The sequence below is a fragment of the Collinsella sp. TM09-10AT genome (assembly GCF_003436275.1).
GTDB lineage: Bacteria > Actinomycetota > Coriobacteriia > Coriobacteriales > Coriobacteriaceae > Collinsella.
On record NZ_QSOP01000017.1, the window covers coordinates 1 to 49,253 of the forward strand.

44 protein-coding genes are annotated in these 49,253 nt (G+C 61.0%); 37 read left to right on the forward strand and 7 right to left on the reverse strand.

Going from position 1 to position 49,253, the window contains the following annotated elements:
* Nucleotides 1-176 precede the first annotated feature (176 nt).
* A complete protein-coding gene (locus tag DXD77_RS07565) occupies nucleotides 177-2,120 on the forward strand; it encodes a DUF2207 domain-containing protein (protein WP_158549113.1) in 1,944 nt (647 codons plus the stop codon).
* Between the two features lie 452 nt (nucleotides 2,121-2,572).
* Here DXD77_RS07565 and DXD77_RS07570 read toward each other — a convergent pair whose 3' ends face one another.
* Complete coding sequence (locus DXD77_RS07570) at nucleotides 2,573-3,214, reverse strand: GNAT family N-acetyltransferase (RefSeq protein WP_117635615.1); 642 nt, start codon at nucleotides 3,212-3,214, stop codon at nucleotides 2,573-2,575.
* A gap of 276 nt (nucleotides 3,215-3,490) precedes the next feature.
* Between DXD77_RS07570 and purH the strand changes: the two genes are divergently transcribed.
* The 4 genes from purH to DXD77_RS07590 all read left to right on the forward strand — a co-directional run bounded on the left by purH (nucleotide 3,491) and on the right by DXD77_RS07590 (nucleotide 7,953).
* Nucleotides 3,491-5,098, forward strand: a complete 1,608-nt coding sequence (gene purH / locus DXD77_RS07575) for a bifunctional phosphoribosylaminoimidazolecarboxamide formyltransferase/IMP cyclohydrolase (RefSeq protein ID WP_117648340.1) — start codon at nucleotides 3,491-3,493, stop codon at nucleotides 5,096-5,098.
* A 222-nt stretch (nucleotides 5,099-5,320) separates the two neighbouring features.
* On the forward strand, nucleotides 5,321-6,052 hold the full coding sequence (locus tag DXD77_RS07580) for a hypothetical protein (protein WP_199409020.1): 732 nt from the start codon (nucleotides 5,321-5,323) through the stop codon (nucleotides 6,050-6,052).
* 176 nt (nucleotides 6,053-6,228) lie between these two features.
* Nucleotides 6,229-6,900 (forward strand): response regulator transcription factor, encoded by a 672-nt coding sequence (locus tag DXD77_RS07585; RefSeq protein WP_117648341.1) that lies wholly within the window; start codon nucleotides 6,229-6,231, stop codon nucleotides 6,898-6,900.
* 9 nt (nucleotides 6,901-6,909) lie between these two features.
* A complete protein-coding gene (locus DXD77_RS07590) occupies nucleotides 6,910-7,953 on the forward strand; it encodes a sensor histidine kinase (RefSeq protein ID WP_117648342.1) in 1,044 nt (347 codons plus the stop codon).
* A gap of 222 nt (nucleotides 7,954-8,175) precedes the next feature.
* On the opposite strand, the gene DXD77_RS07595 is transcribed toward DXD77_RS07590, so the two are convergent.
* Nucleotides 8,176-8,613, reverse strand: coding sequence for a universal stress protein (locus DXD77_RS07595; RefSeq protein WP_006235921.1), 438 nt, complete (start codon nucleotides 8,611-8,613; stop codon nucleotides 8,176-8,178).
* A gap of 248 nt (nucleotides 8,614-8,861) precedes the next feature.
* Between DXD77_RS07595 and DXD77_RS07600 the strand changes: the two genes are divergently transcribed.
* Nucleotides 8,862-9,839 (forward strand): undecaprenyl-diphosphate phosphatase, encoded by a 978-nt coding sequence (locus DXD77_RS07600; RefSeq protein ID WP_117648343.1) that lies wholly within the window; start codon nucleotides 8,862-8,864, stop codon nucleotides 9,837-9,839.
* A gap of 482 nt (nucleotides 9,840-10,321) precedes the next feature.
* On the opposite strand, the gene DXD77_RS07605 is transcribed toward DXD77_RS07600, so the two are convergent.
* Complete coding sequence (locus DXD77_RS07605; RefSeq protein ID WP_117648344.1) at nucleotides 10,322-11,317, reverse strand: NAD(P)-dependent oxidoreductase; 996 nt, start codon at nucleotides 11,315-11,317, stop codon at nucleotides 10,322-10,324.
* Between the two features lie 227 nt (nucleotides 11,318-11,544).
* Between DXD77_RS07605 and DXD77_RS07610 the strand changes: the two genes are divergently transcribed.
* Nucleotides 11,545-14,448 (forward strand): ATP-dependent helicase, encoded by a 2,904-nt coding sequence (locus DXD77_RS07610; protein WP_117648345.1) that lies wholly within the window; start codon nucleotides 11,545-11,547, stop codon nucleotides 14,446-14,448.
* A gap of 287 nt (nucleotides 14,449-14,735) precedes the next feature.
* On the opposite strand, the gene DXD77_RS07615 is transcribed toward DXD77_RS07610, so the two are convergent.
* Both DXD77_RS07615 and DXD77_RS07620 read right to left on the reverse strand, forming a co-directional pair.
* On the reverse strand, nucleotides 14,736-15,668 hold the full coding sequence (locus DXD77_RS07615) for a type I phosphomannose isomerase catalytic subunit (RefSeq protein WP_369831500.1): 933 nt from the start codon (nucleotides 15,666-15,668) through the stop codon (nucleotides 14,736-14,738).
* A gap of 75 nt (nucleotides 15,669-15,743) precedes the next feature.
* On the reverse strand, nucleotides 15,744-16,463 hold the full coding sequence (locus DXD77_RS07620) for a GntR family transcriptional regulator (RefSeq protein WP_117648347.1): 720 nt from the start codon (nucleotides 16,461-16,463) through the stop codon (nucleotides 15,744-15,746).
* Between the two features lie 340 nt (nucleotides 16,464-16,803).
* On the opposite strand from DXD77_RS07620, the gene DXD77_RS07625 reads away from it, so the two are divergent.
* The 3 genes from DXD77_RS07625 to nhaA all read left to right on the forward strand — a co-directional run bounded on the left by DXD77_RS07625 (nucleotide 16,804) and on the right by nhaA (nucleotide 20,474).
* Complete coding sequence (locus DXD77_RS07625; protein ID WP_233506772.1) at nucleotides 16,804-17,757, forward strand: ROK family protein; 954 nt, start codon at nucleotides 16,804-16,806, stop codon at nucleotides 17,755-17,757.
* Nucleotides 17,758-17,925: 168 nt separating this feature from the next.
* On the forward strand, nucleotides 17,926-18,849 hold the full coding sequence (locus DXD77_RS07630) for a manganese-dependent inorganic pyrophosphatase (protein ID WP_006235927.1): 924 nt from the start codon (nucleotides 17,926-17,928) through the stop codon (nucleotides 18,847-18,849).
* A 266-nt stretch (nucleotides 18,850-19,115) separates the two neighbouring features.
* A complete protein-coding gene (nhaA, locus tag DXD77_RS07635) occupies nucleotides 19,116-20,474 on the forward strand; it encodes a Na+/H+ antiporter NhaA (protein WP_117648349.1) in 1,359 nt (452 codons plus the stop codon).
* A gap of 86 nt (nucleotides 20,475-20,560) precedes the next feature.
* Here nhaA and DXD77_RS07640 read toward each other — a convergent pair whose 3' ends face one another.
* Nucleotides 20,561-20,815, reverse strand: coding sequence for a hypothetical protein (locus DXD77_RS07640; protein WP_022093864.1), 255 nt, complete (start codon nucleotides 20,813-20,815; stop codon nucleotides 20,561-20,563).
* 150 nt (nucleotides 20,816-20,965) lie between these two features.
* On the opposite strand from DXD77_RS07640, the gene DXD77_RS07645 reads away from it, so the two are divergent.
* The 7 genes from DXD77_RS07645 to DXD77_RS07675 all read left to right on the forward strand — a co-directional run bounded on the left by DXD77_RS07645 (nucleotide 20,966) and on the right by DXD77_RS07675 (nucleotide 27,928).
* Nucleotides 20,966-22,270, forward strand: coding sequence for an aminotransferase class I/II-fold pyridoxal phosphate-dependent enzyme (locus DXD77_RS07645; RefSeq protein WP_117648350.1), 1,305 nt, complete (start codon nucleotides 20,966-20,968; stop codon nucleotides 22,268-22,270).
* A 51-nt stretch (nucleotides 22,271-22,321) separates the two neighbouring features.
* On the forward strand, nucleotides 22,322-22,636 hold the full coding sequence (locus DXD77_RS07650) for an STAS domain-containing protein (RefSeq protein ID WP_117648351.1): 315 nt from the start codon (nucleotides 22,322-22,324) through the stop codon (nucleotides 22,634-22,636).
* Nucleotides 22,637-22,789: 153 nt separating this feature from the next.
* On the forward strand, nucleotides 22,790-23,383 hold the full coding sequence (locus tag DXD77_RS07655) for a twin-arginine translocase TatA/TatE family subunit (protein ID WP_158549114.1): 594 nt from the start codon (nucleotides 22,790-22,792) through the stop codon (nucleotides 23,381-23,383).
* Nucleotides 23,383-24,174 carry a twin-arginine translocase subunit TatC gene (tatC, locus tag DXD77_RS07660; RefSeq protein ID WP_055285525.1) on the forward strand — a complete coding sequence of 264 codons (792 nt, stop codon included), beginning with the start codon at nucleotides 23,383-23,385 and terminating at the stop codon, nucleotides 24,172-24,174. Before DXD77_RS07655 ends, tatC begins: the two co-directional genes overlap by 1 nt.
* A 6-nt stretch (nucleotides 24,175-24,180) precedes the next feature.
* Nucleotides 24,181-24,537, forward strand: coding sequence for a hydrogenase maturation nickel metallochaperone HypA (hypA, locus tag DXD77_RS07665; protein ID WP_022093859.1), 357 nt, complete (start codon nucleotides 24,181-24,183; stop codon nucleotides 24,535-24,537).
* Between the two features lie 55 nt (nucleotides 24,538-24,592).
* Nucleotides 24,593-25,276: a hydrogenase nickel incorporation protein HypB gene (gene hypB, locus DXD77_RS07670; protein ID WP_117640380.1), complete on the forward strand. Its 684-nt coding sequence runs from the start codon at nucleotides 24,593-24,595 to the stop codon at nucleotides 25,274-25,276.
* A 54-nt stretch (nucleotides 25,277-25,330) separates the two neighbouring features.
* Nucleotides 25,331-27,928, forward strand: a complete 2,598-nt coding sequence (locus DXD77_RS07675) for a DNA topoisomerase I (protein WP_117648353.1) — start codon at nucleotides 25,331-25,333, stop codon at nucleotides 27,926-27,928.
* A gap of 122 nt (nucleotides 27,929-28,050) precedes the next feature.
* Here the strand turns inward: DXD77_RS07675 and DXD77_RS07680 are convergent, their stop codons facing one another.
* On the reverse strand, nucleotides 28,051-29,034 hold the full coding sequence (locus tag DXD77_RS07680) for a zinc-ribbon domain-containing protein (RefSeq protein WP_117648354.1): 984 nt from the start codon (nucleotides 29,032-29,034) through the stop codon (nucleotides 28,051-28,053).
* Between the two features lie 239 nt (nucleotides 29,035-29,273).
* Between DXD77_RS07680 and tmk the strand changes: the two genes are divergently transcribed.
* The 20 genes from tmk (at nucleotide 29,274) to DXD77_RS07780 (ending at nucleotide 49,143) form a co-directional block, all read left to right on the forward strand.
* Nucleotides 29,274-29,957 carry a dTMP kinase gene (gene tmk, locus DXD77_RS07685; RefSeq protein ID WP_117646241.1) on the forward strand — a complete coding sequence of 228 codons (684 nt, stop codon included), beginning with the start codon at nucleotides 29,274-29,276 and terminating at the stop codon, nucleotides 29,955-29,957.
* A gap of 1 nt (nucleotide 29,958) precedes the next feature.
* On the forward strand, nucleotides 29,959-31,086 hold the full coding sequence (locus DXD77_RS07690) for an ATP-binding protein (protein ID WP_117564739.1): 1,128 nt from the start codon (nucleotides 29,959-29,961) through the stop codon (nucleotides 31,084-31,086).
* Nucleotides 31,077-32,777 (forward strand): regulatory iron-sulfur-containing complex subunit RicT, encoded by a 1,701-nt coding sequence (locus DXD77_RS07695; protein ID WP_117648355.1) that lies wholly within the window; start codon nucleotides 31,077-31,079, stop codon nucleotides 32,775-32,777. The genes DXD77_RS07690 and DXD77_RS07695 overlap by 10 nt, the downstream gene beginning before the upstream one ends.
* Before the next feature lie 102 nt (nucleotides 32,778-32,879).
* Nucleotides 32,880-33,686 (forward strand): double zinc ribbon domain-containing protein, encoded by an 807-nt coding sequence (locus DXD77_RS07700; protein WP_233502324.1) that lies wholly within the window; start codon nucleotides 32,880-32,882, stop codon nucleotides 33,684-33,686.
* A 10-nt stretch (nucleotides 33,687-33,696) separates the two neighbouring features.
* The gene (locus DXD77_RS07705; RefSeq protein WP_117648356.1) at nucleotides 33,697-34,806 is read left to right on the forward strand and encodes a hypothetical protein; all 1,110 of its coding nucleotides are present in this window, start codon (nucleotides 33,697-33,699) and stop codon (nucleotides 34,804-34,806) included.
* Nucleotides 34,807-35,538: 732 nt separating this feature from the next.
* A complete protein-coding gene (locus DXD77_RS07710; protein WP_233506773.1) occupies nucleotides 35,539-36,549 on the forward strand; it encodes an ABC transporter substrate-binding protein in 1,011 nt (336 codons plus the stop codon).
* 316 nt (nucleotides 36,550-36,865) lie between these two features.
* Nucleotides 36,866-37,450: a ribosome hibernation-promoting factor, HPF/YfiA family gene (gene hpf / locus DXD77_RS07715; protein ID WP_035137685.1), complete on the forward strand. Its 585-nt coding sequence runs from the start codon at nucleotides 36,866-36,868 to the stop codon at nucleotides 37,448-37,450.
* A 79-nt stretch (nucleotides 37,451-37,529) separates the two neighbouring features.
* Nucleotides 37,530-38,483 (forward strand): DegV family protein, encoded by a 954-nt coding sequence (locus DXD77_RS07720; protein ID WP_089572413.1) that lies wholly within the window; start codon nucleotides 37,530-37,532, stop codon nucleotides 38,481-38,483.
* Nucleotides 38,484-38,581: 98 nt separating this feature from the next.
* On the forward strand, nucleotides 38,582-39,661 hold the full coding sequence (locus DXD77_RS07725; RefSeq protein WP_117564742.1) for an NAD(P)-dependent oxidoreductase: 1,080 nt from the start codon (nucleotides 38,582-38,584) through the stop codon (nucleotides 39,659-39,661).
* A 5-nt stretch (nucleotides 39,662-39,666) separates the two neighbouring features.
* Complete coding sequence (locus DXD77_RS07730; protein ID WP_055310425.1) at nucleotides 39,667-40,095, forward strand: hypothetical protein; 429 nt, start codon at nucleotides 39,667-39,669, stop codon at nucleotides 40,093-40,095.
* A 15-nt stretch (nucleotides 40,096-40,110) separates the two neighbouring features.
* Nucleotides 40,111-40,809, forward strand: a complete 699-nt coding sequence (locus DXD77_RS07735) for a HEAT repeat domain-containing protein (RefSeq protein WP_117564743.1) — start codon at nucleotides 40,111-40,113, stop codon at nucleotides 40,807-40,809.
* 6 nt (nucleotides 40,810-40,815) lie between these two features.
* The gene (locus DXD77_RS07740; protein WP_117564744.1) at nucleotides 40,816-41,901 is read left to right on the forward strand and encodes an isocitrate/isopropylmalate dehydrogenase family protein; all 1,086 of its coding nucleotides are present in this window, start codon (nucleotides 40,816-40,818) and stop codon (nucleotides 41,899-41,901) included.
* Nucleotides 41,902-42,027: 126 nt separating this feature from the next.
* Entirely contained in the window at nucleotides 42,028-43,110 is a 1,083-nt protein-coding gene (locus DXD77_RS07745) for a hypothetical protein (RefSeq protein ID WP_117648357.1), read from the forward strand.
* 630 nt (nucleotides 43,111-43,740) lie between these two features.
* Nucleotides 43,741-44,184 carry a PTS galactosamine/N-acetylgalactosamine transporter subunit IIA gene (agaF, locus tag DXD77_RS07750; protein ID WP_117648358.1) on the forward strand — a complete coding sequence of 148 codons (444 nt, stop codon included), beginning with the start codon at nucleotides 43,741-43,743 and terminating at the stop codon, nucleotides 44,182-44,184.
* On the forward strand, nucleotides 44,184-44,465 hold the full coding sequence (gene yajC / locus DXD77_RS07755; protein ID WP_022094612.1) for a preprotein translocase subunit YajC: 282 nt from the start codon (nucleotides 44,184-44,186) through the stop codon (nucleotides 44,463-44,465). Before agaF ends, yajC begins: the two co-directional genes overlap by 1 nt.
* A gap of 36 nt (nucleotides 44,466-44,501) precedes the next feature.
* Complete coding sequence (agaV, locus tag DXD77_RS07760; RefSeq protein WP_089572404.1) at nucleotides 44,502-44,984, forward strand: PTS N-acetylgalactosamine transporter subunit IIB; 483 nt, start codon at nucleotides 44,502-44,504, stop codon at nucleotides 44,982-44,984.
* An 89-nt stretch (nucleotides 44,985-45,073) separates the two neighbouring features.
* Nucleotides 45,074-45,874 (forward strand): PTS sugar transporter subunit IIC, encoded by an 801-nt coding sequence (locus tag DXD77_RS07765; RefSeq protein ID WP_117648359.1) that lies wholly within the window; start codon nucleotides 45,074-45,076, stop codon nucleotides 45,872-45,874.
* Nucleotides 45,864-46,946 carry a PTS system mannose/fructose/sorbose family transporter subunit IID gene (locus tag DXD77_RS07770; RefSeq protein WP_117648360.1) on the forward strand — a complete coding sequence of 361 codons (1,083 nt, stop codon included), beginning with the start codon at nucleotides 45,864-45,866 and terminating at the stop codon, nucleotides 46,944-46,946. The genes DXD77_RS07765 and DXD77_RS07770 overlap by 11 nt, the downstream gene beginning before the upstream one ends.
* A 184-nt stretch (nucleotides 46,947-47,130) precedes the next feature.
* A complete protein-coding gene (locus DXD77_RS07775; RefSeq protein ID WP_089572401.1) occupies nucleotides 47,131-47,862 on the forward strand; it encodes a GntR family transcriptional regulator in 732 nt (243 codons plus the stop codon).
* 114 nt (nucleotides 47,863-47,976) lie between these two features.
* Entirely contained in the window at nucleotides 47,977-49,143 is a 1,167-nt protein-coding gene (locus tag DXD77_RS07780) for an SIS domain-containing protein (protein ID WP_117648361.1), read from the forward strand.
* Nucleotides 49,144-49,253 lie beyond the last annotated feature (110 nt).

Consider the following 49,253-nt stretch of genomic DNA (forward strand, 5'->3'; position numbering starts at 1 on the left):
CCTACCGGGAGTAGCCCCGACGGTTGACAAAACTATAGGAACACCCAATGACTAGCTGCCGGGGTGCGGGCGTGACTTTCGTCCCGTTTGATACTCCGCTGACCTAGATGTTCGTCACATGAACCCGCAAACGTGGGACAATGACGCTGTTGGTATCACAGACAAAGGATGTGCCTATGAACGCCCCCGTTGCCCAGCCCTGTCGGCAGCGCCGCCTGTTTGCGCGGTTCGCTTCCGTCTGCGCACTCGTCGCGCTTGCGTTGTTGCTGCTGCCTGCCGTCGCGCACGCCGACGGCTACTCCATGAGCCAAACCTATATCGGTGCCACGGTCGAGGCCGATGGATCGCTGGCCGTTGTCGAGGGACGCCAGTTTGATTTCGACGACGACATCAACGGCGTGTTTTGGGAGATCAATACGGGCTCCAACCAGCAGGGCGGCACGGCGGGCGTCGACGTGCTGAGTGTCGAGGAAGAGGACACCGCGTTCAACAAAGTCGATAGCGCGAACAAGGGCGACTCTGGCGTCTACACGGTCGAGCAGACCGGTGACGGCGTAAGGATTAAGGTGTTCAGCCCTCACGAGAGCGGCGACAGCGCAATCTACTACGTGAGCTACACCATGACCGGTGCGGTTATGAACTGGGCCGATACCGCCGAGCTCTACTGGAAGTTCGTGGGTGACGGCTGGTCTGCGGATTCCGATGACGTCGAGATGGAAGTGTGCTTCGCGAATGCCGCTGCCGGGACGGCGGCCGTCAAGGGCGATAACTTCCGCGCATGGGGCCATGGTCCGCTGACGGGCGACGTGTCGCTCGATGAGGACGAGCCCATGGTCACCTATACCATTTCCTGCGTGCACCAGGGCGAATTCGCCGAGGCACGCATCGCCTTCCCTAGCGACTGGGTGCCGCAGCTTGCCGCTTCGGGCGAAGAGCGCATGTCAACGATCCTGAGCGAAGAGAAGGAATGGGCCGACGAAGCTAACGCCCGCCGTGAGCACGCGCGTGCGGTTGCCAGCGCGATTGCCGTGGTGTGTGTTGTTGTGGCGGTTGCCTATACCGGTGTAATCGTGATGCTCAAGCTGCGCAGGCCCAAGCCCAAGCCGCTCTTCCAGGACGAGTACTTCCGCGATGTGCCCTCCGCCGATCATCCCGCGGTGCTTGCAACTCTTATGAGCTGGAACGACGTGCCCGATCAGGCATATATCGCCACGCTGATGAAGCTGACCGACGACCGCGTGATCAAGCTGGAAGAAGCGACCGAGACCAAGAAGAAGGGTCTGCTCCGTCGCGAAAAAGAGGAGCAGACGTATCGCATCACAGTGACCGACGAGGCCTGGAAGGCTGCCAAGAAGGACGGCATCGATCGCGACGTGCTCAAGGTCTTCTTCGCTGGCGTTAAGCCCGATAAAGACGGCGTCCGTTCGCGCACGTTTAGCGAGCTGGAGGAGTATGCCAGCGAGCGTACTGAATCTGTTGGCGACAAGCTCGAGGACTATCAGAGCACGGTTAAGGGCAAGCTGGAGGAGTGCGAGTTTATCGCATCGGATGGCACTATCGCGATGGTGGCCGGCCTGGTTCTCGGCATCATCATTGTCTTTGGCATTTTGGGCTCTCTGTTCTATACCGACTTTGCGGACGCCAATGTCGGCGCCGCTATGATCTCGATCCCCGTCACGATCGTGGGCTTTGTCCTGAGCTGCACCTTCCGCCGTTACACGCCGGAGGGCGCCGAGGTGGCGGCTCGCTGCAAGGCGCTCAAGCATTGGCTCGAGGACTTTACGCGTCTGAAGGAGGCCGTCCCCAGCGACCTGATCTTGTGGAACAAGTTTCTGGTGATGGGCGTTGCCCTGGGCGTTTCGAAAGAAGTGCTGCGACAGCTGGCCGAAGCCGTGCCTGCGGACCTGCGCAACAGTGACGATTTCTACGACAACTACCCCTGCTACTGGTGGTATTACCATCACTACGGCAACGAGTCCCCGCTCGATTCGTTCAACGATGTGTACCACGAGACCATCCGCGAGCTGGCTTCGAGTTCCGATAGCTCGAGCGGCGGCAGCGGTGGCGGCTTTTCCGGTGGCGGCGGTGGCGGCGTCGGCGGAGGCGGCGGAACGTTCTAGCGAGCGCTTGCTTTGGGGTGGATCTTTCTGGGCGGTTGCCAGGGAAGATTCATCCCATTTTTGTGCATCGAAACGGGTCAAACTTTCCGCTGAGGACCTTCGCGCAAGGGGCAGTGGACAAAAAATGCCAAATATGAGTACTGTTGCTGCGTTGGTCACATATGTTTGCACATAATAATGGGCTCCTAATGAGAGTACTTCTCGTTAGGAGCCCATTTTATTGAACATTTGGGGAGCTACGTCAGCTCATGCAGCTGGTCGTCATGCCTACAAGCGTCAAAAATGTCCCAAATCGCTGCTACTAAAAAGGTAACAGTACTCATATTTGATGTTTTTTGACCAGGGCTATCTACAAACCCCCTAGGCCACTCATTGGGGACAGACTTAAATGACTAGTTGTTGGGGATCAGTCATTGGGGACGTTCTTAAATGACTAGGTGTGGCTGCTTGGGCTAGGCTGTTAGGTCGAGTTCGTAGAGAAAGCTTTCACGCGGCATGGCGTGGCGGCGCTCTTCGCGGTTGGCGCGGTGCGTGGCCGTGCGCTTAAAGCCGTGCAGCTCGTAGAACTTCCACGAGCAGTTGGAGTCGGTGTACAGGTGCGCCCTCGTCGCTCCAAGCGAGGACAGGTGCGAGACTGCGGCATCGAGCAGAACCGTGCCAACGCCCAGGCCATGGACATCGCGATCCACGGCAAGCAGCGTGACCTCGTTGTCGTGCGGCAACGGGCTGCTCTCGAGCAGACGGTTGTTGGTTCGGATGGTTGCGCGTACAAACGAGAGATACTCGGCGCAGGCATCGGGCTCCAGCTCACGCATCTGCGATAGCAGCGCGCGTTCGGTATCCATCCAGTGTTCCTTAACGGTGGCGCCGGAGCTCTGTCCCGCACGCGCGAGCGAAATGCCACGCGCCTGACCGTCAATCACCGCAACCTGCGAAAACGTCGACGACGAAAGGCAGTAGGCAAGGTCGCACGCGGCCTCGAGGCGGTTGTACTCATCGTTATCCGAATTGTTATGCCAAAGCTGCTGCAGAATCAGCGCGATGGCGTCGAAGTCTTCGGTATCAAACGGTCGGTAGAGAACCCGCGAGACCATGGTGCCTCTTTCTTTTGCGGATGCATATCGAGCACAGTTCTACCACGCCATTGGCATCTAATTATGGTGCCCCTGTGTTCCATGAACTCACCGTGCCCGGTGCCGTGCCCATCCCCCCGCTCGTAAACTTTTTCTGCACAGCCGTGCGTTGCGGGATGCAACGTCGCGCTCGATGCGCTACATTGAATCAGTATTTTCAATGCCGCTGCGCGAGCGCTGCAGATCGACGTATCACCGACTCACAGAGCACGGCGGCGTACCAGACAGGAGGACTGCATGGGATCTGATGTGAAGATCGCACGCGCGTTGATCTCGGTTACCGATAAGACGGGCGTCGTCGATTTCGCACGGACGCTGGTTGACGACTTTGGCGTCGAGATCATCTCTACGGGCGGCACGGCTCGTGCCATCGAGGACGCGGGCGTTCCCGTAACCCCCATCGAGGAGTTCACGGGCTATCCCGAGATGATGGACGGCCGCGTCAAGACGCTGCATCCCAAGGTTCACGGCGCGCTGCTGGCCCGTCGCGATTCCGAGCAGCACATGCAGGAAGCCGCTCAGCACGGCATTAAGCTAATCGACCTGGTCGTCGTCAACCTGTACGAGTTCGAGAAGACCGTCGCCAACCCCGAGGTCACCTTTGCGGATGCCATCGAGCACATCGACATCGGTGGTCCCTCCATGCTGCGCTCTGCCGCCAAGAACGCCGCGAGCGTTACCGTCATCTCTGACCCGGCCGACTATGATGCCGTCCTGGCCGAGATGCGCGAGACCGGTGGCTGCACCACGCTTTCCACCCGTCGCCGCCTGCAGGTGAAGGTCTACCAGACTACCGCCGCCTACGACACGGCTATCTCCCGTTGGCTTGCCGCTCAGGCAAGCGACGTGGCGGACACCTCTGCCAAGCTCGAGATCTCGCTGGAGAAGGTCGACGACCTGCGCTATGGTGAGAATCCTCAGCAAAAGGCTACGGTCTACCGCTTTGCCGAGGGCTGCGAGAACACCGCGAGCTCGCAGTTTCCGCTCGTGGGCTCCGAGCAGATCCAGGGCAAGCCGCTCAGCTACAACAACTATCTGGACGCCGATGCCGCTTGGAACCTGGTCCGCGAGTTCGACGAGCCGGCCTGCGTGATCCTCAAGCATCAGAACCCCTGCGGTTCCGCCGTTGCCGAGGACATCACGGCCGCCTACGACCGCGCTTTTGCCTGCGATCCCAAGAGCGCCTTCGGCGGCATCATCGCCTGCAACCGTGAGGTTCCCTTTGAGCTGGTTGAGCACTTTGCCGATCAGAACAAGCAGTTCGTCGAGGTCATCATCGCCCCGAGCTACACCGATGAGGCACTCGAACGCATGGCTAAGCGTCCCAACCTGCGCGTGCTGGCTACCGGCGGCGTGGACCACGGCGCCCAGGTGGAGCTGCGCTCCATCGACGGCGGCATGCTGGTGCAGGAAGTTGACCACGTGACCGAGGATCCCGCGACCTTTACGTTCCCCACCGATCGCAAGCCCACCGACGCTGAGATGGCCGAGCTCGAGTTTGCCTGGAAGGTCTGCAAGGGCGTCAAGTCCAACGCCATCCTGGTCTCCAAGGGCAAGGCCGGCATTGGCATGGGCCCCGGTCAGCCCAACCGCGTTGACTCTGCGCTGCTTGCCTGCGAGCGCGCCGAGGACTTCTGCGAGCGCGAGGGCGTGGAGAAGGGCGGCTTTGCCTGCGCAAGCGACGCGTTCTTCCCGTTCCGCGACAACGTCGACGTGCTTGCCGCACACGGCGTGACCTGCATCATCCAGCCCGGCGGCTCCAAGCGCGATGACGAGAGCATCCAGGCCTGCAACGAGCATGGTATTGCGATGGTCTTCACGGGTGCCAGGCATTTTAGGCACTAGGGCTTTCCCAAGCACCCGACCTTGCCCCTCAAACCGTCGCTTGCGTACATTTAGTACGCGGCGCTCCTCTTTCGGGGCAATCTCGGGCACTTGGAAAACCCTTAATGGGATGTTGTTCTATCCCATTAAGTTGATCGGTCGCCTGACCATATCGTCAAAATAATCTCTGCAAAAGACGGCCGCTCCGTTTGGAGGGCCGTCTTTTTGGTATAAGAGGACGGAATGACTAACACGAAAGGTATGACCATGCCCCAGATTGATGATGCAGAGCTGTTTGGCAATGCCGAGGATCAGCGTGCGTACGAGGACTTTTGCGCCAATCAGGAGGCGGTCGAGAAGTTTACGCTCGACAAGCCCGCGCTCGTGTGCCGTTGGCGCATGTCCAACAAAAAGGTACCCATGCTCAACCGCCACATTCGCGCGCTGTCCGAGCGCCTGGTGCAGGGCGAGCCGCTCACCCATAACATGCTCAGCTGGGCCAAGCAACACGTTGAGTGGTCGCTTGCCGAGGGCGATTACACCGCGCATGACGGCGTGCTCATGCTGGTAATCGACGTCAACGGCAATGCCGCCATGACGGTAGGCGAGTACGAGCCGCTGTCCGATACTTCGGCCAAGGCCTTGCGTGCCCGCTCTGCCGAGGCCCGCTCCGAGGCCGACGAAACCGGCGTGGCGCCCGAGTTGCTCGCTTCCGTCAACGACGGAGAGCTGGCCTTTGTGGCGCCGGCGGACGAGTGCCTGTGCGGCACGGCGACGCTCATCGAGCAGCTGGCCCAGACCAAGGGCATCTCGGTCACGCGCGTAGACATTCCCGCGCAGCTCAAGGGCGCTTTGTTTCTGGTGAGCGACGAGCACGGCGTGGTTCCCGCTGCCGATGCCGACGCCGCCGAGTCCGATGCAGCGACGGTCGCCTTTTTTGCCGACGGCTACGAAAAGCTCCGCGCCCGCCGCTAAATGATTTTTCTGGGACGGGGATTTTATAATCATTTGATCCCCGCACCCGTTGCGAGCGAGGGCGAGTCGGACCTTTCGTTCGCGAACAGTTCTGTCACCTTGTTGCCGCGCGAGGCGCGTGCCGGCGACTTCGCGGCGATAATGGCTGTAAGGCAACTAAGAGGGGAACGGAATCCATGGCGCTAATCTATATCGTTGAGGACGACGAGCCCATTCGTCGCGAGCTTGCCGATATCCTTGCCCGTGCCGGTTTTGAGGTCGAGGCCTGCGAGTCGTTCGAGCATGTCTCGCGTGACATCTTGGCCGCTGCGCCCGACTTGGTACTGCTCGACCTGACGCTTCCCGTCAAAGACGGCCAGCATATCTGCCACGAAGTCCGCCGCGAATCCGAGGTTCCCATCATCGTCCTCACGTCGCGCACGACCGAGATCGACGAGGTCATGGCCATGACGCTCGGCGCGGACGGCTTCGTTCCCAAGCCCTATAGCGCGCGCGTGCTCGTGGCGCGCATCAATGCCTTGCTGCGTCGCACCGCGGCGGCGGGCGAGCGCAGCACGCTCGTCCACAAGGGGCTGGAGCTCGACCTTGCTCGCTCCGCAGTCACCAATACGGCAACCGGCACCAGTACCGAGCTCACCAAAAACGAGCTGCGTATCCTCTCGCTGCTTCTGAGCCGCGCGGGCAAGATCGTCTCGCGCTCGGCCATCATGCAGGACCTGTGGGACTCCGATGCCTTTGTGGGCGACAACACGCTCACTGTCAACATCAACCGTCTGCGCACCACGCTCGAAAAAATCGGCATCAAGGGGTATTTGACGACGCACCGCGGCCAGGGCTATTCGGTCTAGGGGCCGGCTATGTCGTTTGCCAAATTTTTCAAAGATGCGCTGCTTCCCGTCGCCGTGTGGACGTGCGGCGTTCTGCTGAGCTGCTTTGTGCTGACGGTCGCCGGCGCCCCCGTTTCCATCGTGGCCGTGGCGGTCGGTGTGTCCTTTATCTTTGGTATGCTCGGCATCGTGATCGAGTACGCGCGCCGTCGTCGTTTTCTGCGCCAGCTGGAGCGTGCGGCAGAGGAGCTCGAGAGTCCCGCATGGGTGCAGGAGATGGTGCAATGCCCGACCTATGCCGAGGGCGAGCTCGAGTACGAGGTCTTGCGCCGGGTGGGCAAAGCCGCTTGCGACGAGGTTGCCGAAGGCCGGCGTCAGACCGATGACTACCGCGACTATATCGAGAGCTGGGTCCACGAGGCCAAACTGCCCTTGGCGGCAGCTCATCTGATTTTGGAAAACCTGGACGGCAGCGAAGACGACCTGTCGCGTGTGGATGACCTGGGTCGCGAGCTGGCTCGCGTTGAGCGCTATATCGACCAGGCACTGTACTATGCGCGCTCGGAAGTCGTGGAGCGCGATTACCTGATTCGCCGTTGGGATCTTAAGACCCTGGTGACGGGTGCGATTAAGGCCAACGCGCGCGAGCTCATTGCGGCGCACGTGACTCCGGTGTGCGAGAACCTTGACTTCGAGGTCTTTACCGACGAAAAATGGCTCGAATTTATCCTGGGCCAGCTCATTCAGAACAGCATTAAATATGCGTGCGAGGACGGCGCGAAGATCGTGTTTTCGGGCGCATTGCTGGACGAGGGCTTGGCGAGCGAACGTATCGAGCTCACCGTCGCGGACAACGGCTGCGGCGTGAGCGCGGCCGACCTGCCGCGCGTGTTCGAGAAGGGCTTTACCGGCGACAACGGCCGCACCACCAAGCGCGCAACGGGCATCGGCCTCTACCTGGTGGCGCGCCTGTGCTCCAAGATGGGCATCGACGTCACCGCGGCATCCGACTCCGGCGAAGGCTTTGTCGTAACATTCGCGTTTTCAACGAATAAGTTTCAATATTTCGAGTAACGCAACGCGGCAGACGCCCACCCAAACAAAAACGTGCAGCCCAAACAAAACGTGCCACCCCAAACGGGGCGGCACGCTATCTTTTATCAGCCAACTCGCTGAAGTAAGGCTGCGAAGGCCGCGGGGCCGGGAGGGGTTTCCTAAGGGCACATCCCGCAGCCGCAACGCGGCGAGGACGTGCCCGTGGAAACCCCGCAGGCCCCGCGGCCGGTGGGAGCAACGCTACTTCACGACCAAAATGTCGCAGTCCGTATTGCGCAGCAGGAACGTCGAAATCGAACCCAGCAGCGCATACTTGATCGAGGACAGGCCGCGGGCGCCGCAGAGCACCAGGTCGGGCTTGACCACGTCGAGCATCTCGTCTTTGAGCGTCTCACGAATACGGCCGGCGCGAATCATGACTTCGACCTCGGGAATGTCGGGATTGGCCTTGGCCTCTTCGAGCTGCTTGGCGATGGAGTTCTTAAATGCCTCCTCTAGGCCGTTGACCAGATCGACCGGATAGGAACCGGCGCTCTCGAGCGCCGTGGAATCGATAACGTGGCCGATGATTAGCTTGGCGCCGTTGTTCGCGGCGACCTTGATGGCGCGTGCGAGCACAAAATCCTGCTGTTCAGTACCGTCGAGTGAAACAAATACCTTGGTGTAGCCCTCGTTCATGGTTTCCTCCTTGGTCTATCGCACGGGCGCGGGGCTCGTGCATCGGACGGGCGCGGGCGCGTTGGCCGCCGGACACTTTATCTTGTTGCAGTTATACCCAAGGATTTGGGTTTGACCGCTCGCAATTCTGTGAACGGGCGAGTTTTTTGGTAAGGGTAGGCGCAGGCGCGCCGCCAACGGTTGATAATGGGACATCGCCCGCACCGTCCGCAGAACAATATCGGCGGGTGTCTAACGAGGGGGTCCCTTTGGATATCATCGAGCTTTTTAAATCTGCCTTCATGGGCCTGGTCGAGGGCATCACCGAATGGCTGCCCGTTTCGTCGACGGGTCACATGATCTTGGTGGACGAGTTCGTCAAGATGAACGTGAGCGAGACGTTCTGGAATATGTTCCTGGTCGTGATTCAGCTCGGCGCCATTTTGGCCGTCTGTGTGCTGTTCTTCCATGAGCTCAATCCCTTCTCGCCCAGCAAGGGTAAGGAGGGCCGTCGCGACACCTGGGTGCTGTGGGGCAAGATTGTGCTCGGCTGCATTCCTGCGGCGGCGATCGGCCTGCCGCTCAACGACTGGATGGAGGAGCATTTCTACAATGCTCCCGTCGTGGCGCTGGCGCTCATTGTGTACGGCGTGCTGTTTATCGTGATCGAGAACTGGCGCGCGAGCAAGCGCGAGGAAATGGCCGTTGCCGGTTCGTTTGGTTCGCGTGCTGTGGCGTCGGGTGGACGTCCCACCGGTGCGCACTTTGCGGCGCCCGCTGCGGTTGCTGCTGCAGACGACGATGACGATAACCTGGACTTTGGTTCCATCGCTACGCTCGAGGACCTGAGCTGGAAGACCGCACTGGGTATCGGTTGCTTCCAGGTGCTCTCGCTGGTGCCGGGTACGTCGCGCTCTGGCTCCACCATCATCGGCGGCCTGCTGCTGGGCTGCACGCGCTCGGTGGCGTCTAAGTTCACGTTCTTCCTGGCCATTCCCGTTATGTTTGGCGCGAGTGCGCTCAAGCTGGTCAAGTACTTTATTAAGGGCGGCACGTTCGGCACCAACGAGATCGCCATCTTGGGCGTGGGTTGCGTCGTCGCCTTTGCGGTGTCGCTCATTGCCATCAAGTGGCTTATGGGCTTCGTCCGCCGTCATGACTTTAAGTGCTTCGGCGTGTATCGCATTGTCCTGGGCATCGTAGTGCTTGCGTACTTCTTTGTCCTGGAGCCGATGCTCGGCCTCTAACTTAGTCGACGCTGCGCGGCGGTCAGGACGACAACTTGTCATTCAAAGGGGGTGGCATGACCAAAAGGTCTATGCCGCCCTCTTTGTCAAGGGGCTAGGTAAAAGGGGTCAGGTAATTTTGCACCAACTTGGTTCAGAATAGCCTGAAACCTTTTCATCAATCGCAGTGGGAGATGGTGATCTGGGCGAATGAGTCGACTGTCCTTCCTGGTCGCCAACAAAAATCGAGTTGTGCGGCCTCTCGGAGGTCTCTAGCTGACAAAAAACGCCATCTTGGTACCATCAGCATTCACAGTAGTGTTTGCTACTGTGAGTTATATGCGTAAATTCGCGAGAATATTCCCAAAATAGGACAAAGGCACTCAAGTTATTTCAGCAACCCTTGCGTGGAGCCAGTGGAAAAGGCCGCACAACTCGAAAAATGTTGGTGGCGGTTTGAGGATAATGCCGAATGCGGTAAAGGGACTGTCCCTTTGCCGCATTCAGGCCACGGTGTGCTGGGGCTTGCGGTTAAAGATGAGCTTGTCCACTACGGCCTGAAGCGACATATGACGGACGGTGTTGTAGGCCTCCTGCGTGCTGTAGGCGCAGTGGGGTGTGACGATGCAGCGCGGGTGGGCGATCAAGGCCTGGTTGGGCGCGGTCTCGTCGGCGAGCACGTCGAGCGCAGCGCCGCAAATGCCGCGTGTGCCACTGCTGGCAATACCCTCGTCCAGCGCGGCGACTAGGGCATTTTCGTCCACAATGGGTCCCCGGGCCGTGTTAATCAAAAATGCCGTTGGTTTCATACGCGCAAGTTCGCGCTTGCCAATTAGCGTTTCGGTCTCCGGAATCAACGGGCAATGAAGGCTGACGATATCGGAGGCCCCAAGCAATTCGTCGAGCGTTTGCGCTTTGATACAACCGGCGGCGGCAAGCTCTTCTGCGCTCTTGGTTGGCGCCCACACCAGCACCTTCATGCCGAGTGCCTGCGCGATAGGCACCACGGCACGCGCGATGCTGCCAAAAAAGACGAGCCCCAACGTGCGGCCCTGCGTGCGGTGCATGGTATACCCGCCCAGTGGATTCCAAACGCCAGTCCGCACGTCGCAGTTGAGAAACGTAACCTGTCTCATCAGGTCAAGCATCAAGGCAATAGTATGCTGAGCGACGTCTTCCGAGCAGTATCCGGGGCAGTTGGTGACGGTGATGCCGTGTGAGGCCAAGCGGTCGACAGCAACGTGGTTCACGCCGATGGACATATTCGAAACGATGCGTATCCCCACGGCGGCCATGTCGTCGGCACACGCATCGTCGATGGGACCGAACTCGCCGACAAAGCCCTCGCAGCCGACCAACTGCTCGGCGGTGGGGCAGACATTGGGCTTGTGCGCGCAGCCAACCAGATCAATTTGGTCGCCGCCTTCGATTGTGTCGAGCACCGCTTGACCAGCTTCGGTCGAGCCGTCGACCATGTAATAGAGCACCTTGTGTTTCACAACGGCCCTCCTGCGATGTGGGGTGGGTAGGAGCGGTAGATATTCTATCCCTCCGGTGGTGCAGATTAACCTGACCCCATTACACCAAATCCGCTGGGGCAGGCCTGACAGTGGCGGACGGAGTCGTGGTGTGATTTGCGTTGGTGTCCGCGCGGCTCGGTATACTGGTACGGCTCAAACTATGGCGCTGCCCGCAGGCGCGCCGTCCGTCAGATGAGGAGTCGCCCATGACCCAGCCCTTGCCCTGGGAAAAGAACACCACGGTACCCGTGCCTCCCGCGCCGGAACCCGTGCCGCTCGATGTATACGTCGCCCCCGCTGCGCCGGAGCCCGAACTCGTCCCGCTCGACATCTACGACGCTCCCGCGCCGGCTCCTGCGCCCGCAAAGCCGTTTGTCGACATCGACAGCCTTAATCCCGCCCAGCGCGAGGCGGTGCTCACCACCGAGGGTCCGTTGCTGGTCCTCGCCGGCGCCGGCTCGGGCAAGACCCGCGTTTTGACCTTCCGCATCGCACATATGCTCGGCGACCTGGGCGTTAAGCCTTGGCAGGTTCTTGCCATTACGTTTACCAACAAGGCCGCGGCAGAGATGCGCGAGCGTCTGGCGGCGCTCATTCCCAGCGGCACCCGCGGCATGTGGGTGTGCACGTTCCACGCCATGTGCGTGCGTATGCTGCGCGAGGACGCCGATCTGCTGGGCTACACCGGGCAGTTCACCATCTACGATGACGACGACTCAAAGCGCATGGTGCGCGATATTATGCAGGCGCTCGGCATCGAGCAAAAGCAGTTCCCCATCAACATGATCCGCAGCAAGATCAGCTCGGCCAAAAACGCCATGATCGGTCCCGAGGATATGCTCAAGTCCGCCGATAGCCCCAACGACAAAAAGGCCGCGCAGGTCTACTTGGAGCTGGAGCGCCGCCTGCGCGCCGCCAACGCGATGGACTTCGACGACCTGCTCGTACGCGCGCTCGAGCTGCTGCGCACCCGCCCCGAGGTGCTCGACAAGTACCAGGAGCGCTTCCGCTACATTAGCGTCGACGAGTATCAGGACACCAACCACGTCCAGTACGAGATCGCCAACCTGCTGGCCGCCAAGTACCAAAACCTCATGGTCGTAGGCGACGATGACCAGTCCATTTACAGCTGGCGTGGCGCCGACATCACCAACATCCTGGACTTTGAGAAGGACTTTAAAAACTGCAAGACCGTCAAGCTGGAGCAGAACTACCGCTCCACGGGTCATATCCTGAGCGCCGCCAACGCCGTGGTGCGTCACAACTCGCAACGCAAGGACAAACGCCTGTTTACGGCCGAGGGCGACGGCGAGAAGATCCAGGCCTTCCAGGCGAGCGATGAGCGCGACGAGGGCCGCTGGATTGCCGGCGAGATCGAAAAGCTGCACTCCAAGGGCACGAGCTACGACGACATCGCCGTGTTCTATCGCACCAACGCCCAATCGCGTATTCTCGAAGATATGTTCCTGCGCGCGGGCGTGCCCTACAAGATCGTGGGCGGCACGCGATTCTTCGACCGTGCCGAGATCCGCGATGTTATGGCCTACCTCAAGATGATCGTGAACCCGGCCGACGAGATGAGCGTCAAGCGCGTCATCAACACGCCGCGCCGCGGCATCGGCTCCACCTCGATCCAAAAGATTGAGCAGCTGGCACGCGACAACCGTTGCTCGTTCTTCCAGGCCTGCGAGATCGCAACAGCCGAGACGGGCATGTTTAGCGCGAAGGTGCGCAACGGCCTGTCGAGTTTTGTGGCGCTGGTGCGCGAGGGCCGCCGCATGGACGGCGAGCTCAAGGACGTCGTCGAGATGATTGTCGACAAGACGGGCCTGCTGCAGGCGTTCCGCGCCGAGGGCACCATGGAGTCCGAGAGCCGCGCCGAGAACATCCAGGAATTCCTGGGCGTCGCCGCCGAATTTGAGGAGACGCACGAGGATATCGAGGGTACGCTCGAGAGCTTGGAAGAGCTGCGCGCCGCCGGCGTTGCCGACGTGCCTGCCGGCGCCGAGCCCGAGCCCGTTGTGGTGAGCACGCCCGCGCCCGAGCCGGGGCCGTCCGCGCCTGTGTCTTCGTTTGAGGCGCTTGTCGGCGCGCGCGATGCCGCGGGCACCAATCCGCTCGATAGCCTGGCCGCTCCGGCGCTGTCTCCACAGGATGCCCTGGCTGCCGCCATCGCGGGCAACGCCTATGCCGCGCCGACAGAGCTGCCGGCGGGCGCCGTGCATGCCGACGAGATCGAGCGCACCTACGGCCCGCTCACTTGCAAGGCCCTGCCTGCGCTCATGGAGTGGCTGGCCCTGCGCTCCGACTTGGATTCTCTGGCCGGCGAGACGCATGCCATTACCATGATGACCATCCACTCCGCCAAGGGCCTGGAGTTTCCGGCGGTGTTCGTGGCCGGCATGGAGGAGGGTATCTTCCCGCATGTGCACGACTTTGGCGGCAGCGATGATCCGGGCAAGCTCGAGGAGGAGCGTCGCCTGGCCTACGTCGCCATCACGCGCGCCCGTAAGCGCCTGTTCTTGACCTATGCGGCCACGCGCCGCACGTACGGCTCAACGTCTGCCAACCCGCGCTCGCGCTTCCTCAACGAGATTCCGTTTGAGGATATCGAGTTCAGCGGTATCGGTTCTGCCGGTTTTGAGGGCACGGGCTGGGAGAAGCGCGGCGACCGTCATGGCACCTTTGGCTCGGGCATGGGCTCGGATATGTATGGCGGCAAGGTGTTCGGTTCGCATACGCGCTCGACCGGCGGCTCCGGTTCGCGCGGCGGATCGAGCTTTGACGACTTCTTTGGCGGCAGCAGCTACGGGACCGAGCGCCATCGTGGGGTCTCGCCCGACGCTGGCCGTGTTGCCTCGACCTTTGGGTCGGGCGCGCCGCGAGCTAAAAAGCCGTCGTCCAAGGTGTCGCCGACGGTGGAGCGCAAGGTCGATCGCGCCAGCGCATCGCAGGACTTTGCCGCGGGCGATACCGTGAGCCACAAGACCTTTGGCACGGGTACCGTCATCTCGGTTGTCGGAGACATGATCGAGGTTCAATTCGAAAAGACCGGCCAGACCAAAAAGCTGATGAAGGGCTTTGCACCGATCGTTAAGCTGAATGCCTAACTGCGAGGTTGACCGGGCGCTCCGGGGGCTTTGGTCGCCTGCTCGGACAGTCCTGCTCGCACGGAGAGCACATTAAGTGCTCTCCGGCTCGTGCGGAACTCGCGATCGACCAAAGCCCCCGACGCGCCCTCTTCCTTGTGGCGTTTTAGCCTGCAGCTTGCGAACGTCGCTCTGCTCGTTCGCTTTTTGGTCTGGAGAGCCGGGTGGGCTGATATATAGATACGAGTAGGGGCTCCTCCGTTGATGAACGGGGGAGCCCCTTGTTTCGTTTTGGTTGTTGTTGCGACCTAGAGGTGGCTGATGATCAGTTCCATCTTGCCTTTGAGGTCAATGGAGCTAACGGTACTGGGTGCTAACAGGTGGCTTCCCTTGTGGACGGGGTCGCCGCAGACGGCGCCTTCGCCGTCGATGACCGACAGGCACATGAAGGGCCAGCGCTGGTCGAGGGTCTTGCTGCCGTTGACGCGCACGCGATCGACGGTGTAGCAGGAGTTAGACTCGAGCTCGGTCACGCCGTCGATCTCGGGCGCGGTCACGGTGCCGTCGGTCGGTGCCTGAGCATTGAAGTCGATGCAGTCGAGGCTCTGCTCAATGTGCAGCGGGCGCAGCTTGCCATCGGTGCCGGGACGGTCGTAGTCGTACAGGCGATACGTCACGTCGCTCGACTGCTGCGTCTCTAAAATGAGCGTGCCGGTCTTGATGGCGTGCACGGTGCCGGAATCAATCTGGAAAAAGTCGCCCTTGTGAATCGGCAGCACGTTGAGCATGTCGTCCCAACGGCCTTCCTCGATCATCTGTGCGGCCTCGGCACGATCCTTGGCGCGCTGCCCGACGATGATCGTGGCGCCGGGCTCGCAGTCCAGCACATACCAGCACTCGGTCTTGCCCAGGCTTCCGTTCTCGTGCTCGGCGGCGTACTCGTCGTTGGGGTGAATCTGGATCGAAAGGTCGTCCTTGGCGTCCAGAATCTTGATGAGCAGCGGGAACTCCTTGCCCTCGCAGTTGCCAAAGAGCTCGCGGTGCTCGGCCCACAGCCACGACAGTGTGTGGCCGGCATACGGGCCCTCCGCGATCTGGCAGTCGCCGTTGGGGTGGGCCGAGATAGCCCAACACTCACCGATGGGACCCTCGGGAATGCCGTAACCAAATACGGTTTCGAGCTGGCGGCCGCCCCAGATCTTCTCGTGGAAAATCGGCGTCAGTTTAATCAAATCGGACATGTTCATACTCCCATGGTGTTGCGCGACCGCCCGCTCTAATCGAGTCATAACGAGCGCCCGCATGACTACAAAAACCTATGCCAACGTTACGTTGTGCAGCTCAAAGCGGTCGCCGACGTTGCGCGAAATCGAGTACTCAAAGGCGTTGCCGCTATCCAAAAAGCCAATCTGGTTGAGTTCGAGCAGGGGAGCGCCGGGTTTGGTGCCCAGACGCTCGGCCTCTTCCTCGGTTGCCGCCACGGCGCGGATGGTGCGGTGGAAGCTCGAAATCTTCAGCCCGCATTGCTCGCGGATAAAGCTATAGACCGATCCGTATAGGTCCTTCTTTTTAAGGCCCGGTATCAGCTCGAGAGGCATGTAGGTGTACTCGATGACGATGGGCTTCTCGTCGACCTGGCGCACGCGCACGATGTGATAGGCAAAGTCGTCCTCGGCAATTCCCAGCTGAGTTGCGACGTCCGCTGGTGGATTGACAATCGAGAAATCGTAGACCACCGAGGTCACCTTCTCCCCGCGGTGCTCATACGAAAAGCCCTGGGCGCGGTCGTTTTTGCCCTGGAAAAACGCCTGGTCGGGAAGACCCGCCGTGTCCTTAACGTAGGTGCCCGACCCGCGACGGCTGGTAACAAGACCCTCCTCGGTGATCTGCTCGATCGCGCGCTTGACGGTGATCTTGGAAACGCTATAGAGCTCGCAGAACTCAACGACGGTGGGTAGCTTGTCGCCCGGTTTAAGAGCGCCGTCCTCGATGCTTCGACGGATATCTGCAGCTATCGCCTCGTATTTGGGAATCATGGAACCTCCTTTCCGGCTTGATTGAGTACAGAAGAAAGTATAGTCAACACCTAAGCATCCCTATTGCGTTTTTGAAAAGTTCGAGAAAGGTTTAATTAAAAAACGCTTCTCTTTAAAAACTAGAGCGCTCTAAATGAATATGCACTCGAATAATGTGGTATTGAGCAAATTGATTGGCTCGAGGACGGGGCTGGGCTGTTTTGCCGCCCAGCGAACCGAATCTCATGCTTTGAGTTTCCCCAGATAAAACCCGCCAAAACAAACCTGTCCCTTTTTGGCAGGTTTTTGCCTGGGGAGCGGTACCATACAGGCAATGTTTAAACGAGAAAGGCGGGCTCCCATGGAACCTAAGCAGTACTACATCGGCATTGACGTCGGCGGCACTTCGGTTAAGGAGGGCCTGTTCGACGAGGACGGCAACCTGCTGGCCAAGGCCAGCGTGCCCACGCCTCCCATCGTTGACGCTGCGGGCTTTGCCGCGGTGACCGAAGCTATCGACCAGGTGGTCGCCAAGGCCCAGATTCCGCGTGCCTTTGTGGCGGGCATTGGTCTGGCCGTTCCGTGCCCCATCCCGGCATCGGGCGATGCCAAGGTCAAGGCCAACATTGCCATTAACCTGCCCGAGCTGAGAGTCGCCATTCAGGAGCACTGCCCCGACGCGGTCGTTAAGTACGAGAACGATGCCAACGCCGCTGCCATGGGCGAGGCCTGGCTCGGCTCTGCCAAGGGCGTACAGAACGTGGTGATGGTCACCATTGGTACCGGCGTGGGCGGCGGCGTTATCGTTAACGGCGACGTGGTATCAGGCGTTGTGGGCGCCGGCGGCGAGATTGGCCATATGTGCCTGAACCCCGACGAGGAGCGCACCTGCGGCTGCGGCGGCCATGGCCATCTGGAGCAGTATTCCAGCGCCACCGGCGTGGTGAGCAACTACCTTGCCGAGTGCGAAAAGGCGGGCGTCGAGCCCATCGAGCTGACCGGCCCCTCCGATTCCAAGGACGTGTTCCAGGCCTGCCGCGAGGGCGACAAGCTCGCGCTGGCCGCGGCCGATACCATGGCCGACTATCTCGGCCGCGCACTGGCGCTTATCGCCAACGTGGTTGATCCCGAGATGTTCCTCATCGGCGGCGGCGCCTCCGCCTCGGCCGATGTCTACCTCGACAAGGTCCGCGAGCACTTTAAGCAGTACGCGCTTTCTGCCTCGCGCGAGACGCCCATTAAGGTCGCTTCGCTCGAAAACGACGCCGGCATCATCGGTGCCGCCTACGTAGCCCTGCGCGCCGCCGGCAAATAGTTGGTGCAAGGGGGACAGGTTACTTTGCACCAACATGGTGCAAAAGGGACAGCCTTGGCCCCCGTGCCTGCGCCCCAAAATATGCCGTGGCCCTTCCGTCTGCGAAGGCTCGGCATCGGCGTGCTACCATAGCTACGTCCAAGTACACATATCAAGTGGAGGATATCCATGGCAAACGTTCTTGTCTTTGGTCACCAGAACCCCGATAACGACGCCATCATGAGCGCCGTCGTCCTGTCCCAGCTGCTCAACCAGGTTGAGTATGCCGGCAACACCTACGAGGCCTGCGCCCTTGGTCAGCTTCCGGCCGAGTCCGCCAAGCTGCTTGCCGACGCCGGCATTGCCGAGCCCCGCGTGATCGAGTCCGTCGAGGCCGGTCAGCTCGTCGTCCTCACCGACCACAACGAGTCTGCCCAGTCCGTCGCCGGTCTTAAGGACGCCACGGTCTTTGGCGTTGTCGACCATCACCGCATCGGCGACTTCGAGACCGCCGGCCCGCTGCATTACATCTGCCTGCCCTGGGGCTCCAGCTGCACCATCGTCACCAAGCTCGCCGGCGTGCTCGGCGTTGAGCTTTCCGACGTCCAGGCCAAGCTGCTGCTCTCGGCCATGATGACCGACACGCTCATGCTCAAGAGCCCCACCACCACCGATGTCGACCGCGCCGTTGCCGCCAAGCTCGGCGAGCAGGTGGGCGTCGACCCGGTCAAGTTTGGCATGGAGGTCTTCCTCACCCGTCCGTCCGGCTCCTTCACCGCAGCCGAGATGGTCGGCAACGACATCAAGATGTTCGAGCCCGCTGGCAAGAAGCTGCTCATCGGCCAGTACGAGACCGTCGACAAGAGCCGCGCACTCGGCATGATCGACGAGATCCGCGAGGCCATGCGCGCCTACGCCGCCGAGAAGGGTGCCGACGGCATCGTCCTGTGCATCACCGACATCATGGAGGAGGGCTCGCAGGTTCTGCTCGAGGGCGAGACCGAGGCCGCTCAGAAGGGCCTGGGCATTGCCGACGAGCACGACGGCGTCTGGATGCCGGGCGTCCTCTCCCGTAAGAAGCAGGTCGCTGCCCCCATCATGGCCGCCTGCTAGGTTTAGTTGACCGAACGCCACGACCGGATCGCGGACGCCCCGCGCTCCGGTCGTTTTTGTGCACGGCGCCGCGTCGTCTCTTGGGCAGGCGCGCCCGTGCCGTTGAGCAAATAATGTTCAACCTGTGGTTCCGCTTTTCGGCCACGCCTGCGTGCTTGTCGTGCAGGGTAGGCTAGATGCAAGCGTAATACGTTAGAGCGCGGCGCCGCCACTTGGGCGGGCCGTGCTTTTTTAAGACGGGAGCTTTCCCGTGAAAGGAGCCGCCCATGGCAGCAACTGAGCAGCTGTTCAACGTTCGTGAGCGCAAGCGCTTTGAACGTCACGACATCTGGGAGCGCATCGCCGAGAACGGTACGATTTCCGCCGCCGTCATGGTCTTCGCCGCCATCGCCGCCGTCATTTGCGCCAATACCGATGCCTACGAGGCCATCCATCACTTTTTGGAGACCCCGCTGTATGTGGGTCTGGGCAACCTTACGGCCGGTCTCACCGTTGAGCTTTTCGTCAACGACTTCCTCATGGCGATTTTCTTTTTGTTGGTGGGCATTGAGCTTAAGTACGAGATGACGGTCGGCGAGCTCAAGAATCCGCGTCAGGCCATGCTTCCCATGTTGGCGGCGGTGGGCGGCGTCGTCGTTCCCGCCTGCATCTACCTGATCTTTAACCATGCCGGCGCCCGCAACGGTTGGGCCATCCCCATGGCAACCGATATTGCCTTTGCGCTGGGCGTGCTGTCGCTTTTGGGCAACCGCGTTCCCAACGGCGTGCGCGTGTTCTTCTCGACGCTCGCTATCGCCGACGACCTGATCTCCATCGCCGCCATCGCCATCTTCTACGGTCAGAGCCCCAATCCGTTTTGGTTGGGCGCCGCCGCGCTTGTGACCTGCGCGCTCGTGTGGCTCAACAAGACGCAGCATTACCGCCTTGCCCCGTATTCGGTACTGGGGCTGCTGTTGTGGTTCTGCATGTTCAAGAGCGGCGTACATGCCACGCTTGCTGGCGTCATCCTGGCCTTCACTATTCCGGCCAAGTGCGGCGTCAAGCTCGATAGTCTCACCGATTGGCTGGGCGAGTGCCTGCCGCTGCTCGATGACCGCTACGACGACGAGGCACACATCCTGGGCCAGCATGACTTTACCGTCTCGACTACCAAGGTCGAGCGCGTCATGCACCGCGTGACCCCGCCGCTTATCCGTATGGAGCGTCTGATCTCCACGCCGGTCAACTTTGTGATCCTGCCGATCTTTGCGTTCGTAAACGCTCAGGTTCGCTTAGTGGGCGTGGACATGAGCACGCTGCTCACCGATCCGGTGACGCTCGGCGTGTACTTTGGCATGCTGCTGGGCAAGCCGATCGGCATCTTTGGTATGACGTTTGCCCTGGTTAAGCTTAAGGCCTGCGAGCTGCCGCACAATGTCAACTGGCACATGATTGCCGGCGTGGGCATTCTGGGCGGTATCGGCTTTACCATGTCGATTCTCATCAGCGGCCTTGCCTTCCCGACGGCCCAGTTTGAGGTTCTTGCAGCCAAGGCCGCTATTCTCGCCGGTTCGGTCACCGCAGCCGTGCTCGGCATGATCTACATGAGCGTGGTCTGCAAGCATCCCGCGCCCAAGGACGAGTAGGGGCACATACAAGTTTGAAAACGCTGCCTGTGAATACCATCACAGGCAGCGTTTTAGTCATTGGGGACGTTCTTAAATGACTAGGCTTATTCCACCGTTCCGTAGACGGCGCCCCAGCCGTGGGCGGCCAAGGCGGAGTTGAGCTGGTCGCAAAGTGACTGGCGGTCGTAGTAGCCGGGCGGCAAAAGATTCACGATCTCCATGAGGTCGGGCGCCAGGTCCAAGATTTCGGCCTGTACGATCAGATCCAGGCGGTCGATGGCGTGGCGGTCGTAAAACAGTCCGTCGACCAGGCGCTGCAAGTCGCCGAATTCCTCGGCCTGAAACGATCCGTACTCCATAGTGCCTCCTTGGGCGCCCCACGCCGGCATGCGCGGCGATTCGTAATTGATTGCGATGAACTTAATCTATCACGGCTTCATAACGTTGCGACGATGGCGGTCTATACTTAGACGAACTGCAACGTACCGCTTCGCGAAAGGTCGCACCCCATGCAGACGATCTACCAGAAGATGGAAACCACCGAACTCGATGCCGCCATCGAGGCGCTTAAAGCCGAGGTTGCCGAGGTCAAGGCCAAGGGCCTGGCGCTCGACATGGCGCGCGGCAAGCCGTCGCCCTCCCAGGTGAACATTTCTCGCCCCATGCTCGATATCCTCAATGCCGATGCCGATCTGCACGACGGCAATGTCGACTGCTCCAACTACGGTTGCTTCGAGGGCATTCCCTCGGCACGCAAGCTGGCGGGGGAGTTCCTGGGTTGTCCTGCCGAGCAGACGCTCGTACTGGGCTCATCGAGCCTGCTGATCGAGCACGATATCGCCGGTATGTTCTGGCGTTGCGGCTCGTGCGGCAGCGACCCTTGGGAGGCTTACGAGGCAGCGCACGACGGCAAGAAGGTCAAGTTCCTGTGCCCCGTTCCCGGCTACGATCGCCACTTTGGCATCACCGCCGACTTGGGCATCGAGAACGTCCCCGTCGCGATGACCGACAACGGCCCCGACATGGACGAGGTTGAGCGCCTGGTTGCCACCGACGACTCCATCAAGGGCATCTGGTGCGTGCCCAAGTATTCCAACCCCACGGGCATCACCTTTAGCGAGGACACTGTGCGTCGCCTGGTCGAGATGCCCACGGCCGCGCCCGATTTCCGCATCTTCTGGGACAACGCCTACTGCGTGCACGACCTGTACGACGAGACCGACGAGCTCGCCAACATCTTCGATCTTGCCCGCGCGGCGGGCACCGAGGACCGCGTGGTGGCCTTTGCCTCGACGTCCAAGATCACCTTCCCGGGTGCCGGCATCGGCTTTATCGGTGCGAGCCCCGCGGTCATCGCCGAGTTCTCCAAGCGCCTGAAGGCCGGTCTTATTAGCGCCGACAAGCTCAACCAGCTGCGTCACGTGCGTTTCCTTCCCACCATCGAGGCGGTCAAGGAGCACATGAAAAAGCATGCCGAGTTCCTGCGCCCGCGCTTTGAGGCCGTCGAGCGCAAGCTCACCGAGGGCTTGGGCGACACGGGCTGCGCCACTTGGACGCACCCCCGCGGCGGCTACTTTGTAAGCTTCGATGGTCCCGAGGGCTCGGCCCAAAAGGTCGCCGCGCTTTGCGCCGACCTGGGCGTCAAGCTCACGCCGGCCGGTGCCACCTGGCCCTATGGCAAGGACCCGCGCGACACCAACATCCGCATCGCGCCGAGCTATCCCACGGTCGAGGACCTGGAGGCCGCGCTCGATGTGCTGGTGCTGGCCGTTAAGCTTGTCGCTGCCGAGCTTGCGCGTGCCGAGCGCGCCTAACGCGCGGCTTCCCGTACTATCCGCACTTTCGATACGTAAAGGAGCGTATACATGGATTTGGGTATTTCCACCAACCCCACGCCAGAGCTCTACACCATTAAGGTGACCGGTGAGATCGATATCTCTAACGCCGATAGCCTGCGCAATGCCATCGACCTGGCGCTCGAGCAGCCCACTGAGGCCGTTGAGCTCGATTTTGCCCAGGTGAGCTACATCGATTCGACGGGCATTGGCGTGCTCGTGGGCGCCGCGCACCACGCGGCCGACCACGGCAAGCGCTTTAGCTGCACCAATGTGCAGCCCCCGGTGATGCGCGTGGTTCAGCTGTTGGGTGTCGACCAGGAGATTTCGATCACCGCTGCATAATCTTTGCCCCCAAAAGGGCGTGCCGTTTGGCATATGTTTGTGATGCGCTCGGACGTTTTGGCGTCCGGGCGCTATACTTGACCGAATGAATAGACGAGTTCCGGCCGAATGGCGCGGTGCGGGCTCGACTCACATCGAGCCTTGGAGGTATGTGTGTTTGGTATTGGAGAGGGTGAGCTCGCGATCATCGTGGTCTTCGGCTTTTTGCTGTTTGGCCCGGATAAGCTCCCACAGATGGGCCGCACGATCGGCCGTGCCATCCGTCAGTTCCGCGAGACGCAGGAAAAGATGACGGCCGTTGTTCAGTCCGAGATAATCGATCCGGTGAGTGAAGCCGCGTCGGCCCCGGTCAAGCCCAAGAAGGCTGCCGTCGATGACGATTCCGATGCAGACGAGGATGCCGTCGAGACGGCTGCGCCCGCAAAGAAGGAGACCTTTGCCGAGCGCCGTGCCCGCCTTGCCGCCGAGAAGGCCGCGTGCGAGGCTGCCGCCGAGGGCGAGGGTGCTGCTGAGGAGTCCGAGGCCGAGAGCGCCGAGCCTGCCGCTGCCGCCGAGCCTGTCGTCGAGCCCGAGCCTGCTGCAGAGCCGGAGCCCGAGCCCGAGCCCGAGCCGGCAGAGCCCACGACGGCTGACCTCTACGCCCGTCGTCCCCGCAAGCGCAAAGCCGTCGTCGACCAGCTTGCTCGCGAGCTCGAGGCCGAGGACGACACCGCTGCCGCCGACGCCCCGAAGGGAGGCGATGAGTAATGCCTATCGGACCTGCGCGAATGCCGCTCTTCGATCATTTGGGAGAGCTCCGTCGCCGCTTGACCATCGTGGTCGTCTCGGTATTTGCCGCCGCTATCGTGCTGTATTTCGCCACGCCCGTGGTGCTCGACATCTTGGAAGACCCCATCCGCTCCTTTGTGCCGGACGGTAAGTTCTACATCACCACCACGCTCGGCGGCTTTGGACTGCGCTTCTCGCTGGCCATCAAGATGGCCGTGGTCATGTGCACGCCCATGATCATCTGGCAGATCCTGGCATTTTTCCTGCCGGCACTGCGCCCCAACGAGCGCAAATGGGTTGTGCCCACGGTGCTCGCCTCGACGGTGCTGTTCTTCCTGGGTGCCATCTTCTGCTACTTCATCATTATCCCGGCGGGCTTTGAGTGGCTCATCGGCGAGACCTCGGCCGTCGCTACGGCGCTGCCCGACCTGGAGAACTACGTCAACATGGAGCTGCTCTTTATGATCGGCTTTGGTGTGGCGTTTGAGCTGCCGCTCATCATCTTCTACCTGTCTGTTTTCCACATCGTGTCCTACGCGGCCTTCCGCAGCGCCTGGCGCTACGTGTACGTAGGCCTGCTCGTGGGTTCGGCTGTGATTACGCCCGACGGCTCGCCCGTCACCCTGGGCCTAATGTACGGCGCCCTGCTCTCGCTCTACGAGATCTCGCTCGCCATTGCCCGCGTGGTCATTACCGCGCGCGAGGGCAAGGAGGGCCTGTTCGTGAGCCGTCTGGACCTGTTCTCGGACGACGAGGACGACGAGGAGTAAATCGGTATGCATGAGGTTGGCATTGTCAACGGCATACTCGATACAGTGATTCGCGCGGCGCGTGGGGCGGGGGCCTCGCGCGCCGTTTTGGTAACGCTGCGTATCGGGGATATGACCGAGGTCGTGCGCGAGGCGCTCGACTTTGCGTGGGAGACATTTCGCGACGAGGACCCGCTCACGCGAGGCTGCGAGCTTGCCGTGGAGGAGGTCCATCCACAAAGCGAGTGTCTGGACTGCGGCGAGGTTTTCGACCACGATCGCTTCCACTGTCGCTGTCCCCAGTGTGGTGGTGCCAACGTGCGCCTACTGCACGGCCGCGAGCTCGATATCGCAAGTATCGAAATCGAAACCCCCGACGATTAGCCCGCTAGCCATCTAGCGATGGGGTATAAAGGGGCCAAAGTAAGGAGCGTTAAGTATGGCCGAGAAAACGATTGATATTGCATCGCCGATTCTGTCGCGCAACGAGCGCCTGGCAGATCAGCTGCGTCAGCGATTTGAGCAGACGAACACCTACGTGATCAACGTGCTGTCGAGCCCCGGCTCGGGTAAGACCACCACGATTCTGGGCACCAACGAGCGCCTGCGTGACAAAGCCGGCCTGCGCTGTGCCGTCATCGAGGGCGATATCGCCTCGGATGTCGACGCCATCACCATGAAGGAAGCCGGCATGCCCGCCATCCAGATCAACACGGGCGGCCTGTGCCACCTCGAGGGCAACATGATCATGGAGGCCGTCGACGCCTTCGACCAGGCTGTGGGTCTGGAGAACATCGACGTCATCTTTATCGAAAACGTGGGCAACCTGGTCTGCCCGGTCGACTTTGACCTGGGCGAGAACCTGTCCATCATGATTCTCTCGGTGCCCGAGGGCGACGACAAGCCCATCAAGTACCCGGGCATCTTCCAACACGCCGGCGCGCAGCTGCTCAACAAGGTCGACGTGGCTCCGGCTTTCGATTTTGACATGGATAGGTATACTAAGACACTCGATGACCTCAATCCGCAGGCGCCGCGGTTTGCCGTGAGCGCGCGCAAGGGCGAGGGCATGGATGCCTGGTGCGATTGGCTCATCGGGCAGATCGAGCAAGCAAGGGCGTAAATCGGCCGCCACACGGGCGGGCGTAGCCGCAGAGACACGAGATAGGAGCCTCTTTTGAAGCTCATCATCGCCGAGAAAAACGACGCCGCGCGTCAGATCGCCGAGCGTCTGTCCACGGGCAAACCCAAAAAGGACAAGGTGTACAACACCGCCATCTACCGTTTTGAGTGGAAGGGCGAGGAGTGCGTGACGATCGGCCTTGCCGGTCACATCCTTGCGCCTGATTTTTGCGACAGCGTGCTGTTCGATAAAAAGCTGGGCTGGTATTCGGTTACTGAGGACGGCGAGATGCTGCCGGCCGACATGCCCGATGGCCTGGCTCGTCCGCCCTACGACACCAAGCGCAAGCCGTTCCTTGCCGATGGCATTTCCATCAAGGGCTGGAAGCTCGAGAGCCTGCCCTATCTCACCTGGGCGCCCGTCATTAAGCTGCCGGCCGAGAAAGAGCTCATCCGCTCGCTCAAGAACCTTGCCAAGAAGTCCGACAGCGTCATCATCGCCACGGACTTCGATCGCGAGGGTGAGCTGATCGGTTCGGACGCCCTCAACAAGGTGCGCGAGGTCGCGCCGGACTTGCCGGTCGCCCGCGCCCAGTATTCTTCGTTTACCAAGGCCGAGATCACGCAGGCCTTCGATAACCTTGTCTCGCTCGACCAGAACCTGGCCGACGCCGGCGAGAGCCGTCAGCACATCGACCTCATTTGGGGTGCGGTGCTGACGCGCTACCTGACGCTCGCCAAGTTCGGCGGCTTTGGCAATGTGCGCTCCGCCGGCCGCGTGCAGACACCGACGCTTGCCCTGGTGGTCGAGTGCGAGCGCGAGCGCATGGCGTTTGTGCCCGAGGACTATTGGCAGATTCGTGGCATGGGCGCCGCGCAGGGTGCTGCCGAGGACGACCGCTTTAAGATCGCGCACAAGACGGCGCGTTTTACCGATAAAGATGCTGCCGAGACGGCGTACAGCCATGTCGACGGCGTCGCGACGGCAACCGTCGCCGCGGTGACCAAGCGCTCGCGCAAGCAGCAGCCGCCCACGCCGTTTGCGACCACCTCGCTGCAGGCAGCCGCCGCGGCCGAGGGCATCTCGCCTGCGCGTACCATGCGCATCGCCGAGTCCCTCTACATGGCGGGTCTCATCAGCTACCCGCGTGTCGACAACACCGTGTACCCTGCGACGCTCGATCTGGGCGCCGTGGTGAGCGACCTGGCAAAGATCAACCCGGCGCTGGCGCCCGTGTGCAAAAAGGTGCTCGCCGGCCCCATGAAGCCCACGCGCGGCAAAGTCGAGACCACCGACCACCCGCCCATCTACCCCACGGGCGAGGGCGATCCGTCCACGCTCGACGGCGGCCGGCGCAAGCTCTACGACCTCATCGCCCGCCGCTTCCTGGCGACGCTTATGGGTCCCGCGACCATCGAGAATACCAAGCTCGAGCTCGACGTGAACGGTGAGCCGTTCGTGGCTTCGGGCGATGTGCTCGTGACCCCGGGTTTCCGCGAGGCGTACCCGTACGGACTCAAACGCGACGAGCAGATGCCGCCGCTGGAGCAGGGCGACACGGTCGACGTGTTCGACATTAAGCTTGAGGCCAAGCAGACCGAGCCGCCCGCGCGCTACAGTCAGGGCAAGCTCGTGCAGGAGATGGAGAAGCGCGGCCTGGGTACCAAGTCCACGCGCGCGAGCATCATCGAGCGCCTGTACGCCGTGCGCTACCTCAAAAACGATCCCGTGGAGCCGAGCCAGCTGGGTATTGCCATTATCGATGCACTGTCGCAGTTTGCCCCGCGCATCACGAGCCCCGATATGACCAGCGAGCTCGACGGCGACATGACCCGCGTGGAGCGCGGCGAGGACACCGAAGAGCATGTCGTGACGCACTCGCGCGCGCTGCTGGCCGGCGTGCTCGACGAGCTGCTCAAACATACGCAGGAACTGGGCGACGCCATCAGCGACGCCGTCACGGCCGATGCGCGCGTGGGTACCTGCCCCAAGTGCGGCAAGGACCTGGTTATGAAGACGAGCGCCAAGACCCGCGGCAGCTTCATTGGCTGCATGGGCTGGCCCGACTGCGATGTGACCTATCCGGTGCCGAGTGGCGTCAAAGTAAGCCCGCTCGAGGGCGAGGCGGCCGTGTGCCCCGAGTGCGGTGCGCCGCGCATTAAGTGCCAGCCGTTCCGCCAGAAGGCCTTCGAGATTTGCGTGAACCCCACGTGCCCCACCAACTACGAGCCCGACCTTAAGGTGGGCGAGTGCAAGGTGTGCGCCGAGGCAGGACGCCATGGCGACCTGATCGCGCACAAGAGCGAAAAGAGCGGCAAGCGCTTTATCCGTTGCACCAACTACGATGACTGCGGCGTGAGCTATCCGCTTCCGGCGCGCGGCAAGCTCGAGGCGACGGGCGAGACCTGCCCCGAGTGCGGCGCCCCCATCGTTGTGGTCAACACGGCGCGCGGTCCGTGGCGCATCTGCGTGAACATGGACTGCCCGACCAAGGAGAAGAAGCCCGCCCGCGGCCGCAAGACCACAACCAAGGCGAGCACGGCGAAGAAGACCACGGCAGCCAAGAAGACGACGGCGGCAAAGAAGGCCACGGCGGCCAAGAAGACGACCGCCAAAAAGACGACGACCAAGAAGGCGGCCGCCGACAAGTAGCGGCGCAGCCGAAACATTGCCCAAAACAAAAACGAGCGAGGACCTCAAGATCCTCGCTCGTTTTCTAGGCAGTCATTGGGGACGTTCTTTAATGACTAGTCGTTTGAGAACGTCGCATGCGACTAGTTCACTTCGACGGGTTTGGCGCCGGGATAGCGCTCCTCAAAGTCTAGGCGGTACTTATTGTCATTGGTGCCCGCCACGTTGTCGCGCGACAGCGGCGCCACGATCTCATTCTTGTGGTCCGCAGGCTTGGCGTATTTCAGGCTGATCTCCCAGGCATCGCAGATCGCGTCGATACGGTGATCCAAGTCGTCATACAGGGCAATGATGTCTTTCCAGGAGCTGTAGTTCTTGGAGCTCGCAGGGACGTCCAGGTCCTCGACGATATCGTAATACTGCTCGATGGTGTCCTCCGTGCGCTCGGCGACGTCGGCGAGATTTTGGCGGGTGGTGCGATCTTCTTCCAGATAGCTGCCATTGAAGGCCTGCGCGCAGGCACAGACCTGGCTATCGAGATCTTCGAGCAGATCGTAGTATTCGCCTAGGCGACGGTAGAGGTTTTGCTCGGAGAGGGTCGCTGCGCCGCCATCCTCGTCGTCATCATCGTCATCGTCGTAAAGGCTATTGGGGTCGCCGAGGGGCTTAAGGTCATCGGCGTCAACATCGTGGTGCGGCTTGGTAATCTCGGCAGTCGTTTGCGTGGCAGCGTTGTCGAAAGGCTTGATCACAAAGAAAACGACCAGGGCGATGATGATTGCCACCAGCACAACGACAATGGCGATAAGCGGCTTGGTGCCGCTCTTTTTGGGGGCGGCTGCCTGTGGCGAAGTGGGCGCGTATGCAGATGCCGGTTGCTGTTGGGTTGAGGTACCCGTGACGGACATACGCCGTGTCGTTTCGACCTCTGCGGGGGCAGCAGCGGGGTCGGGGCGATAGGCGAGGGGGTCGTCCGGCTTAGCCTGCGGCGTATCGAGGGAGACGGTCTGCTCAAACGCGGGCTGTCTATTGCCCGCGGCTATCTGTTCAACGGGTGTACCGCACGAGGTGCAGAACTTGGCATCATCTGCAAGAAGTTTGCCGCACGAGGCGCAATACCGAGACATTGCCACTCCTTTCGCCACATTTCAATGCAATACGACGATTATACCCAGCATCCAAAATTCCCCATCATAAGTTGCGGTGAAATAGGGACTGTTTGGCGGTCTCAGAGCTTCAATCAGTCCCTATTTCACCGCAACTTTGGAAAGGCGCCTTTAGCCATTGGGGACGCGCCGAGCACTGGGGTATCATGGCTTGGTTGATATATCTGCATTTACGCGCCTTGTAGGAAGGGGCTGCGCCCATGGCTTTTGAGCCCGCTCAACATAGCTTTATCACGCTCGAGGGCGTCGATGGCGCTGGTAAATCTACGCAGGCGCGCCTGCTTGCCCGTGCGCTCGAGCTCGCTGGCCACCAGGTTGTGAGCCTGCGCGAACCGGGTGGTACTGCCATCAGCGAAAAGATCCGTGCTCTGCTGCTCGACCCCGCCAATACAGCGATGGGCGACACCTGCGAGTTGCTGCTCTACGAGGCGGCGCGCGCCCAGTTGGTGCACGAGGTCATAGCCCCCGCCCTTGCGGCCGGCAAGGTGGTCCTGTGCGATCGCTTCTACGATTCCACGACCTGCTACCAGGCGTTTGCCGATGGCCTCGATCGCCAGATAGTGCGCGACGCCAACAACCTGGCCGTCGCGGGTACGCACCCGGCGCTCACACTCGTCTATCACATCACGCCCGAGCAGGCGGCGCTGCGCATGGCAGCCCGTGGTGCGGCAGATCGCATGGAGGCAAAAGGCATGGCATTCCAGGAGCGTGTCTACCAGGGCTTTTGCGCAATTGCTGCCGAGGAGCCAGACCGCGTAAAGCTCATCGACGCCACTACGACCGTCGAGGAAGTCTTCGAGAAGACGGTCGAGCAGGTTCGCGCGTACGGTCTCGACATTCCGCAGGAAGCCGTCGCCGCCGCGCTTGCCAAGGAGGCCGAGTAACATGGCCCCCGCTCAGGCAAGCCTGCTGGCCAAGCTCGACACCCAAGAGCGCGTGCGCGACTTTTTGACCAATGCCGTCGCTAGCGGTCGCGCATCGCACGCCTACCTGTTTTTGGGCGCGCCCGGCGCGGGCAAGCTCGACGCCGCGTGGGCGCTCGCCCAAGCCTTCCTGTGCGAGCAGGATGGCTGCGGCTCATGCGATAGCTGCGTGCGCGTCGCCCGCCATACGCACCCCGACGTGCACTATTACACGCCCGAGAGCGCCACGGGTTACCTCATTGCCCAGACCCGCGAGCTGCTCGATGACGTGCCACTGGCGCCCATCCGTGCCAAGGCCAAGGTCTACATCATCGACCGTGCCGAGCAACTGCGTGCCAACACCGCCAACGCACTGCTCAAAACGCTCGAGGAGCCGCCCGAGGGCGTTATGTTTATCTTGCTGGGAACCTCGGCCGACGTGATGCTGCCCACTATCGTGAGTCGTTGCCAGTGCGTGCCGTTTCGGCTGGTATCGCCCGCCGTCGCCGCGCAGGCCGTGAGCCGCGCCACCGGTCAGGACCCTGCGCGTTGCCGCATGGCGGTCGCCGTGGCGGGAAGCCCCACACGCGGCATCGAGTTTCTTAAGAGCGCCGAGCGCCAGGACGCCCGCCGTCAGATGGTCCGTGCCATCGACTCGCTCATTGCCGCCGACGAGGCCGACGTGCTCAGCCGCGCCAAGTCACTCATCGTCGCCGTCAAGGCGCCGCTCGCCGAGGTCAAGTCCACGCAGGAAAAGGTGCTCGAGCAAAATGCCGACTACCTGTCGCGTGGAGCATTGAAGCAGCTTGAGGACCGCAACAAGCGCGAACTCAACGCGCGCGAGCGTTCGGGTATCATGGAAGCGCTGGCGAGCGCGCGGACGCTCATGCGCGACGTGCTGCTGACGCTTCAGGATGAGGCGGCCGACGTCGTGAACGAGGATGTGCGCGACACGATCGGTCGGCTTGCCGCCGCGACCAATGTTGCGGGTGCCACCCAGGTGCTCGAGGCGGTCGCAACCGCCGAGCGCAACATCGCCAGAAACGTTACTCCCCAGCTGGCCATCGAGGTCATGCTGTTCGATATCAGGAAGGCACTGAAATGCCGTTAGTCGTACCCGTTAAGTTTACCTACGCCTCGCGCGACCTGTGGTTCGACCCGCAGGATCTGGATATCCTCGAGGCCGATTATGCTATCTGCTCCACCGAGCGCGGAACCGAGATCGGCTTGGTCACGGCCGATCCCTTCGAGGTGCCGCAGGACGAGATCGGCCAGCCGCTCAAGCCCGTGCTGCGCGTGGCGAGCGACATCGACCTGCAGCTTGCCGATGATCTGGCCATCCAAGGCGACGAGGCCATGGTCGATTTCCGTCGCCTGGTCAAGGAGCTCGACCTCGAGATGAAGCCGGTCGGCGTCGAGTACCTGTTTGGCGGCGAGAAGGCCGTGTTCTACTTTGCGGCCGAGGAGCGCGTCGATTTTCGTCAGCTCGTCAAGGATCTGTCCTCGACGCTGCACATTCGCGTCGACATGCGCCAGATCGGCGTGCGCGACGAGACTCGCCTGGTGGGCGGCTATGCCCAGTGCGGCCAGGAGCTCTGCTGCACGCGCTTTGGCGGACAGTTTGAGCCCGTCTCGATCCGCATGGCAAAAGAGCAGGACCTGCCGCTCAATTCCTCCAAGATCAGCGGCGTTTGCGGCCGCCTGATGTGCTGCCTGCGCTATGAGTTCGAAGCGTACAAGGACTTTAAGAGCCGTGCGCCCAAAAAGAAGACGCTCATCGATACGCCGCTCGGCAAGGCGCGTATTCAGGAATATGACACGCCGCGTGAGCAGCTGGTGCTGCGCCTGGAGAACGGCAAGGTCTTTAAGGTCAACCTGGCCGATATGACCTGCTCGGAGGGCTGCAAAAAGAAGGCCGCCGAGCAGGGCTGCAACTGCCGCCCCGACTGCGTGACGCGCGACGTGCTCGAGCGCATCGAGTCGCCCGAGATGCGCCTGGCGCTCATGGAGCTCGACCGCGAGAACGGCGTCGACGTGGGCGATGGCCTGTCGAGCGCCGACCGTCTTGCTGGCACGTCGATGCCCAAGCGCCGTCGTCGCGATGCTGAATCCGATGCTCGCGCCGGTCAGGGGCAGGGCGAGGGCCGTGGCCGCGGAAAGGGCCGTGGCAATGCCGCAACGCCCGAGGCCGAGGAGGCCGCTGGTGGCCGTCGTCGTCGCAAGCGCGCGGGCTCGGGTGATGCTACCGAGGCTGCGGCCGCGGGCAAGAACGTTTCCCGCGAGCGCGAGGCTCAACAGCCCCAGCAGCAAAACCGCGGCGGTGGCATGAACCCCACGCGCCGTCGCCGCCGTCACCTGTCGAGCGAGGAGCGCGAGGATGCCTTCCGCGCTGCAGCTGCTCGCGAGGCTGGTGCCGCTTCCAAGGGTCCCTCGGCCTCCGATGCGCCTGCCGACAAGGGCGGCAAGTCACGTGGCGAGGAGGAGCGCGCCCCGCGTCCGCGCCGTCGCCATTCCTCGGGCGCGCAGCAGAAGCCCTCAGTGCCCTCCGTGGCCGATCAGGTCTCGGATGGCGAGGTCAAGGTCACGCGCCGGCGTCCCGGAGATGGCGGGGGAGCGGCTGCCAAGGCTTCGCGTGGCGCGGCTCGCGACGACCGCGAGCCGCGCGAGGATCGCGGTGGCGAGGGCTCGGCCGACCAGGGTCAAAAGCGCCGTCGTCGTCGCCGTTCCCGCAAGCCGCGCCAGGATGGTGGCGAGGGCTCGACCCCGTCTTCGGCCGCACCACAACCGCCCGCCGGCGAATAACGCCCGCGAGCGGATTTAACCCGCCTTACCCCAATCGCGTCGGGGTACCATAGCGCTGAATCAACAACCCTCCCTGCGACCGAATGTAGGGAGGGTTGTGTCTTGAAGAGCCATCTGAACAAATTGAGCCGTCTGCAGGGTGCCGGCGCCCTACCGTTTGCGGACGAATTGCTGCCGTTTGCCGAGCGGGCGGCACGCGAGGCACTCGAGGCATTGTCGCCAACACGATGTGCCGGCTGCGAGCGCGCCGGTGCGCTTATTTGCCAAGACTGCCTGGCCGCGCTCACGCTCATCGACCCACGTCATAGCTGCACCCGATGCGGCGCCCCGTTTGGGGATTTGCTGTGCACTGAGTGTTCGGTCGAGGGCACGTCCTCGGCAATGGCGGAGGCGCTCGACCGCTGCCTGGCGTGCTCCGTCTATGCGCATCCGCTGCCGCGCATCATTAAAGCGTACAAGGACGCGGGCGAGCGACGCCTGGCGCCGTATCTGGCGGAGCTGCTCTACGACACCGCCCTGCATGCCCAGGTCGTAGCGCCCGATCGCTTAGGAGGTGTGCTGTCCGGTGCGGATGCGGTGGTGTTTGTGCCTGCGACGGCGGCAGCGTTTCGGCGGCGTGGCTTTGATCATATGGAGGCCATTGCGCGCCCATTTTGCGAGCTGTCGGGCGTTCCCCTGCTCGATGCCCTCGTCAAGTACGGGCATGGCGACCAGCGCGAACTCGGTCGTGAGGAGCGTCGCGAGCGTGCCCAAGGCATGTACGAGACGGTTGAGGACGTGCGCGGCCGCCGTCTACTGCTTATCGATGACGTTATCACCACGGGCGCGACCATGGCAGCGGCCTCGGCGGAGCTCAAGCGTGCCGGCGCTGCGGCAGTCGATGGCCTTGCTATCGCACGTGTTTGGTAGGGGTGGTTTTGTGGCAGTGAAGATTGAGCGGCGCAACGAGCCGACAGGCGAACAGCTAGCGGCTTCCGTAATCCTAACAGGCGCTTCAGCGCTGCGCATGATGCGCGCCGAGCGCCGGCAGATGGGCTATATCAGCTGGAAGGACCTTAATCCCGATGAAGAGCGCCGTGTGCTGCGCACGTCGTCGCCCTCGACCGAGGATATCTATCTTCCTGACTTGGTGCGAATTGGAGCCGCAAGCGGCGAGGTGCAAGAGGATTTGTGCTTGCTGGTGGGATCTGCGGCGCAGCGCCGCCGCATGCCTAGCGTAGGCTGGTCCGTGTGTTCCGGGTTGCCCGCCGGCTCGATTCTAGAGGTGGAACCGGGGGTGTACAGCTTGTCTCCCGAGGCCCTCTGCCTTGCCGTTGCGCGCGAACTTGGCTGTATCCAGGCATTTGCCCTGGCCCAGGAGCTGTGCTCTAAGATTTCACTGAGCGACCGCGGGAAGTATCTGCCTCCCTACACCTCGCCTGTTACGAATAAACTTGCAAAGGACAAGGACCAGCCAGCAGACGTGGGCTACTTTGAAGTCGAGCCGGTGCTGATGCCCGATCGTCTGGCAGATTACCTTGCGGCATGCAAGGGGAATGTGGCCAAACAGCTGCTGCGTCTGTGTCCCTATCTTTCGGAAAACCTGCTCTCGCCCATGGAGTGCATCATGCTCGCCCTGTTTTCGCTTCCGTTTTCCTATGGCGGGTTTGCCTGCGGACCTTTTAAGACCGACTACAAGATCGAGTTCGATGACCGTGCGCAGGCAATCTCGGGGATGCCCCATACAGTTTGCGATGCATATCAGGAGGCAGCCCGGTTTGACCTGGAATACAACGGTGAGCTGGGCCATTCCTCTCGGAGGGGACGTATCCATGATGAAAAGCGCAACACGGGCTTGATTACTATGGGAATCGAGGTCGCGACGGTCAACAACGAAATGCTCTGTGACATGGAAGCGATGGAAGCGCTCGCATGGCGCATGCACCAGCGTATGCGAAAGCGGTACCGGAATCGTGTCGATGCCCGCAGGAAGAAGCAAGAGGCGTTGCTTAATACGCTGCGGGCGTGTTTTGGGCTTAAGCCGGTCTAATTCACGTCGAAAATAGGGGGTTAATCATATGCCCTGGCCAAAATATGGCAAATATGAGTACTGTCACTAAATCAGTAACAGCAAAATCAAGGAATTTAGGACTCGGAGGCGTCATAAAGTAAGAAGATAATAAACAAATGTAGAATAACTAAGCATCAGGTTGGCGACACTGAGCGCAAAATCTGTCCGAGAGGCTAAAACTGCCTGTTACTAAATTGGTGACAGTACTCATATTTGCCATTTTTTGGCCACAGCACCCTAGGAAGGGTGCCCCGGAGCTCCCCATAGGGGAGCTCCGGGCTTCACAGGGGCACGAATAGCCCACTCCGACCTGCGAAATCTGTACTCGCGATGCGAATGACGCCCCTAACCTTAAACTTTAGCTTGAACTTAGCTATAATGCGCTACGTTCCTACCAGGCTGTGGTTGCGGACGGACGAAATGCCCGTCCTAGTCCAAGACAGACGCGGTCAAAGGGATCCACGTAAGCGACCGCGTGCGCGCGGCGCGATCATGGCGCGTCCTAGATGTAAGCCGCACCGTCCGTTCTACTTTCTTTGGGGCAATACCGCCTCGCGGGCGAGCGGGCCAGTCGTGAAGGTGGCTGCGGCCTCCCGAGCAAACACCCCGGTGCGCAAGTGTGGGGTCAAATACCAGGTCAGCTGGTGGGAACAATCTGATATTCCGCGCATCGCACGGATCGTATACGACACAGAAGGCAGGGTAGTGGACATGGTGAGGGGCAGCTTGATGCACGCGGCTCGGTTAGGTGCTGGGACCGCAGCGGTCATCGCCGTTTTGGGTCTGAGCGGATGCGCGTTCAACCCGCTGTCTACGTTCACGACTCCCACGATCGACCAGATCGAGTACGAGACCGTCACGCCCACGGTGTCGGATGATGCCCTGGTCACCCCCGGTACCCTGACGGTCGCCCTCGATACTTCCGATGCGCCGCAGGCCATGCAGGGCACCGACGGCGAGCTCACGGGGTATGCGGTCGACGCCGCCCGCGCCCTCGCAAGCCGCATGGGCCTTAAGGTCGCCTTTGTCGATGCGTCCTCGGCAGGTTCCGCGCTCGGCGACAAAAAGGCTGATATCTTTATCGGCGAGATCAACTCCACGGACGGGGACGTTAGCTCGCTCGGCACCTGCCTGTACGATGCCGCTTCCGTGTTCGGTAGAACCAGCGATGGTGGGTCGCTAAACGTTTCCACCGATACCCTTAACACGTCTACTCTGGGTGTCCAGATGTCCTCGGCCTCGCAGGAGGCGCTTGCTAAGCAGAGCATCACCGCCAACCAAAAGACCTACCCCAACATCAACGAGTGCTTTGAGGCGCTCGAGTCCGGCGAGGTCGACTATGTGATCTGCGACTCCACGGCCGGCGGCTACCTTGCACGCCTGATGAGCGAGATCTCCTATGTCGGTGCGCTCGAGGCGCCCTCGACGCTTGGTGTTGCGGGCCTCTCGTCCAATGACGAACTGTGCCGTGCCGTGAGCGATGCCCTCGACGGCATCACGGTCGACGGTACGCTCGAGGCGGTCCACTCCGTCTGGTACGGCACGATGCCCTATGACCTCACCACCAAGACGGTCTCGGGCGCCGACGTGCAGCCGACCGACACCGGATCCAGCGAGTCCGCATCCTCCGATTCGAGCAGCGATGGTGCATCCTCCGAGGATAAATCGTCCAGCCAGGAGGGCACTATCACCGACGACGACATTAACAAGCTCAATAGCTAGTTATTGCTAGGGGTGGCGTCTCCTATGCGCTAGGAGGGACGCCTCTTCACGGTTTCAACACGCATCGCCGGGCTCTCCCAACAGGGGAGCCCGGCTTTTTCGTTTCCATAAAACCAGCAGGTCAAAGACATTTTTTAGGTGCAAAACCAAAGTCGCCTCGCTCTTCCATAGCGCACTTTGCCACAGAAAAGTGCGAGACTTCGGTATGCGGTATCAAGCAGTCGTTATTCGGGTCTTTAGGAATCCGCGTGATTAAATGCACGGCAATGGGTACATAGCCAGTACAGTAAGTCCCCGAGGCAGATTGGAGCCACGTATGGATATCAAGGTTTCTGGACGCAAGACGACGGTAACCGATGCTCTGCGTGCGCATGTGGATGAGAAGATCGGCGAGGCGCTCAAGGTTTTCGATATCGAGCCCATGACGGTCGACGTTGTACTTCGTTATGAGAAGAACCCCTCGAACCCCAACCCGGCAATCGTCGAGGTTACGGTTCGTGCCCGCGGTTCGGTGATTCGCGTTGCCGAGCACGGTGCAGATATGTACGCCGCCATCGACCTCTCCGCCGATAAGGTCACCCGCCAGCTGCGTAAGTTCAAGACCAAGGTCGTGGACAACCGCCAGGGCGGTGCCAGCGCCGCGGATGTCGCACCGGTCGAGCGCGTCGAGGATCTGGCCGACCTGCTGCTGCCCGAGGAGGAAGACGACCTGCTCGTCCGCGAGAAGGTTATCGACGTCACTCCGATGACTGAGGAGCAGGCGCTGGTGCAGACCGATCTGCTCGGTCACGACTTCTACGTGTTCGAGAACGCGACGACCGGCCTTATCAATGTGGTGTATCACCGTAAGAATGGTGGATATGGCATCATCAAGCCCCGCATCGAAACACTTGACGAGTAAAATACGTTAACTTGCATGAGTTAACGGCTGGCGGCCATCCCATGCGGGTGGCCGCCTTTTTACGTAAGGAGTCGCTTTGATGGACAAGGCCGCATCCGCCGGTCATTCGGACCGTTGCCGCATCGTCGTCGATACCTGCTGCGACTTTAGCCCCGAGGTCGCCGCGAACCTCGATGTCGATATCTTGGGTTTCCCCTTCATTATCGATGGCGAGGAGCGCACGGATGACATCTGGTCGAGCATCACACCCAAGGAGTTCTACGACCGCATGCGCGCCGGTGCCCGCGTGTCCACCTCGGCTGTGTCGCTCGGTCGCTATATCGAGTTCTTTACCGAGTGCGCCAAAGAGGGTACGCCCACGGTCTACCTGTGCTTTACCTCGGCGCTGTCGTCGAGCTACAACTCCGCGTGCCAGGCGGCGGACGCCGTGCGCGCCGAGTATCCCAACTTTGAGCTGTACGTGGTCGACAACGCTCTGCCCTGCGCGACCGGCGAGCTCCTGGCGCTCGAGGCCGTGCGCCAGCGCTCGGCGGGACTGACTGCTAAGCAGCTGGTCGATTGGGCAAACGAGGCCAAGACCTACGTGCACGGTTACTTTACGCTCGAGAGCTTCGATGCGCTGGCTGCCGGCGGCCGCATTCCGCCCGCGGCGGCGCAGCTCACGGCAAAGCTCGACGTCAAGCCCGAGCTCTCCTACGACCTGGCCGGCTCGCTGTCGCTGATCGGCGTCAACCGCGGTCGCAAGAAGGCGCTCAAGTCCATCCTCAAGTCGTTCCGCGAGAACTACGTGCCCGATCGCACCATGCCCATCGCCATTATGACGGCCGATGCCGAAAAGGACGGCGACTGGCTCGAAGCCGCCATCCGCAAGGAGGAGGGTTGCGCCGACGTCACGATCATTCGCAGCTCCGTCGGTCCTACCATCGGCTCGCACGTGGGCCCCGGCATGGTGGCCTGCGCGTTTTGGGGTAAGAACCGCGCCGACAAGGCGTCGCTTTCCGACCGTATCGCCCGCCGCGTGCGCGGTCAGTAGGCAAGTAACGCGGCCGTAATCGATCCCAACTCACAGCCCAAACGCTGGCACCGAGTATTCAACCTGGTAATAACACCCAACCCAAAAGGAAAGGCTTCATGGCAAACAAGCTCTCTGTCGCATTCATCGGCGCCGGAATCATGGGTGCCCCCATCGCCGGCCACATCCTGGATGCCGGCTATCCCGTCACGGTCAACAACCGTACCAAGTCCAAGGCCGCCGCGCTTATCGAGCGCGGCGCCGTCTGGGCCGATACGCCGGCAGATGCCGTGGCGAACGCCGACGTCGTCTTTACCATGGTGGGTTATCCCTCCGAGGTCGAGGAGCTCTACCTGGCGGGCGACGGCCTGCTCGCGTGCACTAAGCCCGGCGCGGTCCTGATCGACCTCACCACAAGCTCGCCCGAGCTGGCGCGCGACATTGCCGAGGCCGCCCAGGTTTCCGGCCGCATGGCGTTTGACTGCCCCGTCACCGGCGGCGAGTCGGGCGCTATCGCCGGTACGCTCACGGCTATCGTGGGCGCTACCGAGAACGACATCGCGCCGGTCCGCGACATCCTTGCCACCTTTGCGGCCAACATCTGCTGCTTCGACGGCGCCGGCAAGGGCCAGGCTGCCAAGCTCGCCAACCAGGTGTCGCTGGGCGCCTGCATGGTCGGCATGGCAGACGCCATGGCATTTGCCGAGCTGAGCGGCCTTGACCTGGAGAAGACCCGCCAGATGATCCTGGGCGGTACCGGCAAGTCCGGCGCCATGGAGAGCCTGGCTCCCAAGGCGCTTGACGGCGACTACAAGCCCGGCTTTATGGTCGAGCACTTCATTAAGGACCTGCGCTTGGCGCTCGCTTACGCCGATGACCGCGAGCTCGCGCTGCCCGGTGCCGACGTCGCTTTTACGCTCTACGACATGCTCGACGCCATCGGTGGCGCCAAGCTGGGCACCCAGGCCATCACGGTTCTCTACAAGGAGGAGGCCGACGCCATCGCCGCCGGTCTGGACTGGTCGCAGTATCGCCCCGAGGAGCATGGCGCTCACGAGGAAGGTTGCGGTTGCGGCGAGCACGGCGAGGACCATGAGTGCGGCTGTGGCCATCACCATGGCGAGGACCACGAGTGCTGCGGCGGCCACGGCCATGACGACGGCCACGAGTGCTGCTGCGGCCACCATCACGGGGAGTAGCGCCCATGAGCTGGACGTTCGTGGTGCTTGCGCTGGTACTCTTTCTCTTTGCGATCTACATCGGCTTTCTGTGCGGCCAGTGGGCGTGCGAAAAGCGTGTCATCACCAAGCGCGACTACTGGATTGCCAACTTTGCAGGAGCGGCGGCGGTCGTCCTACTGACCTGGGTGTTCTCGCTGTTCCCGCTGGTGCAGTTTGCGCCGATCGGCTGGCTCGGCGGCTTTATCGCCGGCCTTAAGATGAGCTTTGGCGAGTCCGTCGGTCCATGGCGCAAGCACGACGAGGTTTTTAACGTCAACAAGGCTCATCGCGCCGCCGCCGACGCGGGCGACGCCGAGGAGCGCCGCCGTGCACGTCGCAATGGCGCGGCCGACCGGCAGCTCATCTCGGTCACCGATGACAGCAAGGGTGCTGGCAAGCACGCCAAGAAATAAAAAGAAGAGGTAACTATGGCAGAAAACAAAGACGAACAGCTCACCGACGAGGAGCTGGCACAGCTCCAGCTGGCGGAGGAGAACGAGAACGCCGTCGACCGTCTGGTCCAGGAGCTCGGCTGCCCCACGCGCCGCATCCGCCAGTTTGCCGCCCGCGTGCTGCACCTGCTTGCCGAGCGCGATCCGCAGCGCGTCGTGCCCTGCGTGCCCGCGTTGATCGAGGCGCTCGACCGCCCCGAGGCGCAGACCCGCTGGGAGGCCCTCGATGCCCTGACGGCGCTCGCCACCACCTGCCCCGAGCAGCTGGGCGATGCCTTTGAGGGCGCCGAGACCGCACTGTTCGACGAGATCTCCTCCACGCTGCGCTATGCCGCCTTCCGCCTGCTGTGCGTGTGGGGCGCCACGAGCGTCGAGCGTTCGCGCGAGGCTTGGCCCATCCTGGACGAGGCCATCCAGTGCTACCACGGCGACCTTGAGTATCGCGACATGCTCGGTTGCCTGTACGAGTTTTGCCAGGGCGAGATCGACGCCGAGGTTGCCGAGAAGCTTGCGCTGCGCCTTAAGTTCGATGCCGAGAACGGTAAGGGCAGCTATCTTAAGGCCCGTTCGAGCGAGATTTGCGAAATGCTTGTTAAACGTTTTGGCCTGGATCTCTCCAAAAAGAAGAAGCGTGCTAGCGTAAAAAAATCTGACGACGCCGAAGACGAGGAGTAACAGATTATGGCGCACGATGTAGTCCTGATTCCCGGTGACGGTATCGGTCCCGAGATTACGCAGGCCATGCGCCGCGTGGTCGAGGCCACCGGTGTCCAGATCAACTGGAACGTCCAGGAGGCCGGTGCCGGCGTCATGGACGAGTTTGGCACGCCGCTGCCCCAACATGTGCTCGATGCGGTCGCCGAGACCAAGGTTGCCATCAAGGGCCCCATCACCACGCCGGTCGGCACGGGCTTCCGCAGCGTTAACGTCGCCCTGCGCAAGCACTTCGACCTGTACGCCTGCGTGCGCCCCTGCCTGTCGCAGCCGGGCGACGGCTCGCGCTTCCGCGACGTCGACCTGGTCATCGTGCGCGAGAACACCGAGGACCTCTACGCCGGCATCGAGTTCGATGAGGGCGCTGCCGAGGTCGAGGAGCTCTCGCAGCTTGTCGAGCGTTCGGGCCAAAAGACCTTCGCCGCCGATTCCGCGATCTCGATCAAGCCGATCTCCATCGCCAAGAGCCGCCGCATTGTGGAGTATGCCTTTGAGTATGCCCGCCGCTGCGGCCGCAAAAAGGTGACGGCCGTGCATAAGGCCAACATCATGAAGGCGACCGACGGCTTGTTCCTGCGCGTAGCGCGCGAGGTGGCCTCCAACTATCCCGATATCGAGTTCAACGACAAGATCGTCGACGCCACCTGCATGGGCCTGGTCCAGAACCCCAACGACTTCGATGTCTTGGTGCTGCCCAACCTGTACGGCGACATCGTGAGCGACCTGTGCGCCGGCCTGGTTGGTGGCCTGGGTATGGCTCCGGGTTCCAACATCGGTGCCGATTGCGCCATCTTTGAGGCAACGCACGGCTCCGCGCCCGATATCGCCGGTCAGGATATCGCCAACCCCACGGCCGAGATTCTCTCTGCTGCGATGATGCTCGATCACCTGGGCGAGAACGACGCCGCCAACCGCATTCGCGCCGCCGTCTCCGCCACGCTTGGCGAGGGCGAGCAGGTTACCGGTGACGTGCGCCGTGCTCAGACCGGCTCCGTCGAGGGGGCCGTGGGCACGCAGGCCTTTGCCGATGCCGTTATCGCGCACCTGGCCTAAGGTACGCACGCTGCAAACGCCTAAATAGTACTTAAGTGTTTGCGTATAACCTAAGAATGAATACGCCCGGCGCCTCGTCGGGCGTATTCTATTGGGGACTATGTTTCCTAACAAGGAGTAATTGATATGGGTCTGATTCAAAAGAAGGACGAGAAGGACGAGATCGACGGCATCCAGATCATCGAGCGCGGCGAAGGCCCCGACGGTGACGAGGACGAGAAGATCGACCTGGTCGCCGGCACGTCTGCCGAGCACATTGCCGCCGGCACGACGGCCGAGGAGGAGGATGCTCGCCTGGAGGCAAAGATCGCCGCGGACGCCGCCGACGAGAACCTCATGCCCGAGGAGCAGGACGAGGACGACTCCGATGCGGACGACCATGCATCCAAGCACAAGAAGACGATGATCGCCGCCTTTGTGGTCGCCATCGTGATTGCTGCGGTGGTCGGCTTCTTTATTGGCAATGGCGGCTTTGGCGGCAAGGGTGTCGGCTCGTCGACCCTGACCGAGGACCAGCTCGATTCGACCGTGGCAAGCTATAGCTACAACGGCAAGAAGAGCGATATCACCGCGCGCGAGGCTATCGAGAGCCAGTACAGCCTCGACACCGTCAAGGATAGCGATGGCAACTACACCGCTCCGTCTGCCGACGTTATCCTGTCCTATGTGCGCAACAAGATCCTGCTCGACGCTGCCGAGGACGAGGGCATTACCGTCTCTTCTAAGGAGATGAAGAAGTACGCCGAGGATTCCATCGGCACTTCGGACTACAAGACCATGGCCACGCAGTACGGCGTGTCCAAGGACCAGGCCAAGCAGATCGTCCGTCAGTCCGCGACGCTGCAAAAGCTCTACAAGAAGAAGGTGGGCGATAGCTCTGCAAGCATGCCGACCGCCCCGACCGAGCCTGCTGACGGCAACGAGGAGACCGCGAGCAAGGACTACGCCGACTACATCATCAACCTTGCCGGCGACGAGTGGGATAGCGAGAAGGGTACTTGGAAGGACGCCGACAGCACCTACGCTAAGGCGTTCGCCGACGATGCCTTTACTGCCGATAGCGCAACCTATAAGCAGGCCATGACCGCCTATTACACCGCCTACCAGCAGTACTCTTCGCAGGCCTCAAGCGCCAGCTCCAAGTGGACCGAGTATGCTAACGGCCTCTACGCCAAGGCCAACATCAGCATCTACGGCCTGTTTGCGTAAGATCTGTCTGCACTACTGCGCGCTAACCGATCTACCTGATTAAGCCCGCTAGAACGACAACGTTCTAGCGGGCATTTTGTTACCGAAACCACTAGGATAGGACTTGCGCCCGCGCAAGTGCTTCATCGGGTATCCTCAATTCATCCGGGAAAACGGCCGTAAACGATTGCAAATAACCGGTGAACGGTCGAAAACTACCGTTCACCGATAATATCGAAACTGGTTCTTACTGGTATTAAGTCAAAAAGACCAATTCACAAATCTTCACAATGACCTGCAATTTTTCTATACGCCATTTTTAGCCACCCTGCGTTGTTTAGACACAGAAAAGGTTCCGATCTTTCGTCAAAGTATTTCGATACGGTTTCAAAACCGCAGGTAGAAGTGTTAACGAGCGGTAAACGGTCGATTTTTTACCGTGAACGGTGCAAAAACGTTTTACTGTTTGAATCAACGAAAGTAACCTCTTCTGTGGTGATATAGTGACAACAACACGTCACGTGGTTACTACCAGTTGAGAGACCACTGGTTCTCAAAGAACGCTTTCCAAGAAGCTTTAAGGGCGATTGCCCGTTGGCTTCCGAACATCATCGGACTCAGATCGTACACACCTTCGGAAGGGAAATTTGAATGGTTGGCTTTATTCTTACCGGTCATGGACAGTTCGCACCCGGCCTTGCAAGTGCTATCGCTATGGTTGCCGGCGACCAGCCCGCTTTTACCGTCGTTCCTTTTGAGGGCGACCAGGCTGCTTCCTACGGTGAGGATCTCCGCGCCGCTATTACCGCCATGCGCGAGGAGTGCGATGGCGTGCTCGTCTTTACCGACCTGCTTGGCGGCACCCCGTTCAACCAGGCAATGATGATTGCCCAGGATGTCGACAACGTCGAGGTTCTGACTGGCACCAACCTTCCCATGGTTATTGAGCTTCTGTTCCTCCGCGGTAACGCCACGCTCGCCGAGCTTGGCGAGCAGGCCGTGACCGTTGGCCAGACGGGCATCACCGCCCAGACGGTCGCATCCGTTGCCGGTTCCGAGGAAGAGGATATCTTCGGCGACGAGGACGGCATCTAATGGCCGATTTCGGAGCCAACGTCCTGAGCTCCTCGGTCGCCCTTTTAGGCCTGCTTGTCATCATGGGCTTGATTTACACCATCTGGTCGCAAATCAACATGAAGAAGAAGCAGAAGTACTTCAAGGAGCTGCACACCGAGCTCAAGCCGGGTCAGGAGGTTCTTTTCGCCGGCGGTATCTACGGAACCGTCAAGGGCATCGAAGGCGAAAAGGTCCAGATCAAAGTCCGATCCGGTGCCGTCGTAGATGTTTCGCGTTACGCGATTCAGGAGATCAAGTAACTGTCGTCAGCAAATAACGAAAGGAAGCTGATCAACATGGCAGAACCCAACATTCTTCTTACCCGCATCGATAACCGACTGGTCCATGGTCAGGTCGCTACCCAGTGGAACTCCACCCTGGGCTCCAACCTCATCCTCGTCGCCAACGACGATGTGTCGACCAACACCATGCGTCAGAACCTCATGAAGATGGCCGCTCCCGCCGGCGTCGCTACGCGTTTCTTCTCCCTGCAGAAGACCATCGACGTCATTGGCAAGGCGAGCCCGCGCCAGAAGATCTTCATCGTGGCCGAAACACCGGAAGACGTGCTTACGCTCGTCAAGGGCGGTGTGCCTATAAAGAAGGTAAACATCGGCAACATGCACATGTCGGAAGGAAAGCGCCAAGTCGCCACCTCCGTCGCAGTTAACGACGAGGATGTCGCTGCGTTTAAAGAGCTGCAGGAATTGGGGGTGGAGTTGGAGATCAGGCGCGTTCCGAGCACGCCTGTTGAGGATACGAGCAAGCTCTTCTCGTAATCCTCGTGATCCACGTTGTCAGGAGTGAAACCCTGACATTCTGTACGTGAACCAAAAGTGCGTACATACATTTTGAAAGGAGGAGCAAGATGGAATTCTCGATCATTCAGGTCGCACTGGTCTTCGTTGTTACGTTCATCGCGGCAATCGACCAGTTCAACTTCCTCGAGTCTCTCTATCAGCCCATCGTCACCGGCGCCGTCATCGGTCTTATCCTTGGCGACCTCAACACCGGTCTTCTCGTGGGTGGTACTTATCAGCTCATGACGATCGGCAACATGCCGATCGGAGGCGCTCAGCCGCCTAACGCCGTCATCGGCGGCATCATGGCAGCCATTCTCGCTATCGCTACGAAGCTCGAGCCCAACGCGGCAGTCGGCCTCGCCATTCCGTTCGCTCTGCTTGGCCAGCTTGGTGTTACCCTGGTCTTCACGCTTATGTCCCCGCTTATGTCCTCGGCCGATAACATGGCTCACAACGCGGACACCAAGGGCATCGAGCGCCTGAACTACTTCGCCATGACCCTGCTCGGCCTGATCTTCGCTATCGTCGTCACGCTGTTCTTCATCGCTGGCGCCACCATCGGTGCGACCATCGCCGCCGCCATTCCGGATTGGCTGCAGACCGGTCTCTCCGCTGCAGGCGGCATGATGCGCTTCGTCGGCTTCGCCGTCCTGCTCAAGGTTATGATGAACCGCGATATGTGGGGCTTCTTCCTCATGGGCTTTGGCCTCGCGCTCATCACCGTTGCCAACGATTCTCTGGCAACCCCTGCTCTGCTCATCCTCGCTCTCATCGGCTTCGGCATCGCCTTCTGGGACTTCCAGCAGCAGACCGAGCTGAAGGGTGCAGCTGTTTCTGACGGAGGTGACTTCGAAGATGGCATCTAATGAGTATGTGATCCCGGAGCACTACGAGGATCTCACTCCTGCTCCGCAGCTCGACCAGAAGACCCTCAACAAGATGGCTTGGCGCTCCTGCTTCCTGCAGGCCTCGTTCAACTACGAGCGTATGCAGGCCGCTGGCTGGCTCTACTCCATCATCCCCGGTCTGGAGAAGATCCACACCAACAAGAACGACCTCGCGGCTTCCATGAGCCACAACCTGGAGTTCTTCAACACTCACCCGTTCCTCGTCACCTTTGTTATGGGTATCGTGCTTTCGCTCGAGCAGAACAAGGTTGACATCCCCACGATCCGCGCCGTCCGCGTCGCCGCAATGGGCCCGCTCGGTGGTATCGGTGACGCCCTGTTCTGGCTGACGCTCGTGCCTATCACGGCCGGCATCACCTCCAACATGGCTATCAACGGTAACGCCGCTGCGCCGCTGATCTTCCTGGTGATCTTCAACGTCGTCCAGTTCGCTCTGCGCTTCTGGCTCATGAACTGGTCCTACAAGCTTGGCACCAGCGCTATTGACGCTCTGACCGCCAACATGCAGGCCTTTACGCGTGCCGCTTCCATCATGGGCGTCTTCGTCGTCGGTTGCCTGGTCGTCACCATGGGTGGCACCCAGATCAACCTCCAGATCCCCAACGGCACCACCCGCGGCATTGCTGCCCACACGGTTGTCGTCTCCGAGGAGGAGGCCGAGAACTTCACCGGCCTGGAGGGTATTGATACCGAGACCGCTGAGGCTGGCACCATGGCCATGACCGATGCCGACGGTAACGCTCTTACCGCTTCCGATGTCGACGGCAACGCTGTCGAGTGCGGCGTCACCGATCTGGGCAACGGCATGGCGTCCGTTACCTACGGCACCGTCACCGAGGATCCGGTCAACTTCTCCGTTGCCGACACCCTCAACACCATCGTCCCGAAGCTCGTCCCGCTTATGCTTACGCTGCTGCTTTACTACATGTTCGCTAAGCACAGCTGGACCCCGACCAAGGGCATTCTGCTGCTCTTCGTCCTGGGCATCCTGGGCGCTGGCCCGCTTGGTCTCTGGCCGAGCATCTGGTAAGGCTCTAGCTTGAGGGGTGTGTCCCTACGCGGCTCACACCCCGACCCCTTAAGCCATGTGTATGTTAAAAGCCGCGTGCTCGAAAGAGCGCGCGGCTTTTGTTTTCTTAATGATTCGGGTGTTGCAGACCGATAATGCTTAACACCCAAGGTAGTAGCCTAGTTTGAGCAAAAGGGAGGATAGGATGGCGATCGGAGCGCGTAAGCAACCGCTGTACGATCAGCTGGTCGATATTCTGACCGAAAAGATTGACCATGAATATCGCGCCGGTGACATGATTCCTTCCGAGCGCGAACTTTCGGAGCGCTATGGTCTCTCGCGCACTACGGTACGCCTAGCTCTGCAGGAACTGGAGCGTTTAGGACTGGTGGTTCGGCAGCACGGTCGCGGTACCTTTGTGACCGACCGTTCGGCAAAGGCAACCAATCTTATGCAGTCCTACAGCTTTACCGAGCAGATGCGCGCGATGGGTCGCGACCCCGAGACCACGATTCTCGATTTTTGCGAGATGGAGGCCGATAAGAATCTGGCCGAGCATATGGGATTACGTATCGGTGATCGCATTTTTAAGCTCAAGCGCCTTCGTTCTGCCGACAACATGCCCATGATGGTCGAACGCAGCTATCTACCGGTTCGTCAATTTCTGTCCCTAAAGCGACCACTGCTGGAGCGCAAGCCGCTTTACGATGTGATTGAGCAAGACTTTCAGCAAAAGATACGCGTGGCCGAAGAGGAGTTCTATGCGAGCATAGCCCGTCCCACCGACGCCCACCTTTTGGGAATTGTCGAGGGCTCGCCTGTGCTCGATTTAGTCAGGACTACGTATAACGAGTCAAACGAGGTTGTGGAGTATACACTCTCGGTTGCTCGTGCCGATCAGTTTAAATACAAGGTTTACCACCAGCGTAGCAACTAGTGTCCGCATCGTTTCCATATGGTGATTCTTTGCATTTAACTGGTTACTACCAGATAACCAACCGAAGTGTATAATTGCACGTCAGAGGATTACTTCTAGAGAGAGGTATTAGAAATGTTCGAGAAGAGTGTCGAGGAGCTCACCGAGCTCGGCGCCCAGATCACCACGGCCGAGATTGCTCAGCAGCCCGAGCTTTGGCGTGATACGCTCAACATCTATCGCGAGAACAAGGAGGCCATCGAGGCCTTCCTTACCGAGGCTCGTGCTATGGGCGAGGGCCGTCTGTCCGTTGTCTTCACCGGTGCCGGTACGTCCGACTATGTTGGCGATACCTGCGCCCCGTATCTGCGTCACGCCGGCAACACTGATCTCTACGACTTTAAGCCCATCGCCACGACCGACATCGTGAGCGCCCCGCGCGACTTCCTGCGCGCTGAGGATCCCACGCTCGTGGTTTCCTTTGCCCGCTCTGGCAACAGCCCCGAGAGCCTTGCCGCCGTTGCCGTTGCCAAGGAGCTCGTCCACAACGTCAAGTTCCTCAACATCACCTGCGCGCCCGAGGGCAAGCTCGCCGTCGAGTCCGCTGATGACCCCAATGCGCTGACGCTGCTCATCCCGCGCGCCAACGACAAGGGCTTCGCCATGACCGGTTCCTACACCTGCATGACCCTGCTCTCTACCCTCATCTTTGACGAGGCTTCCGACGAGCAGAAGGCCGAGTGGGTCGAGACCATCGCCAAGATGGGCGAGGAGGTCATCGCTCGTGAGCCCGAGGTCGCCGATTACCTGGCTGGCAACTTCAATCGCGTGACCTACTTGGGTTCCGGCTCCTTCGGTGGCCTTGCCCAGGAGAGCCAGCTCAAGATCCTCGAGCTCGCTCACGGTCTGGTCGCTACTTCCTACGACACCTCTATGGGTTATCGTCACGGACCCAAGTCCTTCGTCGACGACAAGACCCTCGTGTTCGTGTTCGTCAACAACGATGCCTACACCCGTCAGTACGATATCGACATCCTCAACGAGATCGGTGGCGACGAGATCGCTCAGCACACCGTTGCCGTTCAGCAGGATGGCGCTACCGTCTACGAGGGCGAGTCCTTCACCTTTAAGGGCTATGAGGCACTCCCCGAGGGCTACCTTGCCCTGCCGTTCGTGATGTTTGCCCAGGCCATCAGCCTGCTCAACTCCGTGCGCGTGGGCAACACGCCCGATACGCCGAGCCCCACCGGCACGGTCAACCGCGTGGTTAAGGGCGTGACGATTCACCCCTTCACCGCTTAATCGCGTCCCCCCTGTAAGGGCGCCCGTCCGCTCATAACGGCGGGCGGGCGCTTTTTGTTTGGCTCTGTTAGACCAAGGTTGACATAAAAACGATGTCACCGCGAGGCGGT

What these genes read in the sequence shown, in the direction of transcription:
- DXD77_RS07565 (WP_158549113.1), top strand. Translation starts at nt 177, where the DNA reads ATGAACGCCCCCGTTGCCCAGCCCTGTCGGCAGCGCCGCCTGTTTGCG.
- DXD77_RS07570 (WP_117635615.1), bottom strand. Translation starts at nt 3,214, where the DNA reads ATGGTCTCGCGGGTTCTCTACCGACCGTTTGATACCGAAGACTTCGAC.
- purH (WP_117648340.1), top strand. Translation starts at nt 3,491, where the DNA reads ATGGGATCTGATGTGAAGATCGCACGCGCGTTGATCTCGGTTACCGAT.
- DXD77_RS07580 (WP_199409020.1), top strand. Translation starts at nt 5,321, where the DNA reads ATGACTAACACGAAAGGTATGACCATGCCCCAGATTGATGATGCAGAG.
- DXD77_RS07585 (WP_117648341.1), top strand. Translation starts at nt 6,229, where the DNA reads ATGGCGCTAATCTATATCGTTGAGGACGACGAGCCCATTCGTCGCGAG.
- DXD77_RS07590 (WP_117648342.1), top strand. Translation starts at nt 6,910, where the DNA reads ATGTCGTTTGCCAAATTTTTCAAAGATGCGCTGCTTCCCGTCGCCGTG.
- DXD77_RS07595 (WP_006235921.1), bottom strand. Translation starts at nt 8,613, where the DNA reads ATGAACGAGGGCTACACCAAGGTATTTGTTTCACTCGACGGTACTGAA.
- DXD77_RS07610 (WP_117648345.1), top strand. Translation starts at nt 11,545, where the DNA reads ATGACCCAGCCCTTGCCCTGGGAAAAGAACACCACGGTACCCGTGCCT.
- DXD77_RS07615 (WP_369831500.1), bottom strand. Translation starts at nt 15,668, where the DNA reads ATGTCCGATTTGATTAAACTGACGCCGATTTTCCACGAGAAGATCTGG.
- DXD77_RS07620 (WP_117648347.1), bottom strand. Translation starts at nt 16,463, where the DNA reads ATGATTCCCAAATACGAGGCGATAGCTGCAGATATCCGTCGAAGCATC.
- DXD77_RS07625 (WP_233506772.1), top strand. Translation starts at nt 16,804, where the DNA reads ATGGAACCTAAGCAGTACTACATCGGCATTGACGTCGGCGGCACTTCG.
- DXD77_RS07630 (WP_006235927.1), top strand. Translation starts at nt 17,926, where the DNA reads ATGGCAAACGTTCTTGTCTTTGGTCACCAGAACCCCGATAACGACGCC.
- nhaA (WP_117648349.1), top strand. Translation starts at nt 19,116, where the DNA reads ATGGCAGCAACTGAGCAGCTGTTCAACGTTCGTGAGCGCAAGCGCTTT.
- DXD77_RS07640 (WP_022093864.1), bottom strand. Translation starts at nt 20,815, where the DNA reads ATGGAGTACGGATCGTTTCAGGCCGAGGAATTCGGCGACTTGCAGCGC.
- DXD77_RS07645 (WP_117648350.1), top strand. Translation starts at nt 20,966, where the DNA reads ATGCAGACGATCTACCAGAAGATGGAAACCACCGAACTCGATGCCGCC.
- DXD77_RS07650 (WP_117648351.1), top strand. Translation starts at nt 22,322, where the DNA reads ATGGATTTGGGTATTTCCACCAACCCCACGCCAGAGCTCTACACCATT.
- tatC (WP_055285525.1), top strand. Translation starts at nt 23,383, where the DNA reads ATGCCTATCGGACCTGCGCGAATGCCGCTCTTCGATCATTTGGGAGAG.
- hypA (WP_022093859.1), top strand. Translation starts at nt 24,181, where the DNA reads ATGCATGAGGTTGGCATTGTCAACGGCATACTCGATACAGTGATTCGC.
- hypB (WP_117640380.1), top strand. Translation starts at nt 24,593, where the DNA reads ATGGCCGAGAAAACGATTGATATTGCATCGCCGATTCTGTCGCGCAAC.
- DXD77_RS07680 (WP_117648354.1), bottom strand. Translation starts at nt 29,034, where the DNA reads ATGTCTCGGTATTGCGCCTCGTGCGGCAAACTTCTTGCAGATGATGCC.
- tmk (WP_117646241.1), top strand. Translation starts at nt 29,274, where the DNA reads ATGGCTTTTGAGCCCGCTCAACATAGCTTTATCACGCTCGAGGGCGTC.
- DXD77_RS07690 (WP_117564739.1), top strand. Translation starts at nt 29,959, where the DNA reads ATGGCCCCCGCTCAGGCAAGCCTGCTGGCCAAGCTCGACACCCAAGAG.
- DXD77_RS07695 (WP_117648355.1), top strand. Translation starts at nt 31,077, where the DNA reads ATGCCGTTAGTCGTACCCGTTAAGTTTACCTACGCCTCGCGCGACCTG.
- DXD77_RS07710 (WP_233506773.1), top strand. Translation starts at nt 35,539, where the DNA reads ATGGTGAGGGGCAGCTTGATGCACGCGGCTCGGTTAGGTGCTGGGACC.
- hpf (WP_035137685.1), top strand. Translation starts at nt 36,866, where the DNA reads ATGGATATCAAGGTTTCTGGACGCAAGACGACGGTAACCGATGCTCTG.
- DXD77_RS07720 (WP_089572413.1), top strand. Translation starts at nt 37,530, where the DNA reads ATGGACAAGGCCGCATCCGCCGGTCATTCGGACCGTTGCCGCATCGTC.
- DXD77_RS07725 (WP_117564742.1), top strand. Translation starts at nt 38,582, where the DNA reads ATGGCAAACAAGCTCTCTGTCGCATTCATCGGCGCCGGAATCATGGGT.
- DXD77_RS07730 (WP_055310425.1), top strand. Translation starts at nt 39,667, where the DNA reads ATGAGCTGGACGTTCGTGGTGCTTGCGCTGGTACTCTTTCTCTTTGCG.
- DXD77_RS07735 (WP_117564743.1), top strand. Translation starts at nt 40,111, where the DNA reads ATGGCAGAAAACAAAGACGAACAGCTCACCGACGAGGAGCTGGCACAG.
- DXD77_RS07740 (WP_117564744.1), top strand. Translation starts at nt 40,816, where the DNA reads ATGGCGCACGATGTAGTCCTGATTCCCGGTGACGGTATCGGTCCCGAG.
- DXD77_RS07745 (WP_117648357.1), top strand. Translation starts at nt 42,028, where the DNA reads ATGGGTCTGATTCAAAAGAAGGACGAGAAGGACGAGATCGACGGCATC.
- agaF (WP_117648358.1), top strand. Translation starts at nt 43,741, where the DNA reads ATGGTTGGCTTTATTCTTACCGGTCATGGACAGTTCGCACCCGGCCTT.
- yajC (WP_022094612.1), top strand. Translation starts at nt 44,184, where the DNA reads ATGGCCGATTTCGGAGCCAACGTCCTGAGCTCCTCGGTCGCCCTTTTA.
- agaV (WP_089572404.1), top strand. Translation starts at nt 44,502, where the DNA reads ATGGCAGAACCCAACATTCTTCTTACCCGCATCGATAACCGACTGGTC.
- DXD77_RS07765 (WP_117648359.1), top strand. Translation starts at nt 45,074, where the DNA reads ATGGAATTCTCGATCATTCAGGTCGCACTGGTCTTCGTTGTTACGTTC.
- DXD77_RS07770 (WP_117648360.1), top strand. Translation starts at nt 45,864, where the DNA reads ATGGCATCTAATGAGTATGTGATCCCGGAGCACTACGAGGATCTCACT.
- DXD77_RS07775 (WP_089572401.1), top strand. Translation starts at nt 47,131, where the DNA reads ATGGCGATCGGAGCGCGTAAGCAACCGCTGTACGATCAGCTGGTCGAT.
- DXD77_RS07780 (WP_117648361.1), top strand. Translation starts at nt 47,977, where the DNA reads ATGTTCGAGAAGAGTGTCGAGGAGCTCACCGAGCTCGGCGCCCAGATC.